We start from the raw sequence: 56,724 nt of genomic DNA on the forward strand, positions 1-56,724 counted from the left end.
CCCCCGGACGCCGGACCCCCGCCGGCGCCCCCGGCCGCCGGACCCTCGCAGGCCGCACCGGCGCCTAAGTCCGCCGGACCGTCGGGCACGGCGCCCGGCGCGCCCAAGCCGAAGCCGGCGGGACCCGGTCCGGCCTGACCGGCCCAGCGGGTCGCCGCGAAACGGCATCGTCGCGCACGCCTACACTCGGCGGTGATGTCCCGCCATGACTCTTCTGACTCAGCAGCCGACCTGAGCGCGGCTATCCGCACCGCCCTGGGCAAGGTGATCGACCCCGAACTGCGGCGTCCGATCACCGAACTCGGGATGGTCAAGAGCATCGACACCGAACCCGACGGCGCGGTGCATGTCGCGATCTACCTGACCACCGCCAGCTGCCCGAAGAAAACCGAGATCAGCGACCGCGTCAGCCAGGCGGTCGCCGACGTCCCGGGCACCGGCGCGGTCAAGGTCACCCTGGACGTGATGAACGACGAGCAGCGCACCGAGCTGCGCAAGCAGTTGCGCGGCGACGCCCGCGAGCCCGTTATCCCGTTCGCACAACCGAGTTCGCTGACCCGGGTCTACGCCGTCGCGTCCGGCAAGGGCGGTGTCGGCAAGTCCACCGTCACGGTCAACCTGGCGGCGGCGATGGCGGCTCGCGGCCTGTCGGTCGGTGTGCTGGACGCCGATATCCACGGCCACTCCATTCCCCGGATGATGGGCACCACCGACCGGCCCACCCAGGTCGAGTCGATGATCCTGCCGCCCATCGCGCACGATGTCCGGGTCATCTCCATCGCCCAGTTCACCGAGGGCAACGCCCCGGTGGTGTGGCGCGGGCCGATGCTGCACCGCGCGCTGCAGCAGTTCCTGGCTGACGTCTACTGGGGCGATCTGGACGTGCTGCTACTCGACCTGCCCCCGGGGACCGGCGACATCGCCATCTCGGTGGCGCAGCTGATTCCGAACGCGGAAATTCTGGTGGTGACGACGCCACAGCTAGCCGCGGCCGAGGTCGCCGAGCGGGCGGGCAGCATCGCGCTGCAGACCCGCCAGCGCGTCGTCGGCGTCGTGGAGAACATGTCCGGACTCACGCTGCCCGACGGCTCCACGCTGCAGGTATTCGGCGAGGGTGGTGGCCAGCAGGTGGCCGAGCGGCTCTCCCGGGCGGTCGGCGCCGACGTGCCACTGCTGGGTCAGATCCCGCTGGATCCCGAGCTGGTGGCCGCGGGCGATTCCGGCACGCCGCTGGTGCTCAGCGCACCCGATTCGCCGGTGGGCAAGGCACTGCGCGGGGTGGCCGACAGCTTGTCGGCGCGCAAGCGCGGGCTCGCCGGCGTATCGCTGGGGCTCGATCCGACCCGGCGCTAACGCACCCGCGGCCGCTGACGGCGCTCAGGTCGCGTCGGTGTCGAACGGCGTGTGACCGCCGGCCGGCTGCTCGCTCGCCAGCGCCTGGCCGCTCGCGGCGGGCGGGGTCTGCGGCGGGGCGCCATTCGCCGGCTTGTCGAAGGCTCCGGTCAGGAAGGAGTCGTCGCCGTCCAGCAGATGCTTGGTCAGCGCCGCCCGCGGTGTCATGCCCCGCAGCTTCTGCAATTCGCTGAGCGGAACGCGCAGATCGTCAAACTCCGGTCCGAGGTCCTCGCGCAGCTGACTGGTCACACCGCTGAGGTAGTCACGCGCCTGACGCAAGGCGTTCGACGTCCACCGGATGGCACCCGGTAGCCGCTCCGGCCCAAGGACCACCAGCCCGACCACGACGAGGACGAGCATGTGCTCCCAGCTCAGGCTGCCGAACATCAGCTGCCGTCAGGGTCCGGTTTGACGGTCAGCGTGACGTGGCGACCGTCGCGGACGACCTCGATCGGGGAATCCTGGCCGATGGTCAACTGCCGCACGGCGACGACGAACTCGTCGGCGTCGGCCACCTTGCGGTTACCGACCTTGACGACGACGTCGTTCTCCAGGACTCCGCCCTTCTGCGCGGGGCTGCCCGCCTTCACGTTGGCCACCTGGGCGCCGGACGCGATCGCGTTGCTCACCGACCGGGTGCTGACACCCAAAGTCGGGTGCACGATCTTGCCGTCCTTGATCAGCGTCTGGGCGACCTGCTTGGCCTCGTTGATCGGGATCGCGAAGCCCAGCCCGCTTGCGCTGTCGGACAACGACTTACCGGCCGTGTCGATGCCGATCACTTGGGAATCCATGTCGATCAGCGGACCGCCGGAGTTTCCGTGGTTGATCGAGGCGTCGGTCTGCAGCGCGTCGATCACCGTGTCGGTGTCCGAGCCCTCCCCCGACAGCGGCACCGGCCGGTGCAGCGCGCTGATGATGCCGTGCGTCACGGTGCTGCGCAGGCCCAGCGGCGCACCCGCGGCCAGGACCTCGTCGCCGACCCGCACCTTGTCGGAGTCGCCGAGGCGCGCCACCGACAGGTTGTCGACGTTGTCGACCTTCAGCACGGCCAGGTCGGTCTTGGGGTCGCGGCCCACCAGGTTCGCCGGCACCTCTTTGCCGTCGTTGAACACCACCGTCGTCTTGAACTGGCTGGGGTTGTTCGCGGCCTCGGAGATGACGTGGTTGTTGGTGACGATGTAGCCGCGGCCGTCGATGACGACGCCGGAGCCCTGCATGCCTTCCTGGTCGCTCTTCGACTCGATGGTCACCACCGCACCCGCCGTCGCCGCCGCCACCTTGGCGAAGCGCCCGGCCGGGCCTTCGCCGTTGCCGTTGGTCGACAGCGTCACCTTCGAGGTGGTGAACGCCTCGGCGACCTCGGCCGTCTTGCGACCGATCACCCCGCCGAGCACGCCGATGACCAAGGCGATCAGCAGGAGGATCAGCAACGCGAGGTAGGACACCTTGCCGCCGAACAACACGTCGCGCACGCCGAGTTTGCCGCCGTACCCGAGCGCAGTCCCGGATCGCGACGGCGCCACCGCCGGCGTGCCCAACGCCGCCGCGGCACCCGGGTCTCGCCAAGGATCGTCTTGCCCGTCGCGCTCCACACCGTTTTTCTCGCCGGCCAGCGCGTTGGCGTCCACCGGGTGGCGCTGCAGCGAGTCGGGACTGCCGTCGGGCCGGTGGAAGGCCTCCTGCAGCACGGGGTCGGCCGGCCGGTTGCTCGGCCGGAACTCGGTTTGGTCCCGGTACTTCTGCGGACGGACCCGTTCGGCCACGAACGACCCGCGCAGCCCGTCGGGACGGCCGAACTCCCGAGTCGATGCGGGGTCGACCGGCGGCCGCGAGACGGGGCGCGGCGCCAGGCGGTTGCCGCTGTCTTTTGCTTGGTCGTAGCCTTGGTCGGAGGTCACGTTATCCCTTTTGGATCCTCTACTTGAGCGCTCGAGACAGGCCTTTACCGGGCGAAATACGCGGCACCGGCGTTGTCCGTGTCCACCCTAGTATCCACGGCGCACCGTCGGTCGGCATGAACGCGCGTACGGGGTGGACTGAAGGCTACCGGCGCTTGCGCCGCCCGCGTCCGTCACGGTCGGCGAAGCGGTCGGATGCCTGCGCGGAGGAGTCGTCCGGCGACTCGTAGGGAATGTCGGCGAGCATGCCGAGCAGCGTGCTGGGGATGCGGATGGGGCGCGAATCGCGCAGCGCAGCGCGCGCCCCGCTCTGGTCCTCGACCTCGCCCGCACACTGGGCGCACAACGACAGATGATGCGCGGCCCGCAGGTGCGCGTTCATCCGGAGCTCGCCGTCGACGAACGCGGCGATCGCTTCGGCGGACAGGTGCTCGGTGGACCCGAACTGGCGCGGTGCGCCGATGGGCGCGTCGCTCTGGAAGGCGAACTGAGCGGGGAGCCAGGAGAACGCGCGGCGGAACACATGTCCACGATCGGGCATCACCAACTCCTCGCCATTCAATTCTTAACGCCGCCTTATTCGAATGTAGCGCGAGAGAGCGCGCGATACCGAGACTAAGGCCGCAAAGCCGCTGAATAGCTGCCCGAACGTTAGGCGGGCGGTCGGTGATTACGCCGACTTGGCGCGCACGGCGTCGCGATCAGGGTGTGCGGCCAGGTAGTCCCGCAGCGCCTGGCGGCCGCGGTGAATGCGGCTGCGCACGGTGCCCAGTTTGACGCCCAGCGTGGCACCGATCTCCTCGTAGGACAGGCCCTCGATGTCACACAGCACAACGGCCGCACGAAATTCCGGCGGCAGCGAATCGAGCGCGGCCTGCAGGTCGGGCCCCAGCCGCGAATCGTGGTAGATCTGCTCGGGGTTGGGCTCGTCGGCGGGCACCCGCTCGTAATCCTCGGGCAGCGCCTCCATCCGGATGCGCGAGCGCCGGCGCACCATGTCCAGGAACAGGTTCGTAGTGATGCGGTGCAACCACCCTTCGAACGTTCCCGGCTGGTAGTTCTGCACCGACCGGAAGACCCGGATGAACGTCTCCTGGGTGAGGTCCTCGGCGTCGTGCTGATTGCCGGAAAGCCGGTAGGCCAGCCGGTACACGCGGTCGGCGTGCTGGCGCACCAACTCGTCCCAGGACGGCATGGCCGCCTTGTCGCCAGTCGCGTCGAACACCGCGGTCCCTTGCAGCGCCTCGGACCGCTCCACCCACTCGTCGGTGGGGAGCTCCTGCGCATGAGACATGCTGGAAGGGCTGAGAAGCGTGGTGATGATCAAATCCTCCGAATCCGGCGTGCCCAACAACGGCACTTCGTCACTGGCGGCAACAGGTAGTTCCCACTCGGTATTCCCGGTCCAACGCCCTCCGCGATCCATAGGGCTACCGTCGCGTACCGGAGTATGTGCGGTATATGAACAATCTGAGCTGACCCTGAGAAACCGTATCGTTACCTGCGCTGTGCAGGAGATATCCAGCGCGCAGTGACCTTAAACGCAGTAGGACCGTTGGGCGTGTCACCCCGATCTGATTCAGGCGCGCCTGTCGGACTGCGCGCCGAAGTGGAATACGCTGCGGGCATGGACGGCACCGACGCAGAAGCCCCCGGTCAGGCAGCGCCCAGCCGGGCCGAATCGCTCTTCGCGCACGCCGAAAGCTCGATATCGGAAGACGCGCTGTTGGTGGCCGCGCGCGAGCGGGCCGTGGACATCGGCGCCGGCGCGGTGACACCGGCGGTCGGCGCGCTGCTGAGCCTGCTGACCAAGCTGAGTGGCGGCAAGGCCATCGCCGAAGTGGGCACCGGCGCAGGCGTCAGCGGGCTGTGGCTGTTGTCCGGCATGAGCGACGACGGCGTCTTGACGACGATCGACATCGAGCCCGAATATCTGCGGCTGGCCAAGCAGGCGTTCACCGAGGCAGGCATCGGCCCGTCACGGACCCGGCTGATCGGTGGCCGCGCCCAGGAGGTGCTTACCCGGCTCGCGGACGAGTCCTACGACCTGGTGTTCATCGATGCCGACCCGGTCGATCAGCCGGACTACGTCGTCGAGGGCGTGCGGCTGCTGCGCCCCGGTGGCGTAATCGTGGTGCATCGCGCCGCGCTGGGCGGACGGGCCGGTGACCCGGCTGCCCGCGACGCCGAGGTGGTCGCGGTCCGGGAGGCGGCGCGCCTGATCGCCGAGGACGAGCACCTCACCCCGGCGCTGGTGCCGCTCGGCGACGGCATCCTGGCCGCCGTGCGCGACTGATTCGCCTGGCTTTCTCCCATCCCGCCGCTTCGGCGTTGAGCACGCCGTTTTCGGGGTCGGTCGCATCTTTATGGATTCTTGACGCGCGCCGTCCTTGACCGCAGTCTGAACGTGCGTTTAACGTACTGAACATGCGTTCAGTCGACTTGACCGCAGCCGCCCGGATCCGAGACGCGGCGATCGAACAATTCGGCGAGCACGGATTCGGCGTCGGGCTGCGCGCCATCGCCGAAGCGGCCGGCGTCAGCGCTGCACTGGTCATCCACCACTTCGGCTCCAAGGACGGCCTGCGCAAGGCGTGCGACGAGTACATCGCCGAGACGATCCGCGGCAACAAGTCGGCGGCCTTGCAATCCAATGACCCGGCCACGTGGTTTGCCCAGATGGCAGAGATCGAGGAGTACGCGCCGCTGATGGCGTATCTGGTGCGCAGCATGCAGGCCGGCGGTGACCTGGCAAACATGCTGTGGCGCAGGATGATCGACAACGCCGAGGAATACATGGAAGAGGGCGTGCGCGCCGGGACGATCAAGCCCAGCCGCGACCCCAAGGCCAGGGCCAGGTATCTGGCCATCACCGGTGGCGGCGGCTTCCTGCTCTACATCCAAATGCACGAAACGCCAACGGATCTGCGGGCGGTGCTGCGCGACTACTCGCGTGACATGGTGTTGCCCGCGCTCGAGGTCTACAGCGAGGGACTGCTGACCGACCGGACCATGTACGACGCATTTCTGGCCGCTGAAGATCAAGGAGAATCTGATGCCCACTGAAAACGCCTCCGGTGTCGCACCTATCGAGATCTGCGGGCTCACCAAAAACTTCGGTGCGGTGCGGGCGCTGGACGGCCTGGACCTCACGGTGCGGGAAGGCGAAGTCCACGGGTTCCTCGGGCCCAACGGCGCCGGAAAGTCGACGACCATCCGCATCCTGTTGGGCCTGGCCAAAGCCGACAGCGGCAGCGTGCGGTTGCTGGGCGGCGATCCCTGGACCGACGCTGTCGACCTGCATCGCCAAATCGCCTACGTTCCAGGCGACGTGACGCTGTGGCCGTCGCTGACCGGCGGTGAGATCATCGACCTGCTGGCCCGCATGCGCGGTGGTATCGACAAACAGCGCCGCGCCGAACTGATCGAGCGCTTCGACCTTGACCCGCACAAGAAAGCGCGCACCTATTCGAAGGGCAACCGCCAAAAGGTTTCCCTGATTTCGGCTTTCTCGTCGCACGCCAGGCTGCTGCTCTTGGATGAGCCGAGCAGCGGCCTGGACCCGTTGATGGAGAATGTGTTTCAACAGTGTGTGGCACAGGCCCGCGACCGAGGTACGACGGTGCTGTTGTCCAGCCACATCCTGGCCGAGACGGAAGCTTTGTGTGAAAGAGTGACGATCATCCGGGCCGGCAAGACCATCGAAAGTGGTTCGCTGAACGAGATGCGGCATCTGAGCGGCACCTTCATCAAGGCGGAACTGACCGGCGACCCGGGCGATCTCACTCGAATCAAAGGTGTCGAGGATGTCAGCGTGGAGGGCAACACGCTGCGCGCCCACGTCGACAGCGAAAGCCTGGGAGAACTCATCCGAGTGCTTGGCGACGCCGGAGTGCGCAGCCTGGTCAGCCAGCCGCCGACTCTCGAAGAGCTCTTCTTGCGCTACTACCACACGTCCGGAGCCGACGGTCAGCACGGCCGTAGTGCAGCGAAGGCGTCGTCATGAGCACGACAACACAGGAGCGGTCGCGCCCTCCGGCATCGCCTGCGCCGCAGCGGGGTTCAAACTTCACCGGAACGCTTGGGATGCTGCGGCTCAATCTGCGCCGCGACCGGATCTCGTTGCCGCTGTGGGTGTTGCTCCTGTCGGTGCCGTTGGCCACGGTGTACGTCGGCAGCATCGAAAAGGTCTACCCCACCGCGCCCGCCCGCGCCGCATTCGCGGCCTCCATCATGGCCAGTCCGGCCCAGCGCGCCCTCTACGGCCCGGTTTACAACGACAGCCTTGGCGCCGTGGGGATTTGGAAAGCCGGGATGTTCCACGTGCTGATCGCGGTGGCCGTCATCCTGACGGTGATCCGGCACACCCGGGCTGACGAGGAGACCGGCCGGACGGAATTAGTGGACTCGACCGCGGTCGGCCGCTATGCCAGCCTGAGCGCGGCGCTGATGCTGTCGTTCGGCGCCTCGATTGCTACCGGCGCGATCGGGGCGGCGGGGTTGCTGGCTACCAACGTCCCGGCCGCCGGGTCGCTGGCCTTCGGGGCGGCGCTGGCCTGCTCTGGCCTGGTCTTCACCGCCGTCGCCGCGGTGACCGCGCAGTTGTCGCCGAGCGCCCGGTTCGCCCGCGGTTCCGCGTTCGCCGTACTGGGAGCCGCGTTCACGCTGCGCGCCATCGGCGATGCGGGTGAGGGCACACTGTCGTGGCTCTCCCCACTGGGATGGTCGCTGCAGGTCAAGCCTTATGCCGGCGATCGGTGGTGGGTGCTGCTGCTGCATCTGGTGACGACGCTGGTGCTCACCGTCCTGGCGTATCGGCTGCTCGCCGGGCGTGATGTCGGCGCCGGGCTCGTCGCGGAACGCCCCGGCCCAGCTACCGCGGCGCCCACGCTGGGCAACGCCTTCGGCTTGAGCTGGCGGCTCAACCGCGCCGCGCTGCTGCTGTGGACCGTCGGGCTGTGCCTGTACGGCCTACTGATCGGCAGCCTGGTGCACGGCATCGGCGACGAGTTGGGCGATAGCGGCGTAGCACGCGACATCGTCGCGCGGATGGGCGGCACCACCGCCTTGGAGGAAGCCTTCATCGCCGTGGCGTTCACCATGATGGCCATGGTGGCCGCCGCATTCGCCACCTCGCTCACCTTGCGGCTGCACCAGGAGGAATCGACCCAACGAGCCGAAACGGTGCTGGCCGGCGCGGTATCGCGAACCCGCTGGCTGACAAGTCATTTGGTCACCGCGCTCGCCGGATCCGCGGCGGCGATGCTGGCCAGCGGCGTGACCGCCGGTGTCGTCTACGGCGTCGCGGCCGGCGATGTCGGCGCCAAGCTGCCGATGGTCGTTGCCAGCGCTGCCGTCCAACTGCCCGCCGTGTGGCTGCTGTCGGCCGTGACGGTCTGCGTGTTCGGCTTTGCGCCGCGCCTGACGCCCGTGGCCTGGGGTGTGCTGGTCGGCTTCGTCGCCCTGTATCTGATCGGGTCGTTGGCCGGTTTCTCGCAGTGGTTGCTCGACCTGGAACCCTTCGCACACATTCCGCGGATCGGCACAGAATTCACCGTCGTACCGCTGTTATGGCTACTGGCCATCGACGTAGGGTTGGTGGTTCTGGGTGCCATAGCTTTTCGGCGCCGCGACCTCCGCTGGTAGGACTGGGATGAAAATCGGGATCAGGATCACGGCGACATCCCTGTGGGGCATTCTCTCCTGGATTTTGATCCTCCTCCTGCCGGCCGGCACCCTGCACTACTGGCAGGCGTGGGTCTTCATCGCCGTGTTCACGGTGGCGACCCTCGTCCCCGCCGTATACCTGGCCCGCGCCGATCCCGCGGCCCTGCAGCGCCGCATGCGCGCCGGCCCGCGGGCGGAACCCCGGACGGCTCAGAAGTTCATCATCGCCGGGTCGTTTTTCGCCCTGTTCGCGACGATGGTGTTCAGCGCGCTCGATCATCGGTTCGGCTGGTCATCGGTGCCGCCGTGGCTGTCGGTGCTCGGCGACGTGCTGGTGGCGACGGGCCTCGGCCTCGCCATGCTGGTGATCGTCCAGAACAGCTATGCCGGCGCCACAGTCACGGTGGAACGCGGCCAAACGGTCGTGTCCGACGGCCTCTACAAATTTGTGCGCCATCCGATGTACGTCGGCAACGTGATCATGATGATCGGTATCCCCCTGGCTCTCGGCTCGTACTGGGGATTGCTCTTCATCATCCCGGGCACCGTCGGACTGACGCTGCGCATCCTCGATGAGGAAAAGCTGCTTCTCCGGGAATTGCCCGGATACCGCGAATACGCCGACCGCGTGCGCTACCGGCTGGTGCCTTTCGTCTGGTAGCCACCGGACCCGCTGCTTAGGTTATGGAGGTGCTGCACCATCGGCGACCGGCCCCGGACCGCCCGTGGCGGCGCCCCGGCGCACTGCGGTATGCGTTGACCAGAATTCGCGGCGTCGCCAAGCCCCCCGTCACGGTCACCGACCCACCCCCGGATTTGCAGGTCGCGCGTGACGTGGCCGTCACCATGCGGGACGGAACGGTCCTGCGGATCAACGTCTTTCGCGAAGGGGGCGGGCCCGAAGCGCCCCGGCCGGTCATCCTGAGCATTCACCCGTACGGCAAAGACAACCTGCCGACCCGGCGCGGCGACAACACGACGTTCTCGGTGCAGTACCGCGTGATACGCCAGCCGCAACCGGTGGCGTTTTCCACCCTCACCGGCTGGGAGGCACCGGATCCGGCATGGTGGACCGCCCACGGCTTCGTTGTGGTGAACGCCGACTCGCGCGGCTGCGGCCATTCGGACGGCACCGGGAACCTGTTGTCCCGCCGGGAAGCCGAGGACACCTACGACCTGGTGCAGTGGATCGCCGGACAACCGTGGAGCGACGGGAACGTGGTCATGCTCGGGGTGTCCTACCTGGCGATCAGCCAGTACGCCGTGGCCGCCCTTGCGCCGCCGGCGTTGCGGGCGATCTGCCCGTGGGAAGGCTTCACCGACGCCTACCGCGACCTGATGTTTCCCGGCGGCGTCCACGAGATCGGCTTCAGCCGGCTGTGGTCGCGCAACCTCAGTCGCGACACCCGGCAGGACTACGACCTCGCGCGGATGCAGGAGAACCACCCGCAGTGCGACGAGTTCTGGCGCTCGCTGACACCTGACCTGTCGGCGATCAAGGTCCCCATGCTGGTCTGCGGCAGCTTCTCGGACAACAACCTGCACAGCCGCGGCTCGATGCGGGCATTTGTGCACGGCGGCTCCGACCACGCCCGGCTCTACACGCACCGCGGGGGCAAGTGGACCACCTTCTACTCCGACGCGGCGCGCGCCGAGCAGCTGAAGTTCTTTCGCGATGTGCTGGACGGCGCCCCCGCCGCGCGCAGTGTGCGCCTGGAAGTGCGCGAGGACCGCGACACCATCACCGCGGTGCGCGAAGAGGCCGAATGGCCGCTGGCCCGCACGCGTTGGCGCCCACTGTATCTGGGCGATGCCGGCGCGCTGACGGCCGAACAGCCCGCGACGCCCGGCTGCATCGAGTTCGGAACACGTTCCGGTGCAGCATCTTTCGCCTGGATCGTAGCCGAGGACGTCGAGCTGACCGGTCCGATGGTGGCCCGGCTGTGGGTCGAGCTGAGCGGCTGCGACGACGCGAACCTGTTCGTCGGTGTGGAGAAGTGGCGCGGTGGGCGGTTCGTCGGTTTCGAGGGGTCCTATGGCTACGGCCGCGATCGGGTGACCAGCGGGTGGCAGCGAGTTGCGCTGCGCGCCCTGGACCCCGAGCTGTCCCGGCCGGCCGAACCCGTCATCGCGGGCGTCGATCCACGGCCGCTGGCGGCCGGCGAGTTGGCCGCGGTCGAGGTGGAGCTGGGCCCGTCGGCGACGCTGTTCCGCGCCGGCGAGCAGCTGCGGCTGGTGGTCGCCGCGCGCTGGCTGTCCCCGAGAAACCCACTCACCGGCCAGTTTCCGGCGTGGTACCAGGGCTCGCCGCGCGGCCGCGTCACGTTGCACTGGGGTCCGCAACACGAGGCCCACGTGCTGGTTCCGGAGATCCCGGGCTAGATCCAGACGCCCTTGCCCACGGCGACGACACCGCCGGCGCTGATCGCGAAGCGCTCGCGGTCCTTTTCCAGATCCACGCCCACCATCTCGCCCGGCCCGACGACGACGTTCTTGTCCAGGATTGCGTGGCGCACCACCGCGCCGCGGCCGACGCGGGCGCCGGGCATGATCACGCTGCCCTCCACGATCGCGCCGTCGTCAACCACCACGTTGGACGACAGCACCGAGTTGCGCACCGAGGCCGCCGAGATGATGCTGCCCGCGCCCACCACCGACTCCTGCGCGGAACCGCCGTTGACGAACTTGGCCGGCGCCAGGTTCTCCGACTCGCCGCGGATCGGCCAGCGCTTGTTGTACAGGTTGAAGACCGGATGCACCGACACCAGATCCATGTGCGCGTCGTAGAACGCGTCCAGCGTTCCCACGTCCCGCCAGTAGGCGCGGTCACGATCGGTGGCGCCGGGCACCTCGTTGTCGCTGAAGTCGTACACGGCGGCCATCCCGTCGTCGACCAGTCGCGGGATGATGTCGCCGCCCATGTCGTGATCGGAATGGTCGTCGTCGGCGTCCGCGCGGATCGCGTCGATGAGCACCTTGGTGGTGAAGATGTAGTTGCCCATCGACACGAACGTCTGCTCGGGGTCGTCCGGGGTGCCCGGCGGATCCAGTGGCTTCTCCACGAACTCGCGGATGCGGCTCGACTCGTCGGAGTCGATGCAGCCGAACGCGGTGGCTTCGCTGCGGGGCACCCGGATGCCGGCCACCGTCGCGCCCGCGCCGCTGTCGATGTGGAACCGGACCATCTGCTCGGGGTCCATCCGGTACACGTGGTCAGCACCGAAAACCACGATGTAGTCGGGGTCTTCGTCATAGATCAGGTTGAGCGACTGATAGATCGCGTCGGCCGAGCCGGTGTACCATCTCGGGCCGAGTCGCTGCTGGGCGGGCACCGGGGTGATGTACTCGCCGGCCAGGCCGGACAGCCGCCAGTTCTGCGAAATGTGACGGTCCAGTGAATGCGACTTGTACTGGGTGAGAACGCAGACGCGCAGATACCGGGCATTGACGAGGTTGGACAGGACGAAGTCGATCAGACGGTAGGCGCCCCCGAAGGGAACCGCGGGCTTGGCGCGGTCCGCGGTCAGCGGATACAGCCGCTTGCCCTCACCGCCGGCCAGGACGATGCCCAGCACGTGTGGCGCTTCCCTCATGTTGTCAAACCTATCGGCCGTTGCGAAGGGCTGCCAGGGGGAAGGGGTGATTGGCGGAGTTCTGTGGGGCTGTCTGTCAAGGTATTTGGCCGCGCACGCCGCGAAGATCGCGCCGGCGGTGTGGTGAACCCGACTCGCGGCGGGCCCCCTCGCCGAACTACCGTTCGGGTATGCGGGTGGCGATGATGACGCGGGAGTACCCACCAGAGGTCTACGGCGGAGCGGGCGTACACGTCACCGAGCTCGTCGCCCAGCTGCGCCGGCTGTGCGCGGTCGACGTGCATTGCATGGGCGCACCGCGCCCGGGCGCCCACGTGCACGAGCCCGACCCGCGGCTGCAGGGCGCCAACGCGGCGATGTCGACCCTGTCGGCCGACCTGATGATGGCCAACGCGGCGTCGGAGGCCGACGTGGTGCATTCGCACACCTGGTACACCGGCATGGCCGGGCATCTGGCCGCGCTGCTCTACGGCGTCCCGCACGTCTTGACCGCGCATTCGCTCGAGCCGCTGCGCCCGTGGAAGGCCGAACAACTCGGTGGGGGCTACCGGATCTCGAGCTGGGTCGAACAGACCGCTGTGCTGGCCGCGGACGCCGTCATCGCGGTCAGCTCCGCGATGCGCGAGGACGTCCTGCGTGTCTATCCCACACTGGATCCCAGCGCGGTGCACGTCATCCGCAACGGCGTCGACACCGACGTCTGGTACCCGGCGGGGCCGGTGCGAAGCGGATCGATGCTGACCGAACTCGGCGTCGATCCATCCCGGCCCATCGTGGTGTTCGTGGGCCGGATCACGCGGCAGAAGGGGCTGGCGCACCTGGTGGCCGCCGCCCACCGGTTCAGCCCGGAGACGCAGGTGGTGTTATGCGCCGGCGCCCCCGACACCCCGGAGATCGCCGAGGAGATCCGCGACGCCGTGGCCGCGCTGTCCCGCAGCCGCACCGGGGTGTTCTGGATCCGGGAGATGCTACCCATCGGGGAGTTGCGCGAAATCCTTTCGGCGGCATCCGTTTTCGTATGTCCGTCGGTGTACGAGCCGTTGGGTATCGTGAATTTGGAGGCGATGGCCTGCTCGACGGCGGTGGTGGCGTCCAATGTCGGCGGCATCCCGGAGGTGGTCGCCGACGGGATCACCGGGACGCTGGTGCATTACGACCCGGACGACGCGCAGGGCTATCAGACCGGGTTGGCCAAAGCGGTCAACGAGCTGATCGCCGACCGCGACAAAGCGCAGCGCTACGGTAAGGCGGGACGCCAGCGCTGCGTCGAAGAGTTCTCCTGGGCCCACGTCGCCGAGCAGACCCTGGAGATCTATCGGAAGGTGTGTGCGTAGCGCCGCCGACATCCGTTCGGCGGCAAGCCCTAGCTGGAGCTCGTGACGCCCTTGAGTTCGTCACCGAGGGCAGCCGCTTCGTCGGGCGTCAGCTCGACGACAAGTCGACCGCCTCCCTCAAGTGGTACCCGCATCACGATGCCGCGCCCCTCCTTTGTTGCTTCCAGAGGACCGTCTCCGGTCCGGGGCTTCATCGCCGCCATCGAGTGCTCCCTCCAGGTAGCTGGCCCGCCCGTGCGGACCTGGTCGGCGCCGAGCATGCCCTGCCAGCGAACTTCAAGCCATGCCCGGCATCGAACTGCCTTATCACCCCTCCATTGTTCCCTATCCAGGTCACCACTTGTACAAAGACCCACAACTGTGTGCTCAGCGCGCGGTGGCGGGCACCCAGCAACCGCGAATATGGTCGTCGACCATGCCGGTCGCCTGCATCAGCGCATAAGCGGTGGTCGGGCCGACGAAGCGGAAGCCGCGCCGCTTGAGTTCACGGGCCATGGCCTTCGATTCGTCAGTGGCCGAGGGGATTTGGGAGGGGTCAGCCGGCCGGGACCGCGGCGACGGCGCAAACGACCACAGCAGGTCCGCCAGGTCCGCCGGAGTTCCCAGTTCAGCCGCGGCCCGGGCATTGGCGATCGTCGACTCGATCTTGGCGCGGTTGCGCACGATTCCCTGATCCGCCATCAGCCGCTGCACGTCTGCGTCGGTGTAATCGGCGACCTCGGCGATGTCGAACCGGGCGAACGCACGCCGGAAATTCTCCCGTTTACGCAGGATAATGAGCCAGGACAGGCCACTTTGAAAGGCCTCCAGGCTCATCCGCTCGAACAACGCGACCCCGTCGCGCACCGGCTGGCCCCATTCACGGTCGTGGTAGTCGCGATAGAGCTCGAAATCGGGTCCTGGTCGCACGGTCGCCCAGCTGCAGCGAACCAGCCCGTCGTCTTCACTCACACTGAGTCCTGACGATCCTCACCGTCGTCTGGTTCCCCGGCTCCGCCCTCAACCTCCGGCCCGGCGTGCACCGCGGCCAGCTGGCCGCGCAGCGCCTCGAGCTCGCGCGCCAGCCGATCCAGCACCCAGTCCACCTCACTGGTCTTGTAACCGCGCAGGACCTGGGTGAACTTGACGGCGTCGACGTCGGAGCCGGTCACCCCGAACGCGGGCAGCACCGTGGCCGTCGTCCCCCGGGGCAGGGGCGGCAGCTGCTCGCCGCGACCGAACAACAGGCTGGCCGCGCCGAACAGGACGATCGCCACCAGCACCAGGACCACCAGGTACAGCAACACCAACGCCACGTGCTCGATACTGCCCTATGCCACCGACACCGCGACGTTCAGCGTGACCGCGTCGGGACCTACCGCGGCCTGAGCACCTGCATCGGCGGCCGGTCCGCCAGCGACACCGGCGAGGTGCGCTGGGTGTAGCCCTGAAAGTCGGAGCCGTCGGAGCCGTCGGAGCCGTCGGCGACGAACTGGGTCAGCCCGATGCCGGAGTCCGGGACGCCGCAGCGCGACAGCAGGGTCGCGATGATCTGGCGGCTCATCACGCCCAGCTCGGCCAGCGGCCGGTTGCGGTGCGCGCGCACGCCCAGGTTTACCTGGGCGATCGCGTCCAGGCCCAGCCGGTCGAAGGTGTCCACCAGCAGGCCGATCTCGACGCCGTAGCCCGGCGCGAACGGCAGCGAGGTCAGCAGCTCACGGCTGGCCGCGTACTCGCCACCCAGCGGCTGCACCACGCAGCCCAGCTCCGGACGCAGCGCCGCAAGCAAGGGCCGGGCCACCAGCTCGGTGACGCGCCCGCCGCCGGTGGCGCTGACGTCGCCGCCGACATCGCCGACGTCGCTGAGCTCGCTGCCCCGCAGGGGCCGTCGGTAGAAGCTTTTGACCAGGTGAATGCCGTCGCCGGTGAGCATCGGGCCGACCAGCCACGGCACGAACATGGGGTGCGGGTCGATCAGGTCGGAGTCCACGAACACCACGATGTCGCCGCTGGTGGCCGCCAGCGAGCGCCACAACGCCTCGCCCTTTCCGGGACGTGTCGGCACCTCGGGCAGGGCTTGCTCGCGGCTGACGACGCGGGCGCCCGCGGCGACGGCACGGATCTCGGTGTCGTCGGTGGAGCCCGAATCGAGGACGATCAGCTCGTCGACCAGCCCATCGACCAGCGGTGAGATGCTTTCGATCACCGACTCGATGGTTTCTTCCTCGTTGAGGGCCGGCAGAACCACGGAGATGGTCCGCCCGGCCTTGGCGGCTTCGAGTTCGGCCATGGTCCAGCTGGGCCGGTTCCGCCTGTCGTTGGCCAGCCACACGTCTCCGGGCCGGGCGGCGAGCGCCCTGTCCTTGGCGAGGTCACCGGCGAACAGATCCGATGCGGTCATGCCAGCCCCCTCACCGTGCGCGCCGGCGGGCGGGTTCCCTGGATCGAGGCCACCATTTCCAGCACCCGGCGGGTGGCCGCGACCTGGTGCACGCGGAACATGCGCGCACCCGCGGCGGCCGCCAGCGCGGTGGCGGCCAGCGTTCCCTCGAGCCGCTCGTTCAGTTCCACACCCAGAGTCTCCCCGACGAAGTCCTTGTTGCTCAAAGCCATGAGCACGGGCCACCCGGTATTTACAAGATCGCCCACGTGGCGTAACAGCAGCAGCCCGTGGTAGGTGTTCTTGCCGAAGTCATGGGTGGGGTCGATCAGCACGCGGTCGCGGGCCACCCCGCAGGCCACCGCCCGCTCGGCGGCCGCGGTGACCTGGGCGATGACGTCGTCGACCACACCGCGGGTGGTGGTGCCGTAGTTCACCCGGAACGGGCGCGTGCGCGGCAGCGCGTTGCCGGTGTGCGAACACACCAGGCCCGCCCCGAACTCGGCGGCCACCTCCGGTAGCGCCGGGTCGATGCCGCCCCAGGTGTCGTTGATCAGGTCCGCGCCGGCCGCGCAGGCCACCTTGGCAACCTCGGAACGCCAGGTATCGGCGCTGATCAGCTGGTCGGGGTAGGCGTCGCGCAGCCATTCGATGAAGGGCACCAGCCGGGCGATCTCGGTGTCGGCATCGACCTCTTGGCCGGGCCCGGCCTTGACGCCGCCGACGTCGATGACATCGGCGCCGTCGGCGACGGCCTGGTGCACGGCCGCCCTGGCGGCCTCGTCGCTGAAGGTCGCGCCCCTGTCATAGAACGAGTCCGGGGTGCGGTTGATGATCGCCATGATCAGCGCGCGATCGCCCGCGACCGGTCGGCCGCACAGAGTTGACTGCACACGTATATGGTGCCCGGTCGCCGCCGCGCGCGCGGCCCGGGGACCGTCGGCGGCCCCGCGCACAGTCGGCGTAAGGGGAAAGCGGAGCGTCAGCCCGGGGTTGCGCGCCTTAAGGGCGTTTGCCCTCGGCCACTTCGCCGGGGTACTCGTCGTAGTAGGGCACGTAGCCCTCATCGCGCCCGGCCAGCACGTACAACGGGTCCTTCACGTCCGAGCCGTAGCCCTGATCGCGCAGCTCCACCTTGCGGCTCTTGAAGGTCGTGGTCTGCTCGATGGACTCCACCACCCGCACGAACAGCGGCAGCGCGTAGACGGGCAGCTGGTCGTAGACGGCGCGGGCCAGCGACTTCCCGTCGAACTCGGCGCCGCCGCGCAGTTTGACCGCAGCCATCCCGGCGCGGCCGCCGGTGCGCGGCACCTCGACCCCGAAGACCGTGCAGTCCTCGACGGAGTCGTCGGCCGCCAGCGCCGCCTCGACCTGCGTGGTGGCCACGTTCTCGCCCTTCCACCGGAAGGTGTCGCCGAGCCGGTCGACGAACGCGGCGTGCCCCATGCCTTGTGGACTCATCACGTCACCGGTGTTGAACCAGCAGTCGCCCTCACGAAAGGCGTTGCGCACCAACTTCTTTTCGCTCGACTCCTTGTCGGTGTAGCCGTCGAACGGCTGCAGCCGGTTGACCGGGCTGAGCAACAAACCGGGCTCGCCGGCCGGCACCCGGCGGACCCGCCCGTTGTCGTCACGCAGCGGGGCGCCGGTGTCGGGGTCGTACTCGACGTAGGCCAGCGGCATCGGGAAGACGCCGGTGGAGCGGGGCACGTTGAAGACGTTGATGAATGCCGCGTTGCCTTCGCTGGAGGCGTAGAACTCGCAGACTCGGGCGATGCCGAATCGCTTGGTGAACTCGTCCCAGATCTCCGGGCGCAGCCCGTTTCCAGCGATCACCCGCACCTTGTGCGCACGGTCGGTCGGCTTGGCCGGCTGGTTGAGCAGGTACCGGCACACCTCGCCGATGTAGATGAACGCGGTGGCCTCGTTGGCGATCACCTCGTCCCAGAACTTCGACGCCGAGAACGACTTGCCCAGCGCCAGCGTCGCCCCCGAGTTGATCACCGACGACAGCGCTACCGTCAGCGCGTTGTTGTGGTAGAGCGGCAGGCAGCAATACAGCGTGTCGGAGCTCTTGAGCCGCAACCCGATCCCGCCGAACGCCGCGAGCGCCTTGAGCCACCGCAGATGCGTCATGACGCTGGCCTTCGGGAATCCCGTTGTGCCCGAGGTGAAGATGTAGAACGCGGTGTCCCTGGCGTGCACGGCCGACGCCGAGGCGGGGTTGGTGGCCGGCGCGCTCACCGCGAACCGCTCCAGGTCCTCGACCGTCAGCGTCTCGGTGCTGCCCGAGCCGCCGCACTCGGCCACGGCGCTGACCAGATCGGTCTCGGCGATGAGCACCTTGGCGTCCAGCAGGCCGAGGCTGTGCGCGAGCACCTCGCCGCGCTGATGGTAGTTGAGCATGCCGGCGACGGCGCCGCACTTGACCGCGGCCAGCATGGCCAGCACGGTGTTGGGCGAGTTGCGCAGCATGATGGCGACGACGTCGCCCTGGCCGACCCCGCGCGCGGCCAGCACGGCGGCGTACCGGTTGGCGGCCGCGTTGGCGTCGCGGTAGGTCAGTTGCTGATCGCCCATGCGCAGGAAGATCCGGTCGCCGTAGCGGGCGGCCCGCTCCTGAAACACCGTGCCGATCGATTTCTTGGAGCCCGGCTGGGCCAGCAGCCCGGTCATCGCGCCCCGCACGATCACCGGCAGGTCGGCCAGCACGGCCGGCGCCCGAAATGCGATATCGGTCAGTTTGACCGCCGTGCGCGCTGCCCCGTCACGATCGGACACGTGATCCCCTCGATTCGTTTCCAAAGTCAAGCTCGGCGGACAGCCTAGTAGGGGTGGCAAACCCGTCGGCGGCCTCAGCCGGGTGCGCACGCTTCCAGCGCCGCGCTCACCTTGTCGACCAGCACCAACCGGTCCATCGCCACCTGGGTGATGTAACCGCTGTCCAACAATCCGCACAACCACGTCCAGAGCCCTTCGTAGTGACCGAAGGGATCCAGCAAAACGATGGGTTTGTCGTGCAGACCGAGGAACGCCGTCGTCCATGCGTCAAGCAACTCGTCGAGGGTGCCGAGGCCACCGGGCAGCACGACGAACGCGTCGGCGCGGTCTTCCATGAGTTGCTTGCGCGCGTGCATGGTGTCGCTGACGATCAGCTCGTCGGCGTCCGCGTCGGCGATCTCGCGGCGCATCAGAACCTTGGGGATGACGCCGATTGTCCGGCCGCCGCGGGTGCGCGCCGCGCTCGCCACGGCACCCATCGCCGACACCCGGCCCCCACCCCACACCAGCGTCCAGCCGCGCTCGGCGATCGCCTCGCCGAGTTCCCCAGCGACTCCGAGCAATTCGGGATGTTCCGGGCCGGATGCGCAGTACACACACACCGACCACTCGCTGGACGAAGCGCGTTGGCCGGGCATATCCGCCAAAGGTAGACCAACCGCATACGGCCCGTCATATCTGGGGCTTTCGCCCTGCCGCCCCGCTCTCGCACCATAAAATTCGGCAGTGCCGATTCGATGGAACGTCCCCCAACACGCGACGGCCTCAGAGCGGCTGGATGCGGCGTTGGCCGAAGGGGCGCGCGGGGCGGTAGTGCTGGGACCCGACGGCGTCGGCAAATCCACACTGGCCCGGGTGGCGGCCGAGCGGTTCGCCGGCCGGCACCCGAACACGCTCGTCCGCTGGGTCACCGGAACCCCGACCGAACGTACCGTCCCGTTCGGGGCGTTCAGCCATCTGGTGGAGATCGCCGACCTCGGCAAGCCGGCCGCGCTGCTGCGGGCCGCCCGGGCGTCGCTGGGCGGCGACGACCTGTTGCTCGTCGTCGACGATGCCCAACACCTGGACGTGCTGTCGGCCACGCTGGTCTACCAGCTGGCGCGCGACGGCGCGGGGCGGCTCATCGTCACCGCAAAAGCCGACTCCGCCCCCGAGGCGATCGCGGCGCTGTGGACCGACGGCCTGCTCACCCGGATCGACATCGAGCCGCCCGGCGGGGCGAGCGCGCCGGCGGAGATCAACACGTTCCTCGCCGAGCTCCCCGTGGCGGCGCGGTCGGTGTTGGAGTATCTCGCCGTCGCGGAGCCACTCTCGGTCGCCGACCTGACCGCGCTCGCCGGCGACGGCGCGGTGGCCGAGGCCGTGACGTGGGGCGCCGCGGAGACCCGGGCGCGCGGCGGGTCGTCGGACGACCCGGTCGTCTATACGGCCCACCCGCTGTTCGCCGAGCGGACGCGGGCCGCGCTCGAACCCGAGGACGCCCGGCAACGGCGCACCGACCTGGTCACGCTGCTGTCGCAGCGGCCGTCCGAGCACCTCAGTGACCGGTTGCGGCTGGTGTCACTGGCCCTGGACAGCGACACTCCCCCGCGGGTCGCCGACGTCGTCGCCGCCGCCCAGCAGGCGCTGCGGCTGGGCGACCTGGCGCTGGGCGAACGGCTGGCCCGGTCGGCGCTGCAGCGCTCCGGCGGGTTGGCGGCGCGGCTCGCGCTGGCGCACGCCCTGGCCTGGCAGGGCCGCGGCCGGGAGGCCGATTCGGTGCTGGCCGACGTCGACTCCGCCGCGTTGACCGAGGCGGCGCTGATGGACTGGGCACTGCTGCGGGCGGCGAACCAGTTCTGGATGCTCAGCGAACCCGAGCGCGCCACCGCGTTCCTGCGGACCGTGCGCAATCGGGTCGCCGATACCGGCCCGCGGATCACCCTGGACGCGCTCAGCGCGACCTTCGCGATGAACGCGGGCAACGTAGGGCACGCCGTGAAGGTCGCCGGCGACGTTCTCGCATCCCCGGCGGCCGACGACCAGGCGGTGGCCTGGGCGGCCAGTGCCGGCGCCTTGTGCGCGGCGCGCGAAGGCCGCTTCGATGCCGTCGAGCAGCTGGCGCAGCGCGCCCTGGCCGCCGAACACCCCGGGCTGCTGCGCTTCACCATCGGGCTGGGTCAGACCACAGCGCTGTTGATGGCCGGCCACCCCGACCAAGCCCGCCGGCTCGCCCAGCAGTTCACCGACTTCGCCGAACTGCAACAGCCGGGCCGCGCCATCGGCGAGGTGCTGCTGGCCCACGTGCTGATCGCCGGCGGCGAATTCGCCTCTGCGGCAGCATTATTGGCTCCGGCGGCCGCCACCCTGGAGCGCACCGGATACTCGTGGGGGCCGCTGTCGCTGACGCTGCTGGCCACCGCGCTGGCCCAGCAGGGCGACACCGCCGCCGCGGCAAAGGCGTTGAGCAGGGCCGAATCCCGGCACGGCACCAAGTCGGCGCTGTTCGCGCCCGAGCTCGGGGTGGCGCGGGCGTGGCGGCTGGCCTTGGTGCGCGACATGCACGGCGCGGTGGCCGCCGCGCGCGACGCCGCCCGGATGGCCGAACGCGGCGGCCAGCGGGGCGTGGCGGTGCGGGTCTGGCACGAGGCCGTGCGGCTCGGCGACACCCGGGCCGCCGACCCTTTAGCCCGGCTCTGCGCCGAGATCGACTGCGTCGCAGGCAGAATCGCGCTGACCCATGCTCGCGCGCTGGCTGCCGGCGATGACGCGGGCCTGCGGGCGGTGTCGGACGAGCTGACCTCGATCGGCATGCACGCAGCCGCCGCCGATGCCGCCGCGCAGGCGCAGCGGCGCGGGGCCGGGACGGCTTAGCCGCTCAGGTAGCCGCGCAGCACATCCACCGCGGCGGTGATCTTGGCGACCGCGACCCGCTCGTCGCGCTTGTGCGCCAGATTGGGATCACCCGGCCCGAAGTTGACCGCCGGTATGCCCAGCGCGGCGAACCGTGCCACGTCGGTCCAGCCGTACTTGGCCCGCACGTTGCCGCCGGCCGCCTCGACCAGGGCCTTGGCGGCGGGTTGGGACAGCCCGGGCAGAGCGCCGGCCGCCGCGTCGCTCTGTTCGATGTGCACGTCGAGCCCGGCGAGCACGTCGTGCACGTGTTGCAGCGCCTCGGGCAGCGACCGGTCGGGGGCGAAACGGAAGTTGACCGTCACCGCGGCCGCGTCTGGAATGACGTTGCCCGCCACGCCGCCGTCGATGCGCACGGCCGACAGGCCCTCACGGTAGACGCAGCCGTCGATGTCGACGCTGCGCGCCTGGTACGCGGCCAGCCGCTCCAGTACGGCGCCGAGCTTGTGAATCGCGTTGTCGCCCAACCAGGATCGCGCCGAATGCGCACGGGTACCGGTGGCGCTGACCACCACGCGCAGGGTGCCCTGGCAGCCGGCCTCGATGTAGCCGCCGGTGGGCTCGCCCAGAATGGCCACGTCGGCGGCCAGCCAGTCCGGCAGCTCGCGTTCGATGCGGCCCAATCCGTTTGCCGCGGCGTCGATTTCCTCGCAGTCGTACATCACCAATGTAAGATCGTGCACTGGGTCGGCGACGGTGGCGGCGAGGTGCAGGAAGACCGCGTCACCGGATTTCATGTCGGCCGTGCCGCAGCCGTACAGGTCGTCGCCCTCGCGGCGGCTGGGCAGGTTTCCGGCCACCGGCACGGTGTCCAGGTGCCCGGCCAGCAGCACGCGCGACGGCCTCCCGTGGTTGGTGCGTGCCAGCACGGCGTTGCCGTTGCGAACGATCTCGAACCCTGCGGTCTGGGCGCGCAGCGCGGCCTCGACCTCGTCGGCCAGCCGCGCTTCGCCCCTCGATTCGCTGGGGATGTCGACCAGCGCGGCGGTCAGCGCGATGGGATCTCCGCGTAAGTCCAGCACGGTCTCAGGGTAGTGGCGATCGCAAGCGCGGCGGAGCCGGGCGCAGCGGGTCGCCACCACCGCTCCAGTGGCGATCGCAAGCGCGGCGGAGCCGGGCGGAATGCCTCGGGGGCTAGACGAGCAACCGCGTGGGCATCACCTTCGGTTTGACGCCGTAGCACGGCCCCATGCCATAGCCGCCGCCCCGCCCCGCCGAGGCGACCGCCGGCATGCCGGACGCCCACGTGGTGTGCGCCTCTTCGGTGGGTGCGGTCCACCCCGTACCCGCGACGGTCACGGCGGGCACCCGAGGTGTGGCCGCCGACCACATGGCGGGGGTCGACAATCCGCCGACCGGGGACGCCGAGCCCATGCTCGCCAGCACTCGTGCCGCACCGCCGCCCGCGGTGCTGACCGGTGCCGCGGCACTCACCAGGGCGCCACCGCCACCCAACCCGCTGGCCACAGTGGCAGCGGGACCCGTCGTGTCGACGACGTGTTGATACAGCACCCCGGACACGATGCTGTTGAACAGGTTGCGTGCCCGCGTTGGGGTTTGAACACCACGCGGCAGCTTGACCGATCACGCGGGTCACACTTCGCGCTCCTCCGCAGGGCGCGCGGACCCGAGCGTCGCCCAGGAAGTAACCTGACCGCCGTGACTGGAGCTGCAGGTATCGGGCTGGCAACGCTGGCCGCCGACGGATCGATCCTCGACACTTGGTTTCCCGCACCGGAACTGACCGAATCGGGCACCAGCGCGACGTCGCGGCTGGCGCTGTCCGACGTTCCCCCGGAGCTGACCGCGCTGATCGGGCGCGACGATGACCGCGGTACCGAGACCGTCGCGGTACGCACTGTCATCGGCTCTCTGGACGACGTGGCCGCCGACGCCTACGACGCCTACCTGCGATTGCATCTGCTCTCGCACCGGCTGGTCGCGCCGCATGGGCTGAACGCCGGCGGCTTATTCGGGGTATTGACCAATGTCGTCTGGACTAACCGCGGCCCGTGCGCCGTCGAAGGCTTCGAGGCCGTCCGGGCCCGGCTGCGGCGCCACGGGCCGGTGACGGTGTACGGCGTCGACAAGTTCCCCCGCATGGTCGATTACGTCCTGCCGACCGGGGTGCGCATCGCCGACGCCGACCGGGTGCGCCTGGGCGCCCACCTGGCCCCGGGCACGACGGTGATGCACGAGGGCTTCGTCAACTACAACGCCGGCACGCTCGGGGCGTCGATGGTGGAGGGGCGCATCTCCGCCGGCGTGGTGGTGGGCGACGGCTCCGACATCGGCGGGGGCGCATCGATCATGGGCACGCTGTCCGGCGGTGGCACCGAGGTGATTTCGATCGGCAAGCGCTGCCTACTCGGTGCCAACGCGGGCCTGGGCATCTCACTGGGTGACGACTGCGTCGTCGAGGCGGGCCTGTATGTCACCGCGGGCACCAAAGTCATTACGCCCGAAGGCAAGACGATGAAGGCCCTGGAACTGTCCGGCGGCAACAACCTGTTGTTCCGCCGCAATTCGGTGAGCGGGGCGGTGGAAGTGGTGGCCCGCGGCGGGCAGGGCATCGCCCTCAACGAGGACCTGCACGCCAACTGAGCGTGCGCCTATAGTTCGGCGGGGACCCGCTCGTCGACGGCGACCGTCCGCAGCGTGGTCCCCCTGGTTTCGGGCAGCAGCGAGACGGACACGAAACTGGCCACCACCAGGGTCGCCATCATGAGCCCGATCGCCCAGCTGCCGTAGGTCGCCAGCAGCGTGCCCGCCAGCAGCGGCGGCACCGCGGCGCCCAGGATGCCGGCCAGGTTCATCGCCACCGCCGCGCCGCTGTACCGGTAGCGCGTGGCGAACAGCTCGGGAACGAAGGCACCCGTGGGGCCGTTGGCCACCGCCGCGCAGGCGAACAGGCCGAGGACGGCGACCGCGTACATGACCGGGTTGCCGGTGTCCATCAGCGGGATGACGACGAATGCCCACGGCAGGCACGCCGCCAGCCCGCACAGCATCACCCGCCGACGCCCGACGCGGTCGGACAGCCACGCCCCGAACGAGACGAACGCGATGCTGGTCAGCCCGCCCAGGGCGCCGACGCCCCAGATGAAGCCGCGCGAGTAGCCCAGGTGGGTGTGGGCGTACATGACCAGGAAGGTGTTGCCCAGGTAGACGAAGCCCATGCCGCCCAAGAAGCAGCCCGCGACCAGCACGATCTCTCGCCGCTGGAAGCGCACCAGCTCCGCCAGCGGCGCTTTGGGCACCTCGTTGCGGGCCTTCTCCTCCACGAACAGCGGGGTCTCGTCGATGTTGAGCCGCACATAGAGGGCGATGGCGATCAGCCCGCTGCTGATCAGGAAGGGCACCCGCCATCCCCATTCCAGGAACGCGGGGCTGCTCTCGCCGACGGTGAGACTGACGGCGAGAAAGGTCAGGCTGGCGAGTATGCCCGCCGTGCCGCCGCCCAGCGAGGTGAACATGCCGTACCAGCCGCGTTTGCCGGGCGGCGCGTACTCGGCGCTGAGCAGGATGGAGCCGGCCCATTCGCCGCCGACGGCGAAGCCTTGCAGCAGCCGCAGGACGATGAGGATCAGCGGCGCCGCGATCCCGATCGACGCCGTGTTGGGGACCAGGCCCACGCTGACCGTCGATGCGCCCATGATCAGCAGCGTGGCGACGAGCGTCTTCTTGCGGCCCAGCCGGTCGCCGAAGTAGCCGAAGACAGCCGCCCCAACCGGGCGGGACAGGAACGCCGTCGCGAACGTCGCCATCGAGGCGATGGTGGCCACCGTCGTGCCCAGGTGCGGAAAGAAGACGGCGGGAAACACCAGCGCCGCCGCGGTCCCATAGATCAGAAAGTCGTAGAACTCGATGGCCGAGCCCACCAGGCAGGCCATCGCGATCCGCCGCATGGGGGTAGGGGCGGCGGTGCCCACGGGCCGAGCGGGGTCACCCATAGCGGCCGTTCGCTGTCCGGTTACATCGATGCACGGTTACGACGGTAGGTGAAGCTTCGCGGCCACGCTCGGCGCTGGAGCTGGCAAATTGCTGCGTGTCTCGGCGCCCGGCTGACCAGGTGCTACCCGGTTGAGCGGCGGCTCAGCCGTCGGTCAGCAGCTGCTTCTTGAGCACCTTGCCCATGGCGTTGCGCGGCAGCGCGTCCACGATGCGCACCTCGCGCGGCCGCTTGTGCACCGAAAGCTCCTGGGCAACATAGTCGATCAGCGCGTCGCCGTCGGCCGATCCGACGACGAACGCGACGATGCGCTGACCCAGGTCCGCGTCAGGTATCCCGACCACCGCAGCCTCCTGGACCCCCGGATGCCCGAGCAGCACCGTTTCGATCTCGCCCGCGCCGATGCGGTAACCGCCGGACTTGATCAGGTCGACCGACTCGCGCCCCACGATGCGGTGCATCCCGTCGCCGTCGATCACCGCGACGTCGCCGGTGCGGTACCAGCCGTCGCTGTCGAACGCCTCGGCCGTGGCGTCCGGCCGGTTCAGGTAGCCGTCGAACATCATCGGGCCGCGCACGTGCAGCTTCCCGACGGTCTCGCCGTCGTGCGGCACCAGCCCGCCGTCGTCGTCCAGCACCCGCGTCTGCACACCGGTGAGCGGCAGGCCCACCCACCCCGGGCGCCGCTCGCCGTCGGCCCGGGTGGACAGCGTGATCAGCGATTCCGACGCGCCGTAGCGTTCGATGGGCGGGTGTCCGGTGAGCCCGACCAGCCGGTCGAACACCGGAACCGGCAGCGGCGCGCTGCCGGAGACCAGGAGCCGCGCCGGGCGCAGCGCCCGGGCGGCCGCCTCGTCGTCCACCACCCGCGACCACACCGTGGGCACCCCGAAAAACAGGGTGCCCCCGTGGTCGGTTCCGGCCTGCGCATAGCCCGCCGGCGTCGGCTTGCCGGTGTGGATGAAGCGATTCCCGATCCGCAGCGAGCCGAGCAGGCCCAGCACCAGGCCGTGCACGTGAAAGAGCGGCAAGCCGTGCACTAAGACGTCGTCCGACGTCCATTGCCAGGCTTCCGCGAGGGCGTCGAGGTCGGCCGCGATCGCCCGTCGGCTCAGCACCACGCCTTTGGGCAGACCGGTGGTCCCCGAGGTGTAGATGATCATGGCGGTGGCGTCGGGCGACGGCTCGGCGTAGCGGTGCCAGGAGCGGGCGTGCAACCGCACCGGGATGTGCGGCAGGCCCTCCGGCTCGTCGGGCGCCGGCCCGAGCCAGGCTTTTACTCCGGAATCGGTGAGCATGTGCCGGCGTTCGGCCGCGCCGACGTCGGCGGGCACCGGGACGAAGGGCACCCCGGCGATCAGGCACCCGGTGACGGCCAACACCGTCGCGGCGGTCGGGGCGGCCAGGATGGCGACGCGGCCCGCCCCGCCCACCCGTTCGGCCACCGATGTCGCGGCGCCGGCCAGGTCGCTGCGGCTGAGCACGGTGCCGTCGATGCGCACCGCGTCGGCGACATCGGTGGCGGTGAGGACCGAAGGGTTAAGCGACGCCAGCAGCACGTCAGCAGGCTACCCGGCGCGGGAGAAGGTCAGCCTTTCTCGTCCCAGATCTTCATCAGGGTGGACAGGATCTCCTCGCCGCGGCCCAGCCCGGCGAGGTGGCTTTCGCCGGGCAGCACGAACAGCTCGCAGTCCGGCAGCAACGAAACCACGTGCTGGCCATGGGCGAACGGCACGATGTGGTCGCTGTCGCCGTGCCACCAGCGCACCGGGACCTTGACCTCGTCGAGCCGGAATCCCCAGTCCCGGGTGAACAGAATGATGTCGTTGAAGGGCGCCGCCAGCTGCTTGCGGCTGCCGTTGAGCAGGTCATCGAGGAACATCGCCCCGAACTCGGGTCGGGTGAGCAGGCGCCGGTCGGCCTCCGGCGACACCGCGGCGTACAGATAGAGCGCGGTGTTCGCGACGGGACGGACGGCCCGGACCATCAGGCTCGCGCCGATACGCAGCGGGTCACCGCCCAGCTGCAACAGCGGCGCCACCCGTTTGCCCAGGTTCATCAGGCCGCTGGTGATGCCTTCGTCGCCGACGAACGGCGCGACGCCGCCGAGCACGCCGGCGGCGACCACCCGATCGGACAGCACCGCGGCCGATGCGAGTGCGTACGGACCGCCGCCGGACAGGCCGATGACGGCCATCTTGTCGATGCCGAGCGTGTCCGCGATGGTCCGCAGGTCGTCGGCGAAGGCGCGGATGTTCTCGTAGCGGTGCGGCGTCGACGAGCCGATCCCGGGACGGTCCAGGCCGATCAGCCGGATCGTGTGGTTCTCGGCGTACAGGCGGGCCTCGGTGGGAATCTGGCGGCGGGCGCCGGGGGTGCCGTGCAACCAGAAGACGGCCCGGCCCTGCGGATCGCCGAACTCGGCGAAGCCGATCTGGCGGTCCTCGCCGACGGCGACGTTTCCTTCGAGTTTGGGGCGGGCGATCTCCATGACCATGTCCAGCAGCTTGACACGTCAGGCGGGGTTCACCAAAGGGTGGCCATGCGTTGCTGGCGGCTATGCGTTGAGCCCCCGCTCCCCGATCACCCGCCGGTGACGCAGGTCCGCCACCTCCGCCTCGGACAGCCCCAGCTCACGCAGGACCTCGTCGTTGTGCTGGCCGAGCGTCGGCGGGGCGCTGCGGTGGTGGTGCCGCGGTCCGGGCGTGATGCGAAAGGGCCAGCCGGGGTAGCGGTGCGGTCCGGTGATCCGGTGTTCGAGCTCCTCGTAGTAGCCGCGCGCGTCGAGCTGGGCCCCGATGAGCTCGGGGTCATACATCTGGTCTCCGGTGATCACCCGCTCGGCCGCGATCCCCTGTGCCTGAAGGGTGTCGACGATCGCCGCGGCGGTCTGCGTGCGGGTCCAGGCGGCGACGAGCTCGTCGAAGACGTCATGGTCGATCGGCTGATCGGGCACCGACAGCGCCACCCACACGTCGTCCTCGTTCGTCGGGTAGACGCCCTGCAGGCAGCCGCGCCGGCGGTTCCCCTCGCGCGGGGGCACGAGACCGTTCATCGAATATTCGATCACCGGTTCGGCGGTGACGGCGGCGGCGACCTCGATCTGGGCTATCTCGATGAGTTGGCCGGCGCCGGTGCGGTTGCGGTGCTCGAGCGCGGCCAGCAGCGCGACTCCGGCGTGCACGCCGACGATCGGATCGGCGGGGCCCTGCGGGTTGCACGGCCGCCCGTCGGGGTAGCCGGTGACCGCCGACATTCCGGAGGTTTGCTCGAAGTTCAGCGCCCAGCCGACGTAGTCGCGCCACGGGCCGTGCAGGCCGTAGCCGGGCATCCGCACCACGATCACGTCGGGGTTCAGTGCTGTCAGCGAGTCGTAGTCCAGACCGAAGTTTTCGACGACGCGCGGCGAGAAGTTCTCCACCACGACGTCGGCGCGGGCGGCCAGCCGCCGCGCCAGGTCGAGGCCCCGCGGCGATGTCAGGTCCAGCGTGAGGTCGCGCTTGTTGAGGTTGGTGCCCTGCCAGATGGGGCTGCGCTCGTACCAGTCGTCGCCCTCGTAGGCGAACGCCCCCGAGTAGCGGTGCCCGTCGGGCCGCTGGATCGATTCGACCTTGACGATGTCGGCGCCGAACGCCCCGAGGTAGCAGGTCAGGTACGCGCCGGCCCAGAACGTGGTCAAATCGAGCACCCGCAGCCCGGTGAAGGGCACCGGCCCAGGCGCTTGTTGAAGCGCTCGGCCGTCACCCGTCCACTTCGTGGTTCGCGACGTCCGAAAGCGCGGCGACGACCGTGGCTGCGCCACAGGGGTTTTGGAGAACCGGAACGGCGGTCCGGGACGCCGAAACGACCCGGCGTCAAGGAAGAAGCCCCGCTCGGCGTATTGCGGGCAATCGAGCACGGTGGCGCCGTCGTTGACCGGGGCGGCCGGAATCCGCAGCGCCTGGGCGAGTTCCACGATCTCGGCGACGGTCTGGCCGGCCAGCACCCGTTCGGCCTTGGCGAAGAAGTCGTCGCGCTCCGCGCCACCCATCATGATCGCGAGCTGATGTTCGCCGAACTCGGACAGACCGAGCATCGCGCAGACGTCGAGCCAGTGCTGGCCCGTCAGGCAGTTGATGCCCACCCAGCCGTCGGCGGCCCGCACGACGCCCAGCATGGGCGCCGACCGCAGGTTGGCGGGCAGGCCCAGCCGGCGCATCCGTTGCGCCATCAACATCGGATACGGCAGTGTCGACAGCAACGATTCCAGCTGCGAGACATCGACTTCGGTGACGCGGCCGTCGGGCCGAGACCGCAGTGCGGTCAGCGCACCCAGCGCGCCGTAGGCGCCCGCAACGTACTCGGCGATCCGGGCACCCACCTGAACCGGCGGGCGCTCGGGATCCCGGGAACTGATCCAGCCCGATGCCGCCTGTAGGGTCAGCGGTGTGGCTCGCCGGCGGTGGAACGGTCCGGACTGACCGAACCCAGAGATGCGTAGTAACACCAGGTTTGGATTGATCCGCTGCAGGTCATCGACCCCGAGACCGTACCCCTCCAGCGTCCCGGGTCCGGAATCGTCGATCAGCAGGTGCGCCTGGGCGATGAGTCCGCGCGCGGCCGCGATGTCGTCTGCCTCCGAGAGATCAAGCGTGGCACCGTGTTTGCCGGCGTTCAGGTACTCGAACAGGCCCGATCGATCCGGGTCGGCGACGCCCGAGGTGAACGGTCCCCAGTGCCGCAGCGGGTCTCCGGCGGGCGGCTCGATCTTGATGACCTCGGCACCCAGGTCGACAAGGATCTTTGCCGCGTAGGGACCCGAGATTTCACTTGCGATTTCGACGACGTGCAGCCCCGCAAGGGGTGCCGTCACGCGGGAACCCCGATGGCCATCGCTTCCATGTACTGGTGCAGCCCGCCGATTCCGCCGCCCTCGCGGCCCAGCCCGCTGAGCTTGAATCCGCCGAACGGTGCGCCGCCGGGGCTGATGCCGTTGATCGCGATCTGGCCGGTTCGGATGCGCCGCGCCACGCCGACGGCGCGGTCCACGTCGTCACCCCACACCGCACCGGAGAGTCCGTATTGCGAGTTGTTCGCGATGGCGACGGCATCGTCGTCGTCGCGGTAGCGCAGTACCGACAACACCGGGCCGAACACTTCCTCTTGCGCGATAGTCGAATTGGGCTCCACCCCGGACAGGATCGTCGGTTCGACGTAGTAGCCGACGTCCAGGCCGGCCGGCCGACCGCCGCCTGTCACCAGCTTGGCCCCGTCGCTGCGCGCTCCGGCGATGTGCGCCTCGACCCGGTCGCGTTGCGCCGCGCTGATCAGCGGACCCATCTGCACGTCGGGATCGGTGGGGTCGCCCACCTTGACCTCACGGGCCAGTGCGGCCAGCCGATCGACGACGTCGTCGTGCAGCGAATCGGGCAACAACAGCCGGCTGTGCAGGATGCAGGCCTGCCCGGCATGTAGCGAACAGGATTGGAACAGCATCTGTTCCAGCATTTCGTCGGTCACGACGGCATCGTCGAGGACGATGCTGGCCGACTTTCCGCCCAGTTCCAACAGGATTCGCTTCATCGTGTCGCCGGCGGCGGACATCACCTGGCGGCCGACGACCGAACTGCCGGTGAAGCTCACCATGTCGATGCGCGGATCGGTGGTCAGCAGCTTGGCCGCGTCGACGCCCGAGGGGGTGACCACGTTGACCACTCCCGGCGGGATGTCGGTGTGCTCGTCGATGAGCCGCGCGAGCGCCAGCCCGGCCAGCGGTGTCAGCGGAGAGGGCTTGAGCACAACCGTGTTTCCCGCGGCCAGCGCATGATTCAGCTTCATCACGTTGAGGCAGTGCGGGAAGTTCCACGGCGTCAGTATCGATACGACGCCCAGCGGTGCGTGGCGCAGCAACGTGGTGCCGGCGCTGATCCCGGTGACCTCTTGGTCGACCAGCTGGGTGGCGAGCTGGGCGGCGTGCATGGACATGAATCCGGCGCCGTCGATTTGCATGATGCGCTCGTTGGCGATGCAGCCCCACTCCGCCTGGGACAGCGCGAAGAAGTCGTCGGCGTGCTTGGTCAGCGCCTCGCCCAGCTGATTCAGGCACCCGGCGCGCTGCTCGGCGGACATCGTGCCCCACGGTCCGCTGTCGAAGGCGTGGCGCGCGGCCGCGATCGCGTCGTCGACCTGCGCGACGCTCGCGTCGGGTGCGGTGGCGATGACGGCCTCGGTGGACGGGGACAGGTCGTCGTAGCGACCGTCCTGCGGCTCGACCCACTTGCCGTCGATGTAGAGCTCGTAGGTCTGGACAAGAGCGGGCGAGTCGGCCATGTTGCTTCCTCCGGTCATCTGATCACTTGGTGTACACCCCCGCGTGTCCGCCGTCAATTATCAATCGCGTGAAATCCGAGCTACTCCAATATTTTAGTGCCGTATTGACAGCACGCGACGGAGCGGAGTAGACACAGTCGCCAGACAGATTGCATTTATCTGTCGGATCGGGTGTCCTGCGAGAGGGGCTTGCCGTGCAGACTCATCCGCCGCTGCGCTCGCCGCGCTTCCCGCTGCACTCCCCCGACTTCTACGCGGGTGACCCGTACCCCGCCTACCGGGAGCTGCGCGCGACTGCGCCGGTGTGCTGGAACGACGTCACCAACTTCTGGGCTCTGCTGAAATATGAGGACATCCGGTTCGTGTCGAGCAATCCGGCCCTGTTCACCTCGACCCAGGGCATCACAATCCCCGATCCGCAGCTGCCGAACCCGGTGCAGCTGGGCAGCCTGATCTTCACCGATCCGCCGCGGCACCGGCAGATGCGCAAGCTGATCAATTCCGGTTTCACCCGGCGGCGCGTTTCGGTGCTCGAGCCGAAGATCCGCGAGATCGTGCGCGGCATTCTCGACGGCATCGAACCCGGCTCCGTACACGAGTTCGCCGAACAGATCGCCGCTCCCCTGCCCACCCGGATGATCGCCGAACTGATCGGCGCCCCGCCCGACGACTGGGAGCAGTTCCGGGCGTGGTCGGATGCGGCCACCGGAACGGCCGACCCGGAGATCGAGCTGGACTCCATGGTGGCGGCCGGGCAGCTCTACGAGTACTTCCAGAAGCTGATTGCGGCCCGCCGCGTGCACCCGCGGCACGACTTGCTCTCGGTCCTGTCCGAGGCGGAGATCGACGAACACCGGTTGACCGACGCAGACCTGCTCAACTTCGCCTTCCTGCTACTGGTGGCGGGCAACGAAACGACCCGCAACCTCATCGCACTGGGAACGCTGGCGCTCATCGCGCACCCCGACCAATACCGCCTCCTCGTCGAGGAACCCGCCCGCATCCCCCTCGCGGTCGAGGAGATGTTGCGGTGGAACAGTCCCGTTGTGCACATGGCCCGCACCGCGACGGCTGACGTCGAGATCCGCGGTCAGCGGATCCGCGCCGGCGAGGTGATCGTGATGCTCTATGGATCGGCCAACCGGGACGAGGACGTGTTCGGCCCCGACTCTGAGGAGTTCGACGTGACCCGTCACCCGAACCCGCACATCGCGTTCGGCTGTGGCGAACACTCTTGTGTGGGCGCACAATTGGCGCGACTCGAGGCGACGGTGCTTTTCGAAGAGCTGGTACGCCGGTTTCCCCGCATGGAGCTGGTGGGCGAGGTGCACCGGATGCGGGCGACCATGGTGCCCGGGGTGAAACGCATGCCGGTGCGGATGGGAGCCTGAGCCGATGGACCTGGAATACACGCCGGAGCAAGAGAAGCTGCGCACCGAGATCCGCGCGACGCTGCAGACCGTGATGACGCCGGAGCGCGTCGCCGCGGTCAGTGAGCAGATGGAGGGGGGTCCTGCGGTGCGCGAATGCGTCCGCGCGCTGGCGGCGGCCAACCTGTTGGGCGTTGGCTGGCCTAAAGAATATGGCGGACAAGGTTTCTCGGCCATCGAGCAGTTCATTTTCTCCGAGGAGGCGCGCCGGGTGAGCGCCCCCATCCCGCTGGTGACGCTGAACACCGTCGGCCCCACGTTGATGCACTACGGGACCGACGAGCAGAAGCAGCGGTTCCTGCCGGCGATCCTGGACGGCGCCGTGGAGTTCGCCATCGGCTACTCCGAGCCTGGTGCGGGCAGTGACCTGGCCTCGGTGCGGACGACGGCCGTCCGCGTCGGTGACGAGTATGTGATCAACGGCCAGAAGCTGTTCACCAGCGGCGCGGCCTATGCCGACTACATTTGGCTGGCCGTGCGCACCGATCCGGATGCCAAGAAGCACAAGGGCATTTCCATCCTCATCGTGCCGACCTCCTCGCCCGGATTCTCCTGGCAGCCGCTGCACACCATGCCGGGCATCTCGACCTTCTACACGTTCTACGACGACGTGCGGGTGCCGGTCAGCGCGCTGGTGGGCGCGGAAAACCAGGGCTGGCAGCTGATCACCACGCAGTTGAACTTCGAGCGCGCCGCCCTGGGCAATCTCGGCGCGCTCGAGCCGCTGTTCGAGAAGACTTTGGATTGGGCGATTTCCACCGAGCTCGACGGTGGCCGCGTCATCGACCAACCCTGGGTGCAATCAGCGCTGGCCCGGGTCGAAGCCCAAGTGGCCGCGTACAAGCTCGTCAATTCGCGGGTGAACGCGGCGATGGCGAAGGGCAGGGCGATCACAGGCCTGGATATGGGACAAGCGTCGGCGGCCAAGGTGTTCGGCACCGAGCTCACGCAGCAGGTCGCCCGGGAGCTGCTCGAGGTGTTGGACGGCAACGGGGTGCGGCGCGGCGCCGAGGCTCCGCTGCGCGGCGCGCTGGAATCGGCCTACCGCCAGGCCGTCATCAATACCTTCGGGGGCGGCGCCAACGAGATTCAACGTGACATCATCGCCATGGCCGGGTTGGGCATGCCCCGGGCACCGCGCGACCTTCGGGCCGCGAAATAGCAAGGAGGACGGGATTCAGTGACCGACTCAGAAGACGTCAGCGCCAAGGTGCGGGCCCTCGTCGGCCAGCCGACCGGCGGCACCGGAAAGCCCTCGCTGGCGCCCGACCCGGTGAACCAGCCGATGATCCGGCACTGGGCGTACGCGATGGCCGACATGAACCCCGTCTACATCGATCCGGAGTTCGCCGCGTCGTCGCGGTTCGGCGGCATCGTCTCGCCGCCGGTGATGCTGCAGACCTGGACCATGCCGTCGCCGAAGCTGGAGGGGATCGGCGAGCGCGGTGGGGCGCCCATCGAGATCCACAGCACTCCAACGGCGTTCCTCGATGAGGCCGGCTACACCAGCACGGTGGCCACGAATTCGGAGTTCGAGATCGAGCGGTATCCCAGGCTGGGCGACGTGATCAGCGCGACGACGGTCTACGAGTCGGTCTCCGACGAGAAGAAGACGGCGCTGGGCACCGGATTCTTCCTGACCTGGCTCACGACCTACACCGACCAGAACGGCGAGGTGTTGGGACGCCAGCGATTCCGGGTGTTGCGCTTCAGGCCGGCCGGCTGATGGCGGCCCGTCTGGCTCCGGCGATCACCCCGGACACCGAATTCTTCTGGAATGGGTTGCGGGAGAGCAAACTCCTGATCCAGCGCTGCGGCGGTTGCGGGCAGCTGCGTCATCCTCCCCGCCCGATGTGCCCACACTGCCGGGCGCTGGACTGGGAGGCCATCGAGTCGTCGGGCCGCGGCACCGTCTACAGCTACGTGATGCCGCACGAGCCGAAGTTTCCGTTCTTCGAGTACCCCTACGTCGTCGTGCTGGTGGAACTCGAGGAGGGGCTGCGGCTGGTGTCCAACCTGACCGGCATCGACCCGGCCGACGTGCGGCCCGGAATGCCGGTCGAGGTCTACTACCAAACCTTCGACGGTTCTGGCTCTGAAGACCTGGTGCTGCACCAGTTCCGGCCGAGCGCCTAGGCCCGTCATGGACTTCTCGTTCACCGAAGAGCAGGAGACGATCGCCAAGCTCGCCCGCGATCTGTTCGAGCGCCGCGCCACCCCGGAACGGCTGACCGAGCTGGAGGCCGGCGACACCCGCCACGACGCCGCGCTCTGGGAAGAGCTGGCCGCCGCCGACCTGCTGGGCACCGCGCTGCCGGAGTCGGCCGGGGGTAATGGCGGCGGCTTCGTGGAGCTCGGGGTGCTGCTGGCCGAGGTCGGCTACAGCGTCGCGCCGGTACCGGCCTACGCCACGCTGGTGCTGGGCGCCGACCCGATCGCCCGGCACGGCTGCGAGGAACAGCAGCAGCGGTTCCTGCCGGGCGTGGTCACCGGATCGCGCATCCTGACAGCGGGATTGGCCGAACCCGGCCGTTCGGACCCGGCCCGCCCGGTCACCACCGCCCGCCGTGACGGATCGAACTGGCGCCTCGACGGCGCCAAGGAGTTGGTGCCGGCCGCCCAACTCGCCGACACGGTGCTGATCCCCGCCGCTGTCGACGGGGGCGGCGTGGGCCTGTTCCTGCTACCCGCCGACACGGCCGGCGTCGAGATCCGTCCGGTGCCCACCACGAACCGCGAACCGCACGCGGACGTATTCCTGGACGGCGCAACCGTTTCCACTGCGGACGTGATCACCGGCGCCGGGCTGGCCGAGGCGCTCTATACCCGGGCCCTGGTCGCGCTGTGCGCGATCCAGCTCGGTGTCGCCGAGCGGGCGCTGCGCATCGCCGCCGAATACACCACCGGCCGTGAACAATTCGGCCGCCCGATCGGCAGCTTCCAGGCGGTGCAGCAGCGCATGGCCGACGCCTTCATCGACGTCGAGGCGATCCGGTGGACCACCTGGCAGGCGGCCTGGCTGATCGCGCACGGGCGCCCCTTGGAAAAGGCACACCGGGCTGCACGCATCGCGAAATTCTGGGCCGCCGAGGCCGGCGCCCGCGTGGCCGCCACCGCCCAGCACGTCCACGGCGGCATCGGCATCGACGTCACCTATCCCCTGCACCGCTACTTCCTGTGGGCCAAGCACAACGAGCTGACCCTCGGCCCGGCTTCGGCGCAGCTGGCCCACCTCGGCGCAACCTATTCGGAAGGACCCGCATGACGACCACCACCGGCCGGACCATCACCCTGCGATGGCAGGACATCGCGGAGGGTGACGAGGTCACACCCCTCGAAATCCCGATCACCACGACGATGATCGTCGCCGGGGCGATCGCCACCCGCGACTTCATGCCGGTACACCACGACCGCGACTACGCCAAGCAGCAGGGCTCGCCCAACCTCTTCATGAATATCCTGACCACCAACGGCTACTGCGTGCGCTTCCTCACCGACTGGGCCGGACCCGAGGCGATGGTGAAGAAGCTGTCGATTCGCCTTGGCGTGCCGTGCTTTCCAGACGACCCGTTGCGGTTCACCGGCAGCGTCACCGGCAAGACCCGAGGATCGGACGGCGAGAACTTCGTCGAGGTGACCTTTGCCGGCGCCAACAGCCTGGGTGACCACGTGTCCGGCACCGCGATACTCAGCCTGCTCGACGGGTCCCAGGCATGAGCCGGACGCTGCCGGGCGCCGCGGCCATCGTCGGCATCGGCCAGACGGAGTTCTCGAAGGAATCCGGACGCAGCGAATTGCAATTGGCGTGTGAGGCGGTCAGCGCCGCACTCGACGACGCCGGCCTGGTACCCGGTGACGTCGACGGCATGGTCACGTTCACCATGGATTCCAGCGACGAGATCGACATCGCCCGCAACGTCGGCATCGGCGACCTGAGCTTCTTCTCCCGCGTGCACCACGGCGGCGGCGCGGCCGCCGGCACCGTCGTGCACGCGGCGATGGCCGTTGCCACCGGCGTCGCCGACGTCGTCGTGTGCTGGCGAGCGTTCAACGAACGGTCCGGCTTCCGATTCGGCGGCAGCGGCCGCAGCATGGCCGAAACACCGTTGTTCATGGCGCATTACGCGCCGTTCGGACTGCTCACTCCCGCGGCCTGGGTCGCGGTGCACGCCCAGCGCTACATGTCGACATACGGCGTCACCAACGAAGACTTCGGCCGGATCGCCGTCGTCGACCGCAAGCATGCGGCGACAAACCCCGACGCCTGGTTCTACGAGCGCCCGATCACGTTGGAAGACCACCAGAACTCGCGCTGGATCGTCGAACCCGTGCTGCGCCTGCTCGATTGCTGCCAAGAGAGCGACGGCGGCGTCGCCCTCGTCGTCACCAGTGCCGAGCGCGCCCGCGACCTGCGGCAGCCGCCGGCCATCATCACCGCGGCCGCCCAGGGCGCGGCCCACAACGGCGAGATGATGACCAGCTATTACCGCGACGAGATCACCGGGCTGCCCGAAATGGGCGTGGTCGGCCGGCAGCTGTGGCGCGATTCTGGCCTCAAGCCACAGGACATCCAAACCGCCTTCATCTACGACCATTTCACGCCGTTCGTGTTCGCCCAGCTTGAGGAGCTCGGGTTCTGCGGGCGTGGGGAGGCCAAGGATTTCGCCACCGTCGAGCGGCTGTCGCTGGGTGGGGACTTCCCCATCAACACCAACGGTGGCCTGCTCGGCGAGGCCTATATCCACGGCATGAACGGCATTACCGAGGGGGTGCGTCAGGTGCGGGGCACGTCGTACAACCAGGTCGACAACGTCGAACACGTGCTGGTCACGTCCGGAACCGGGGTGCCGACCAGCGGCCTGATTCTCGCACCCGCCGGCTGAGGGGGACCGTCATGCCGAGGCTCGCGCTCCTGACCGCCCACGGCGGGCCCATCGAGCTGGCCGAATTCCCGTTGACCACACCCGCGCCCGGCACTGCGGCGCTGCGGCTGCGGATGGCCGGCATCTGCGGATCCGACCTGCACATCTTTCGCGGCGAGCTGCCGCTGCCGTGCCCGTTCGCCATGGGCCACGAAATGGTCGGCGAGATAGCCGAACTCGGCGCGGACCTGACCACCGACGCGACCGGTAAGCCCCTGGCGGTCGGCGATCGTGTGGTGGCGCCGTACTTTTGGTTCTGCGGCAGTTGTCACGCGTGCGCACGGGGCCGCTCCTACGCCTGCCAGAACCTGATGGCCGGCGAATACCGCACGCACGAGCAGGCACCCCACTTCGTCGCCGCCTACGGTGAGTACTACTACACCAGCCGCCGGCAGCCTTTGTACAAAGTCCCCGCGGACCTGCCCGACGAGGCCGTCGCGCCGCTGAATTGCGCGCTAGCCCAAGTCCTTTTCGCGTTGCGCGATGTGCGGCTCGGGGACACCGTCGTCATTCAGGGCGCCGGCGGGCTGGGCATCAACGCCGCTGCCGTGGCGCGAACCGCGGGCGCCGCCACGGTCATCGTCATCGACAAGATCGCCGAACGACTCGACGTCGCCGCCGACTTCGGCGCCACCCACTGCATCGACGCCGGCGCAATCTCGGCCGCCGAGGTCACCGAGCGGGTGCGCGAACACACCGGCGGCATCGGCGCGGACTGGGTGCTCGAGGTGGTGGGCGTGCCGGGCGTCATCCCGGAGGGGATCGGGTTTCTCAACAACGGCGGCACGTTGCTCGAGGTCGGCAACGTCGGGATGGGACGCACCTTCGAGCTCGACCCCAGCGCTCTGGTCTACGGCAACAAGTCCGTGCGCGGCGTGATGCTCTATGACCCGGTCACCCTGGCTACCGGCCTATCGTTCCTGCAGCACACCAGTTTTCCGTTCGAACGGCTGATGCCCAAGCCATTCCATCTGGCCGACGTCAACGCCGCGTTCGCCTCGGCCGATGCCGGGTTGGTCCCTCGAGGGGCGTTGATTCCGTGACGACTCAGGCTTCTGCCTCCTATCAGGAGACCTCCACCCGCGAGCTCATCGTGGAGTCCGCGTTCGCATGTTTCGGCGAGCAGGGGTTGCAGAAGGCGACGATCGTCGACATCGCCAAGCGGGCCGGCGTATCGCGCAGCACGATCTACGAATACTTTTCCGACAAGGCGTCCATCGTCGAGGCTTGCGCCGAACACGCGTCCGAACGCTTCTACCGCGAGATGACCAAGGCGATGGATCGCGGCGGCACCCTAGAGGACAAGCTGTGTTCAGCGGCGGTCTTCGTCACTCAGGCGCGACGGGTCATCTCCTCGGAGAGGTACTTTGACGAGGACGCCATCAGCCTGCTGCTGACCAAGGACGCCGCCGTGCTGCTGCGCGAATGTGTCGAGTTCTTCGCCCCCTACCTGTCGGCCGCCCGGCTCACGGGCGAGGTGCGCAAGGACCTCGACATCGAGGCCGCCGGTGAATGGTTCGCGCGCATCCTGTTCTCGCTGTTCAGCACGCCGTCCTCGACGCTGGACATGGACGATCCGGACGTGGCGGCGGAATTCGTGCGGGCCCACGTGGTGCGCGGCTTCGCCAGCGATCGTCCGCGGCGGCGTTGAGCGTGCGTTTACGGCGTTGGTGTGCGCCCAGGGGCGGGCCTTATCGGCGTGTCGCCGCCCTGTGCGCACAATCAAAGCCCTGACGGCACAATCAATGGCCGCACATGTAGTGGCGGCCCGATGCGCCCGGCGTCGCCGCGCTTGCGACCGTCACGGCTGCGCCAGCGCCCGCAGGAAGAACGTCATATTGGCCGGTCGTTCGGCCAGCCGCCGCATGAAGTAGCCGTACCACTGGGTGCCGAACGGCACGTACACCCGCACCCGGTTGCCGGCAGCGGCGAGACGCCGCTGCTCGTCGTCGCGGATGCCGTAGAGCATCTGGTATTCGAATTCGCCTCCGCGACGGCCCGATTCGCGCGCCATCGCGGGCACCGCGCCGATGACCTCCGGGTCGTGGGAGGCCACCATCGGGTAGCCGGACCCGGCCATCAGCACCCGAAGGCAAGCCAGATACGAGCGGGTGACCTCGGTCGGCTCGCGGTAGGCCAGCGAGGCCGGTTCGTCGTAGGCGCCCTTGCACAGCCGAACCCGCGCGCCGGAGGCGGCGAATTCCTCGCAGTCATCCAGGGTGCGCCGCAGATACGCCTGCAAAACCAGGCCGAGCCAGGGGAATTCGGCGCGCAGGTCGCGCACGATGCGCAGCGTCGAATCGGTGCTGGTGTGATTCTCGGCATCCACCGTCACCCACACGCCCGCACGCTGGGCGGCATCGCAGATCGACCACGCGTTCTCCCGCGCGATCTTGTGCCCGTCGCGCTCCAGCGACTGCCCCAGCGCCGACAGCTTGACCGAGACTTCCAGCGGTCGGACGGCGTCGCCCGCGGCGCCGGGCCCGCCCAGCGCGTCGATCAGATCCAGGTAGGTCCGCACCACGGCGTCGGCGTCGTCGGCGGTGGCGACGTCCTCGCCCAGATAGTCGATGCTGACGAGTCGGCCCGAATCACGAAGCGCCGCCACGCTGCTCAGCACGGAGTCGATGGTTTCGCCGGGAACGAACCGGTGCACCACCTTTCGGGTGACCGGCAGCCGTTCGGCGGTGCGGCGCAACCCTTCGCGGCGGCTCGCGGCCAGGATAGCCGGGCGCAGGGTGGTGGCGAACAGTCCGGCCATCAGTCGGCGCCCATGTGCGGATAGGTGTGGTCGGTCGCCGGGATGAAGGTCTCCTTGATGGTGCGAGCCGACGTCCAGCGCAACATGTTCAGCATCGATCCGGCCTTGTCGTTGGTGCCCGAGCCGCGCGATCCCCCGAACGGCTGGCGCCCGACGACCGCGCCGGTCGGCTTGTCGTTGACGTAGAAGTTGCCGGCGGCGAACCGCAACCGGTCCTGCGCGCTCAGCACGGCGTCGCGGTCGTCGGCGATCACCGCGCCGGTCAGCGCGTACCGCGACCCCGTGTCAACGACGTCGAGGATGCGCTCGTAGTCGTCGTCGGGGTACACGTGCACCGACAGCAGCGGGCCGAAGTATTCCGTCGCGAACGACTCGTCGGTCGGGTCATCGGACAGCAACACCGTGGGCCGCACGAAATAGCCTTCGCTGTCGTCGTATTCGCCGCCGACGGCGATGGTGACGTGGGGCGCGCCCTTGGCCCGCTCGATGGCGTCGACGTTCTTGATGAAGGCGCGCCGGTCAATCAGCGCTCCCCCATAGTTGGTCAGATCGGTCACGTCGCCGTAGCGGAGCGCGGCCGTCTTAGCCAGGAAGTCGTCACCCATGCGGCGCCACACCGACTGCGCGACGAAGGCCCGCGACGCGGCCGAGCATTTCTGCCCCTGGTAGTCGAACGCGCCGCGAATCAGCGCCGTGCAAACCACCTCCGGGCGTGCAGAGGCGTGGGCGACGACGAAGTCTTTGCCGCCGGTCTCGCCGACCAGCCGCGGATAGCTGTGATAGCGGCCGATATTGGCGCCCACCTGCTGCCACAAATGCTGGAAGGTGGCCGTCGACCCGGTGAAGTGGATGCCCGCCAGCCGCGGATCGGCCAGTGCCACATCGGAAACGGCGAGGCCGTCCCCGGTGACCAGGTTGATCACCCCGGGTGGCAATCCCGCGGCCTCGAGCAGTTGCATGGTCAGATACGCCGACAGCGTCTGGGTGATCGACGGCTTCCACACCACGGTATTGCCCATCAGCGCCGGCGCGGTCGGCAGGTTGCCCGCGATCGAGGTGAAGTTGAACGGCGTGATCGCGTAGACGAAGCCGTCTAGCGGGCGGTATTCGCTGCGGTTCCACTCCCCGGGCCCGCTGATGGGCTGCTGCGCCAAGATCTGCCGGGCGAAAGCCACGTTGAATCGCCAGAAGTCGATCTGCTCGCACGGCGAATCGATCTCGGCCTGGTAGACCGACTTGGATTGGCCGAGCATGGTCGCGGCGGCGATCTTCTCCCGCCACGGCCCGGCCAACAGGTCGGCCGCCCGCAGGAACACCGCGGCCCGCTCGTCGAACGGCATGGCCGCCCACCCGTTTTTCGCGGCCATCGCTGCCTCGATCGCCGCCGTCGCGTCCGCGTGCCCGGCGTTGGTCAGGGTGCCCAGCTTCGCGGCGTGCCGGTGCGGCTGCACGACGTCGATGCGCTCACCGTCGCTCATCCGGTGGGTGCCGCCGATGACATGCGGCAGGTCGATCGGGCCCTCAGTCAGCGCAGCCAGTTCGGTGCGGAGCCGGGCGCGTTCGGGCGAGTGTGGCGCATAGTCGTGGACCGGCTCGTTGGCCGGCATCGGGACCTGGGTTATGGCGTCCATGTTGCAAGGATCCTCGCGGCGGCCCGACAGAGAATTAGCCGATCGAACAATACAGGTCGGTATGCATAGTAATATCGGACAACATGGCCGGCGTGGGGCTAGGGCAGCTGCTACTCGCGCTGGACGCGACCCTGGTGAGCCTGGTCGACGCGCCCCGCGGCCTGGACCTGCCGGTGGGGTCGGCGGCGCTGATCGACTCCGACGACGTGCGGCTCGGGATGGCGGCCGCGGCGGGTTCCGCCGATGTCTTCTTCCTGCTGGGGGTCGGCGACGACGAGGCGCTGCGCTGGGTGGACAAACAGGCGCGCGAGCGCGTCCCGGTGGCCGTCTTCGTCAAAGAGCCGTCGAATGCGTTGGTGGCCAAGGCCGTTGCGGCCGGCTCGGCCGTGGTGGCCGCCGATCCGCGGGCCCGCTGGGAGCGGCTCTATCAGTTGGTCAACCACGTCCTGGAACATCACGGGGACCGCGCGGACGCGGCGGACGACTCGGGCACCGACCTGTTCGGCTTGGCGCAGTCGCTGGCCGATCGCATTCACGGCATGGTCAGCATCGAAAACGCCCAATCGCACGTGCTGGCCTATTCCGCCTCCAACGACGAAGCCGACGAGCTGCGCCGCCTTTCCATCCTGGGCAGGGCGGGCCCGCCCGAGCATCTCCAGTGGATCGGCCAATGGGGCATCTTCGACGCGTTGCGGTCGGGCGGCGACGTCGTCCGCGTCGCCGAGCGACCCGAGCTGGGGCTGCGCCCGCGACTGGCCGTCGGCATCTACCGGCCCGCACCGGACGCGCGGCGGCCGCCGGTGTTCGCCGGAACCATCTGGGTACAGGAAGGCTCGCAACCGTTGGCCGACGACGCCGAGGAGATGTTGCGGGGTGCGGCCGTGCTGGCCGCCCGCATCATGTCGCGGCTGGCGGCCCGCCCGTCGACGCACGCCCGGCGGGTGCAGCAACTCCTCGGCCTCGCCGATGCCGAGACCCTTGCGCACGTCGACGTCGCCGCGGTCGCCGGTGAGCTCGGGCTGCCCGCCGACGGCGACGCGGCGCTGATCGGTTGGGACCCGGCGGACGGTTCACCACCCGGTCACGGTCGGCTCGCCGATGTTATCGCGCTGAGCGCCAGCGCTTTTCGCGCCGACGCCCAGGTCGCCTCGAACGGCGCCCGCACGTATGTGCTCCTCCCCCAGACCCGCAACCGGTCGGTAGCCTCGTGGGTCCGCGGCACCATCGGCGCCATGCGCGCCGAACTCGGGGTGCAGCTACGGGCGGCCATCGCCGCACCCGTCGCCGGCCTGGCCGGGATCGCCGCGGCGCGCATCGAGGTGGACCGCGTGCTGGACAGCGCTGAGCGCCACCCGATTTCGTTCGGGCAGGTGACGTCGCTGGCCGAAGCGCGTACCACCGTCCTGCTCGACGAGATCGTGACCCTGGTCGGCGGCCACGAGCGATTGATCGATCCGCGGATCGTGGCGCTGCGCGACGGCGATCCGGTGCTCGCACAGACGTTGCGGGTCTATCTGGACGCCTTCGGCGACATCGCGGCGGCCGCACGAGCGTTGCGCGTGCATCCGAATACGGTTCGTTACCGGGTGCGACGGATCGAGAAGTTGTTGTCGACTTCGCTGGCCGATCCCGAGGTGCGGCTGCTGTTTTCGCTGGGATTGCGGGTGCTGGAAAGTCGTTGACCCGCTTGCCTTCCCGGGCGCGGCGGCCGGCATGGGCGAAAACCCAGAAGCGGGACCCTAGCCCGCATGCAAAGTTCGTCGGTGGTCTCCGTGCTGCGGAAACGCGCCGGTCTGCAACCCGACGACGTGGCGTTCCTGGGCGCGATCCAGGCCGGGCTGATCGCGGTCCCGCTCTCGGTTCCGCAGCCGGGCTCGCACGACGAGCGCGTCGCCGCCGTCTTGGCGGACACCACACCCACCGTCGTCCTCACCACCTCCGCGGCCGCCGCGACCGTCAACGACTATCTGCACCGCCCGGAGTCGCCCGCCCCGGCGGTCATCGCCGTCGACGCACTGGAACCTGAGCCAGCCGAATAACTTTCGCGAACACATGATGCAGCCCTCCTACGGGTTGGCCGAAGCCACCGTCTATATGGTCAGCCGCGCCGAGGGCGGCTCCCCGCATGTCGTCCATTTCGAACCGGAACAGCTGTCCGAGGGCAACGCGCAGCGGTGCCCGGCACAGACCGGCTCACCGCTGCTGAGTTACGGCACGCCGACGTCGCCAACGGTGCGGATCGTCGACCCGGACACCGGCACACAGTGCCCGGCCGGGACGGTGGGTGAAATCTGGGTCAGCGGCGAGAACGTCGCCGATCTGGTGCTGGCGGCACCGGGATCGATTCCCACCACCACCAGCGGCAAGATCGGGCGGGCCGCATGCGTCGAGCAGTACCGCCGCCGGCAGTTCACCCGGCTGGACACTTAGCCCTACTGGCTGTTCGCCGTCTGGGCTTCGTCCAGGAAGTGACCCACCACGTCGGGGCCGGTGGAGTGCATCTTGATGGACAGTTCGAGCAGCCTGTCCTTGGCCTGCTTGGGCAGCAGCTCGATCGAGCGAGTGGTGGCCGAGTCATATTTCGCCCCGGGAAAGCGCTGCAGCAGAACGTCTTTCTGGTCGTCGGTGGTGTAGATCTCGAGTAGCTTCATGCCGGCGAACGCCTCGATCGCCAGGTCCGCCATTCCGGCATTCGCCAGCGCTTCCAGCCGTTCCTCGTTGATCCAGACGTTGACCTTGATCATCTTCTCGCCGTTGCTCATGAGTTCTCCAACTGGTCCAACGTAAAGACCGGCAATCTGTCTTTCAGATATTCCTCGGTGACGAAGGGCGAACCCTGGCCGTACTTGGCGGCGCAGTCCATCACGACTTCGAAGACCTCGTGCCGCATCACCTTTTGGGTCGGCTTGACCTCGTCGGTCAGGATGCTTCGAATCAGGCTGCCGCTGAAGCTTTGTGACTGGTCGTCGTGACCGCACAGGGCCGAGTTGGTGACCTCCTGGCACACCGGGCAGTACCAGTTCTCACGCAGGAACACCGGTTTGATGCCCAGCTCGCTGCGGTGTTCCTTGAGGATGTTCTGGGAATCGTAGGGGTGGTAGAAATCGCCCACGCCGGCGTGGTCTCGCCCGAACATGTGATGCGTACAGCCGAGGTTCGTCCGCAGGATCGCGTGGAAGATGGCCTCGCGCGGCCCGGCGTAGCGCATGTCCCACAGCGTGAACGACACCAGGTGGACGTCCTCGCGGAAATACCCACTGGTCCGCAACTCGTTCTGCGCCAACAGGATTGCCTCGTCGATGTAGTCACCTACGCGCTTCTGGCCGATGATGGCATTGACCAGCACGCCGGTGTTCAGGTTGTCCACGGGCTGGTCCTCATTCGCGGCCAGCCACGCCTGCTTCATCAGGGCTTCGTGGCCGGTGTGCGGAACGTTGCGGGTCTGGTGGGCTACGGCGCGCGTCCAGTTCTTTTTCGCCAGCGCATCCTTGTGCTGCCGCGGCGTGAGCCAGAAGCGCTTGAAGGGTTCGTTGAACACCGGCTCGTTGATGAGCGTGATGTCGCCGCCGATGAACCGATTTGCATACGCCAGCGTCTTTTTGACGCCCGGGTGCCGGGGATCGGTCGTGCCGTAGGTCTTTTCGGCCATCCGGTCCAGGTCGTAGTCGTAGATCTCGGAGACCTCGAAGATCGCCATCGGGGCATCGAGATATTCGAGGACGACGCGTTCGCCCTCCTTCACCCCGTACTTCTCGACGTCTTCCGCGGAGAGATCGAAGACTATCGGGATGCTCCACAGCGTGCCGTCCGGCAGCTGGAAGTTGTCCAGCGTGCCATCCACTTCGCGCAGGCCCATGAACCCGGTCAGCGGGGTGAAGAAGCCGTAGGACAGGCTGATCACCTCGTGCGCGGTGGCTTTCGGGATCGGGATTCGCGGCAACCCTTCGATCTGGGCGGCCGCATTCTCCGTGGACACCCGTTCAACGATCGGCTTCCCGTTATGGCCTTGGTAGCTCATGAAAGTGACCTCGTTTCGGTAATCAGCGGTTACCCGTGGGCGGCTCCCGACGCCGTCGCTGCCGGACCGTCCGCTAAGCGTCTGGCCGGACCGGGGCCGAGATGACGCCCGCCTGCTCGAGATGGGCGATCACTTCCTCGGCCAACGTGTCCGCGTCCTTGTTGCCGCCTTCGAGCCGCAGCTCGGGCTGCGCCGGGGCCTCGTAGGGATCGTCGATTCCGGTGAATCCTTTGATCTCGCCGGCGCGGGCTTTCTTGTAGAGCCCCTTGGGGTCGCGCTGCTCGCAGATCTCAATCGGGGTGTCGATGAAGATCTCCTGGAAATCGCCGTCGTTCAGGGTGGCCCGGATGGCGTCGCGATCACGCACGTACGGGCTGATGAACGCCGTCAGCGCGATGGTGCCGGACTCGCAGAACAGCTTCGCGACCGCGCCGATACGTCGGATGTTCTCCTCGCGATCCTGGGCGGAGAATCCCAGACCGAACCGCTTCGCGAACTCGGGCCCGTGGCGCTCCTCGAGAAGGTCCGGGCCGGCGTTGAGTCCATAGCGGACGTTGTCCCCGTCCAGCAGGTAGCTGCGGATGCCCCGCTCATAGAGTTTCTGCTCCACGACGTTGGCCACCGTGCTCTTGCCGCTGCCGCTCAGGCCGGTGAACCAGATGACGCAGCCCTTGTGGCCGTTGAGCCTTTCGCGTTCGGCGCGGCTTATCTGGTGTTCGTGCCAGGTGATGTTGCTCGACATTGCCAGCTCCTGTTCACAACGTTTCAGCCGACACCGACGAAACCCTAACGGCCACTTGCCATCCTCCGCATCGCCCGTCGCCGCACTGGTGGCCGGCAGGACGTTGCGTCCGCTCCGCAGGATTTGTTTGCCTGCCGACACCGACGCCCGGCTTCGGCGCGGCAGCCTCGCCGCATCGATCACGGTCACACACGTTCACCATATTGTTTATCAATCAATGCGGATTAGAACCAGTCCACAAGTAAAGATGGCCAACTTACGTGAGTTTGTTTCGTTCACGGCGCCCCCGCCGCGCCCTCCTGCGCCGGGCTCGGCTTTGGGTCCGCCAGCAAATGAAATCACGCCCGGTCGAGGTGGCCCGGCAGCGAGTTGAGCACCACGTCGATCCCGTATCCCTCGGTGTCACGGCGGATCTGGTCGGCGAATTCCGTGCTGCGCGAGTCGCGCCGGGCCGGTTACGTATCGCCGGCTTGGTCGGAGTCCTCGGACTCGGCGTCCTTCGCGGGGTCCTCGATGACCTGATAATCCGGATCGAGCATCGATATGTCCCGGGTGCCGGTCTGGCGAGCCTTCCCGGTGACCCGCAGTACCTGACCGGGCTGGATGTCATCGCCCCCGTGGCCCGGGCGGAAGGTCACGGTCAATTCGCCGGTGCTGTCTCCGATGACGATTCGCCGGTAGGTCCGGCCGCGGGTCGTGACATCTTCGACCTCACTGACCCGCCCTTCGACGGTGGCGCGCTGCCCGGAGATCAGGCCGGCCACCATGACCACCGATCGCGGCCCCTCCGGGTGCTCGTAGGCGTCGACCTTCTGGTCCGCGTCCTGGGACACCCACGCCTCGAGCTTGTCGATTACCTGCCCGATGCGCTGCTCGCAGGTGTCGGGGTAGGCCTCCCTGATCCGCGACGCGACGTCGTAGGGCACGATCGTCGCGGCGGCGTCGGGGATGAGGCTGACCGCTCGCGAGATCTTGTCGGCGGTGCGGTCGTGCAGCAGCCGGCCCAACAGCGGGGCGAATGTTCGGCGCGGCAGCAGCACCGTCACATTGGTGCGCGCCTTCTCGTCAAGGGCCTTGACGACCAGCAGCTGCGCTGCCCGGCTGATCCGACGGTCGGGGCAATCCACAATCCGCAACGGGGTGTCGAGTTCGAAATGGTCCCAACGCTTTCGCAGTAGCGCCGCGTGGGCCGGGTCGACCATGAAATGCACCGCGACCAGCTCGTCGGCCCGCAATCCCCTGCCGTAGCGCAACGCCTCGATCACCGCCAGATCGACCGAGTCGACGAGCACGAACACCCGGTGCCGCGCGTATTTCACCAGGTCCGGGCGGTCGGTTCGGAACATCTCGAGAATGGCCGCCTCGGCGCGATATTCGCGGTTGAGCCGGGTCAGCATTAACACCAGTAGCGGGAACACGACAACCACCAGCCACGCGCCCTCGGTGAATTTCGCCACCGCGAAGATACCCACCACGATCGTCGACAAAATCGCCGCGGACAGGTTGATCGCCAGCCGCCGTCGCCAGCCCGGTTCCCGATGAGTCAGATGGTGTTTGGTCATCCCGTAGCCGGCCATCGAGAACCCGGTGAACACGCCGATCGCGTAGAACGGCACCAGTGCGTTCACCGAACCGCCGGTGGTCACCAGCAATGCGACCGAGAGGGCCGTCAGGGTGATGATCCCGTTCGAAAACACCAGGCGGTGGCCACGTTTGGTGAGCTGCCGGGGCAGGAAGCGGTCTTCGGCGACGAAACTGGCCAGGGCGGGAAAGCCGTTGAAGCTGGTGTTCGCGCCGGTGAACAAGATCGCGGCCGTCGCCGCCTGGACCAGAACGTAGAAGACGTCGCCGACGGTACCGCCGCCGAAGACGGCGCGGCCGATCTGCGACAGCACCGAGGGATACTCCGTCAGATACGGCGTCGCGTGGGTGACGTGGGCCAGGTAGGCGACGCCGGCAAGCAGCAGGCCGAGCAAGGTGGCCATCGCGGTCAGAACACGACGCGCATTGAGGCCCTGCGGCTTTCGGAAGTAGTCGACGGTGTTGGAGATGGCCTCGACCCCGGTCAGCGACGAACCGCCGTTGGCGAACGCACGCAGCAGAACCAAGATCGTGGCGCCCAGCACCAGGCCGTTGCCCTGGTGCACCGGCACCGTGCCGGCCATGTGGGCGGGATCGTAGGTCGGCAGGTTCCCGATGGCCGCGCGGACGACGCCGATCACGATGGTCAGCCCGACCATGACGATGAAGGAATAGGTCGCCACGGCGAACGGCAATCCCGCTTCCTTCAGGCCGCGCAGGTTGGCGTAGCAGATGATCAGCACCACGGCGACGGTGAGCTCGAGGCTGTACGGGCCCAGCGCGGGAATCGCCGAGACCACGGCGACGGTCCCGGCCGCCGACTGCACGGCGACGGTGACCACATAGTCGATCAACAGCGCCGCGGCGGCGATCTGCGCAACCCGGGGCCCGAAATTGTCGCGCGCGACGATGTACGAACCGCCGGCCCGGGTGTAGGCCATGACCACCTGCCGATAGGAGGCGGCCACCAGCACCAGGATCAGCAGGATGACACCGGTGATGGGCAGCAGAAGCATGAACGCGGCCAGCCCGGCGTGGGGCAGCAGTTCGATCAGGATCTGCTCGGGACCGTACGCGACGGAGGAGATGGCGTCAGGCGAAAGTGCGCCTAGCGCAACAGGATTCGACAGCTTCTCGGATGAGATGTCCTCGGTGACCAGCGGCTTTCCGAGGAACACCCGCTTGGCGATGTCCCCTAGCGAAGGCGGGATGCGCAGCTTGCCGGTCGAACTAGTCACGAGCACCGTCCTTACCCAGAGAACGTGAAACGCCTCCGATGCATTGTGCACGCCCGGGCGCCCGCGCGGTGCGCGCCGGGCTAGGCGAGCCGCTGCACGGCGGCGGCGATCCGCTCGTCGCTGGCGGTCAGCGCAACCCGCACGTGCTGCGCACCGCGCGGTCCGTAGAAATCGCCCGGCGCCACCAGGATGCCGCGCTGCGCCAGCCAGGCGACGCTGTCATGGCACGGCTCGCCGCGGGTGGCCCACAGATAGAGACCGGCTTCGGAGTAGTCGATGGTGAAGCCGGCCGAACGCAGCGCGGGCAGCAGCGCCGCGCGGCGCCGTTCGTAGCGCTCCCGCTGCGCCAGCTCGTGGGCATCGTCGTCCAGGGCCGCCACCATGGCCGCCTGCACCGGAGTCGGCACCATCATCCCGGCGTGCTTGCGCACGGCGAGCAGCTCGGCGACCAGCTCGGGGTCCCCGGCGACGAACCCGGCCCGGTACCCGGCCAGCGAGGAGCTCTTTGACAGGGAGTGGATGGCGAGCAGGCCGGCATGGTCGCCGTCGCACACCGAGGGATGCAGGATCGATAGCGGCTGGTCGTCCCAACCCAGCCCCAGATAGCACTCGTCGGAGGCCACCAGGCAGCCCCTGTCCCGGGCCCAGCCGACCACTTTGCGCAGGTGATCGACGCCCAGGACGCGTCCGGTCGGATTGCTCGGCGAGTTCAGGTAGTACAGCGACGGCGATTGCGGGCCCAGCTGGCTCAGCGAATCCGCGCGCAGCACCCGCGCCCCGGCCAGCCGGGCCCCGACGTCATAGGTCGGATACGCCAGCTCGGGCACCACGATCAGGTCCGCGGGGCCCAGGCCCAGCAGCGTGGGCAGCCAGGCGATGAGCTCCTTGCTGCCGATGACCGGGAGCACGGCCGCCTCGGTGAGCCCGGTGATGCCGAATCGGCGGTCCAGCGCGGCGACCGCCGATTCGCGCAGCCGGGCGGTGCCCACGGTGGCGGGATAGCCCGAGGCCGAGGCTGCGGCGGCCAGCGCCTCCTGGATCACCGGGGCGACCGGGTCGACCGGGGTGCCGACGGAGAGGTCGACGATCCCGTCCCGATGGGCGCCGGCCTGCGCCTTCGCGTCGGCCAGGGTGTCCCAGGGGAACTCCGGCAGGGACGCTGACACCGCCAGCCGGCGCTTTTTGAGCTGGTGTGGCACCGGGCCGCTCAGTCGCCTTCGCCCTGCGGTGGCAGATCCTTGACCACTTGCGGGTCGTTTTCGGTCATGCCGACCTTGGCCGCGCCGCCGGGCGATCCCAGCTCGGCGAAGAAGTCGGCGTTGATCTGCGTGTACTGGCTCCACTGGTCTGGCACATCGTCTTCGTAGTAGATCGCTTCGACGGGGCAGACCGGCTCGCACGCCCCGCAGTCGACGCATTCGTCGGGGTGGATGTAGAGCATCCGAGCGCCTTCATAGATGCAGTCGACCGGGCACTCCTCGATACAGGCTTTGTCCTTGATGTCGACACAGGGTTCGGCGATCGTGTACGTCACAGACGTCTCCTCCATGTACTAGGCCATCTCGTGGGCTGAAATGTGGGCTGCTGTTCAGCTCGCACCGGCGCGTCCGACCGCTTCCGATGAAGCTTTCGGTTACTGATACTAGACGTTGCAGATACAGGTCAACCATTTGGCGCGCCTGTCCGTATACAGATTTAAGACCGACAGTCTCGGAGGTCGCGACCGGGCCCCGTTTCGCCGAGGGCGAACAGCGCTGACGGCCCGCTGACCTGCGAAGAGTAACGCTCCGGCGGTGGCGGTCGATAGCTCTTGCGTTGCGAGCACGCTCACGGGGCCTGGTAATCTCAACCGAAGGACGGCAACCGCTGGGCAGACGTTCTCGCCGTAATAGCGGTGCATTAACTGGGGAAGGTGTCCACACATGAGGCTGTCGTTGAGCAAATTGGGCGTTGCGGTTGGCAGCGCGGCGGTGGCGTTGACGGCCGCGGCCGGGGTCGCATCGGCTGATCCGTCGGACGCGATCATCAACACCACCTGCAACTACGGGCAGGTCATCGCGGCGCTGAACGCGACCGACCCGGCGGCTGCCCAGCAGCTGAACTCCTCGCCGGTCGCGCAGTCCTACATCCGCAACTTCTTGGCGGCCCCGCCGCCGAAGCGCCAGCAGATGGCCCAGCAGATCCAGGCTATGCCGTCTGCGCAGAAGTACTACGACGACATCAACCAGGTCGCGGTCACCTGTAACAACTACTGAGCCGATCGCTTCGCACGAAGCGGTTCAGTAACCGCCGAGCAGGCGGCGTACCCGGCCCAGGGCCTCCTGCCCGACGCGGCTGCGAATGCGTGACGGATCGGCGGGCCTACGGGCCCACAGCAGCAACACGCGCGCGGCCGCGTCGGTTTCCAGGGTGGGCCATCCGGTCCAGCAGCGCGTCCCACAGATCCGCGTCGTTCAGGGCGCGCAGCGGACCCTCGCGTTCCTCGAAGCCGCGGGTGGCGACGGGCTCACCCGCCAGATGAGCAACGCGGGCGAACTCATCGGCGTTTGCCGCCTGATGGACGACGACGTCGCGCACCGCCCAGGCTTCACACCACTACGCGGCCCGGGTCGTGTAGTCGGTGGTACGTTGCCGCGCCGGGCGGCCGATGCCCTCGGCGATCGCGATCAGCTCGGCCACCGTCTTGGCCGAGCCGAATTCCGAGCCGGCCATCCGCGAGATGGTCTCCTCCATCAAGGTGCCGCCCAGGTCATTGGCGCCGCCGTTCAGCATCACCTGCGTGCGCTCGACACCGAGCTTGACCCAGCTGGTCTGAATCTGAGATATGCGCCCGTGCAACATGATTCGAGCCAGCGCGTGCACCGCCCGGTTGTCGCGATGGGTGGGCCCGGGACGCGACGCGCCGGCCAGATACAGCGGCGAGCTCTGGTGCACGAACGGCAACGGCACGAATTCGGTGAAACCGCCGGTGTGGTCCTGGATGTCGCGCAGCACATTGAGGTGGCCGACCCAATGTCGCGGGCTGTCGACGTGGCCGTACATCATGGTCGACGACGACCGCAGCCCCACCTCGTGTGCGGTGCTGACGATTTCGATCCACAGCGACGTCGGCAACTTGCCCTTGGTCAGCACCCAGCGCACTTCGTCGTCCAGGATCTCGGCGGCGGTGCCGGGGATGGTGTCCAGGCCCGCCTCGCGCAGGCTGATCAGCCACTCACGAATGCTCAGCCCGCTCTTGGTCACCCCGTTGGCGATCTCCATCGGCGAAAACGCGTGCACGTGCATCGACGGCACCCGCGCTTTGACCGCCCGGACCAGGTCGGCGTAGCCGGTGACCGGCAACTCGGGGTCGATGCCGCCCTGCATGCACACCTCGGTGGCGCCTTCGACGTGCGCCTCCCAGGCGCGGTCGGCGACCTCGTCGGTGGACAGCGAGTACGCATCGGCGTCGCCCTTGCGCTGCGCGAACGCGCAGAACCGGCACCCGGTGTAGCAGATGTTGGTGAAGTTGATGTTGCGGTTCACCACAAAGGTCACGTCATCGCCGACGGTCTCGCGGCGCAGCGTATCCGCAAGGGCGGTAACGGCTTCCAGCGCCGGACCGTCTGCGGTCGCCAGCGACAGGTATTCGCTGTCGGAGCAGCCGGCGGGGTCGCGTTCGGCGGAGCGCAGCGCGGCGAGCACGTCGGTGTCTAGGCGTTCTGGCGCTTTGGCGCCTTGCGCGGCCAGTTCGTGGACGTGGGCGCGGATCGATTCCCAGTCGCCGAAGGCGCTGTCGATATCGCTGCGGGTTTCGGTGTTGCGGCCCTCGCTGTCGATCGCCGCGTTGAGGTCGACCCGGCCCGAGGAACCGACGTCGTCGGGCTCCTGCCAGGGCATCCCCACCGGGGTGATGTCGCGAGCCAGACCGGTCGCCGGATCGGCCAGCGCCGTCACGTGTCCCTGCACGCGCGGGTCGATCCAGGCCGAGCCCGCCTGCACGTATTTGGGTTGCGCGGTCAGCCGCTGAACCAGCTCATAGCCGGCCTCGGCGGTGACGGCGGCCAGTTCGTCCAGGGCCGGCCACGGCCGCTCCGGGTTGACGTGGTCGGGCGTCAGCGGTGAAACACCGCCCCAGTCGTCGACTCCGGCGCCGACCAGCGCCAGGCACTCGTCGCGCGACACCAGGTTGGGCGGCGCCTGAATGCGCATCCCGGGGCCGAGCACCAACCGCGCCACCGCCACCGTCGCGAGGTAGTCCTCGATGCCGGCGTCGGGGACGGCGGCCATCGCGGTGTGTTCCTTGGCCCGGAAGTTCTGCACGATCACTTCCTGCACGTGACCGAACTCCTTGTGCGACTTGCGAATCGCGTGCAAGGTGTCGGCACGTTCGGTGAGGGTCTCGCCGATGCCGACCAGCAGGCCGGTGGTGAACGGAATCGACAACCGGCCCGCGTCGGTCAGCGCGCGCAGGCGGACGGCCGGGTCCTTGTCCGGGCTGCCATAGTGCGCGAGCCCTTTCGTTTCAAACAGCCGCCGCGACGTCGTCTCGAGCATCATGCCCATCGACGGCGCCACCGGCTTGAGCCGCGCCATCTCCGACCAGCTCATCACGCCGGGGTTCAGGTGCGGCAGCAGGCCGGTCTCCTCGAGCACCCGGATCGCCATCGCACGTACGTAGGACAGCGTCGAGTCATAGCCACGCGCCTCCAGCCACTCGTGCGCCTCCGGCCACCGATCCTCGGGCCGATCACCAAGCGTGAATAGCGCTTCCTTGCAACCGAGTTCGGCGCCGCGGCCGGCGATGTCGAGAATCTCGTTGGGCTCCAGATACATGCCGGCGCCCTGGGCGCGCAGCTTGCCGGGGACGGTGACGAAGGTGCAGTAATGGCAGCTGTCCCGGCACAGGTGGGTGACCGGGATAAAAACCTTGCGTGAGTAAGTGATCGGCAGCCCGCCGCCCGGGCCGCGGCGTCCGGCCGACTCCAGACCCGCGTCGCGCACCCGCGCCGCGCTGGCGCACAGATCCGCGAGATCCGCGCCGCGCGCGGTCATCGCGACCGCCGCCTCGTCGATGTTCAGCGCCACACCATCTCGAGCCCGTCGCAATACCCGCCGCAGCGCGGAGGCACTGACCTCAGTGGAGGCCTTGGCCGGAACCACAGGGTTAGGCAGAGCGGTAGGCTCCTCGCCCGGAGTCAACAGCACCTTCGTGTAACTTCCCGACGATCGAATTTCATCCGTGCGTCCCAACATGTGCAAATCGTGGCACCCGTTGGCGGGTCCCGTCTGGGCAACAGTCAACAGTAGCGGCACACCCGCGCGGGCGAGCGGGCGACATCCCGGCCGAACGTCAGGCTCGCCGGCCGTGCTGCCACACCACCCACACGGGCGGTACGACCCCCAGGACAAGCAGCAATAAGGCCCCATAGGCCATCACGCCGCGACCCCCGAGGATGACGTCGTCGGCCGGGCCGCCCATGCTGATCACCGCCACCGTCAGCAGCCAGGTCCACAACGGCAGGGCCGCGAGCCGCGGCGAGCGCGTCCAGCGACCGGCGGCCCACACCAGCGCCGCGTTGACCAGTCCAGAAATCAGGCCACTGATGGGAAACGGGACCGTCCCGATGTAGAGAGGCAGCAGCAGAGCTCCGGCAAGTGCGGAGAGCACCCCGTCGACCGCCAAGAGCGCCAACACAACGAAACGGATCGCGGGGTCGGTTGCGCCGCTGTCGTCCACGGACGCGACGCGTGGCTTGGTTTCGGTCAGGTCGGGACGCTGTCGATGTTGGACATGATGGAGCCGATAACCCACTGCAGGCTGTCCAGCCGGTCCTGCCAGTGCTGCTGATTAGGGTCCAGGTCGGGGTCCATGCGAATTCCTTCCTTGGCTGCCTGAATGGCAGCCTACCGCGTCGCGGCAGCGGCGAAACCAAGCCCTGCGAGCAGGTCCGTTTCCCAGCCGCGCCCGTCGCGCTCCCCCGCGGCGCCGGCCGCCAGCACGTAGTGCTCGTCCCCCGAGATCGGTATCGCCGCGTTGTTGGACAGCGCGCAGGCCCGACCGGTCGGTCCTACCACCACCTGGGTGGCGTGCGCGGCGAGCGCCGCCCGCTTGGCGTCCTGGGCCGCCGGGGCGGTCTCGACGACGGCGTCGATGTCGGCGTCGGCGTAGCCGAAGGTGAACTCTTCCTTGGGCGGGATCGACCACTCGGGCCGCAGATCCTCGGGTGTGAGGGCCT

Annotated in this window: 52 protein-coding genes and 2 pseudogenes (1 of these 54 only partly in view); 23 read left to right on the forward strand and 31 right to left on the reverse strand. The window is 68.5% G+C overall.

Going from position 1 to position 56,724, the window contains the following annotated elements:
* Positions 1-195: 195 nt before the first annotated feature.
* Positions 196-1,353, forward strand: coding sequence for an Mrp/NBP35 family ATP-binding protein (locus tag B8W69_RS24725; protein WP_110882049.1), 1,158 nt, complete (start codon positions 196-198; stop codon positions 1,351-1,353).
* Positions 1,354-1,377: 24 nt separating this feature from the next.
* Here B8W69_RS24725 and tatB read toward each other — a convergent pair whose 3' ends face one another.
* From tatB to sigE, 4 genes are all read right to left on the reverse strand, one after another.
* A complete protein-coding gene (tatB, locus tag B8W69_RS24730; protein WP_085292355.1) occupies positions 1,378-1,782 on the reverse strand; it encodes a Sec-independent protein translocase protein TatB in 405 nt (134 codons plus the stop codon).
* Positions 1,782-3,296, reverse strand: coding sequence for a serine protease HtrA (htrA, locus tag B8W69_RS24735; protein ID WP_085292356.1), 1,515 nt, complete (start codon positions 3,294-3,296; stop codon positions 1,782-1,784). Before htrA ends, tatB begins: the two co-directional genes overlap by 1 nt.
* Positions 3,297-3,441: 145 nt before the next feature.
* On the reverse strand, positions 3,442-3,837 hold the full coding sequence (gene rseA, locus B8W69_RS24740; protein WP_085292402.1) for an anti-sigma E factor RseA: 396 nt from the start codon (positions 3,835-3,837) through the stop codon (positions 3,442-3,444).
* 129 nt (positions 3,838-3,966) lie between these two features.
* Positions 3,967-4,722 carry an RNA polymerase sigma factor SigE gene (gene sigE, locus B8W69_RS24745; RefSeq protein ID WP_085292357.1) on the reverse strand — a complete coding sequence of 252 codons (756 nt, stop codon included), beginning with the start codon at positions 4,720-4,722 and terminating at the stop codon, positions 3,967-3,969.
* 201 nt (positions 4,723-4,923) lie between these two features.
* Between sigE and B8W69_RS24750 the strand changes: the two genes are divergently transcribed.
* From B8W69_RS24750 to B8W69_RS24775, 6 genes are all read left to right on the forward strand, one after another.
* Positions 4,924-5,592 (forward strand): O-methyltransferase, encoded by a 669-nt coding sequence (locus B8W69_RS24750; RefSeq protein ID WP_085292403.1) that lies wholly within the window; start codon positions 4,924-4,926, stop codon positions 5,590-5,592.
* A 131-nt stretch (positions 5,593-5,723) separates the two neighbouring features.
* Positions 5,724-6,362: a TetR/AcrR family transcriptional regulator gene (locus B8W69_RS24755; RefSeq protein WP_085292358.1), complete on the forward strand. Its 639-nt coding sequence runs from the start codon at positions 5,724-5,726 to the stop codon at positions 6,360-6,362.
* Positions 6,352-7,302, forward strand: coding sequence for an ABC transporter ATP-binding protein (locus B8W69_RS24760; RefSeq protein WP_085292359.1), 951 nt, complete (start codon positions 6,352-6,354; stop codon positions 7,300-7,302). Before B8W69_RS24755 ends, B8W69_RS24760 begins: the two co-directional genes overlap by 11 nt.
* Positions 7,299-8,942 carry an ABC transporter permease gene (locus tag B8W69_RS24765; protein ID WP_110882050.1) on the forward strand — a complete coding sequence of 548 codons (1,644 nt, stop codon included), beginning with the start codon at positions 7,299-7,301 and terminating at the stop codon, positions 8,940-8,942. Before B8W69_RS24760 ends, B8W69_RS24765 begins: the two co-directional genes overlap by 4 nt.
* 7 nt (positions 8,943-8,949) lie before the next feature.
* Positions 8,950-9,624: a methyltransferase family protein gene (locus B8W69_RS24770; protein WP_085292361.1), complete on the forward strand. Its 675-nt coding sequence runs from the start codon at positions 8,950-8,952 to the stop codon at positions 9,622-9,624.
* Between the two features lie 29 nt (positions 9,625-9,653).
* Positions 9,654-11,345, forward strand: coding sequence for a CocE/NonD family hydrolase (locus B8W69_RS24775; RefSeq protein ID WP_245843358.1), 1,692 nt, complete (start codon positions 9,654-9,656; stop codon positions 11,343-11,345).
* Here B8W69_RS24775 and glgC read toward each other — a convergent pair.
* The gene (glgC, locus tag B8W69_RS24780; RefSeq protein ID WP_085292363.1) at positions 11,342-12,556 is read right to left on the reverse strand and encodes a glucose-1-phosphate adenylyltransferase; all 1,215 of its coding nucleotides are present in this window, start codon (positions 12,554-12,556) and stop codon (positions 11,342-11,344) included. The genes B8W69_RS24775 and glgC overlap by 4 nt on opposite strands.
* A 170-nt stretch (positions 12,557-12,726) precedes the next feature.
* Between glgC and glgA the strand changes: the two genes are divergently transcribed.
* The gene (gene glgA / locus B8W69_RS24785) at positions 12,727-13,890 is read left to right on the forward strand and encodes a glycogen synthase (protein WP_085292364.1); all 1,164 of its coding nucleotides are present in this window, start codon (positions 12,727-12,729) and stop codon (positions 13,888-13,890) included.
* Positions 13,891-13,919: 29 nt separating this feature from the next.
* Here the strand turns inward: glgA and B8W69_RS24790 are convergent, their stop codons facing one another.
* The 7 genes from B8W69_RS24790 to log all read right to left on the reverse strand — a co-directional run bounded on the left by B8W69_RS24790 (position 13,920) and on the right by log (position 19,668).
* Positions 13,920-14,093 (reverse strand): DUF3117 domain-containing protein, encoded by a 174-nt coding sequence (locus B8W69_RS24790; protein WP_003878471.1) that lies wholly within the window; start codon positions 14,091-14,093, stop codon positions 13,920-13,922.
* Positions 14,094-14,256: 163 nt separating this feature from the next.
* The gene (locus tag B8W69_RS24795; protein WP_085292366.1) at positions 14,257-14,841 is read right to left on the reverse strand and encodes a DNA-3-methyladenine glycosylase I; all 585 of its coding nucleotides are present in this window, start codon (positions 14,839-14,841) and stop codon (positions 14,257-14,259) included.
* A complete protein-coding gene (locus B8W69_RS24800) occupies positions 14,838-15,185 on the reverse strand; it encodes a DivIVA domain-containing protein (protein ID WP_085292367.1) in 348 nt (115 codons plus the stop codon). Before B8W69_RS24800 ends, B8W69_RS24795 begins: the two co-directional genes overlap by 4 nt.
* 59 nt (positions 15,186-15,244) lie before the next feature.
* Entirely contained in the window at positions 15,245-16,270 is a 1,026-nt protein-coding gene (locus B8W69_RS24805) for a glucosyl-3-phosphoglycerate synthase (protein ID WP_085292368.1), read from the reverse strand.
* Positions 16,267-17,091 carry a dihydropteroate synthase gene (gene folP / locus B8W69_RS24810; RefSeq protein ID WP_245843362.1) on the reverse strand — a complete coding sequence of 275 codons (825 nt, stop codon included), beginning with the start codon at positions 17,089-17,091 and terminating at the stop codon, positions 16,267-16,269. The genes B8W69_RS24805 and folP overlap by 4 nt, the downstream gene beginning before the upstream one ends.
* Before the next feature lie 160 nt (positions 17,092-17,251).
* On the reverse strand, positions 17,252-19,030 hold the full coding sequence (fadD6, locus tag B8W69_RS24815) for a long-chain-acyl-CoA synthetase FadD6 (protein ID WP_085292369.1): 1,779 nt from the start codon (positions 19,028-19,030) through the stop codon (positions 17,252-17,254).
* 74 nt (positions 19,031-19,104) lie between these two features.
* Positions 19,105-19,668: a cytokinin riboside 5'-monophosphate phosphoribohydrolase gene (gene log / locus B8W69_RS24820; RefSeq protein ID WP_085292370.1), complete on the reverse strand. Its 564-nt coding sequence runs from the start codon at positions 19,666-19,668 to the stop codon at positions 19,105-19,107.
* Between the two features lie 88 nt (positions 19,669-19,756).
* Here log and B8W69_RS24825 point away from each other — a divergent pair, with 88 nt between their 5' ends.
* Positions 19,757-21,883, forward strand: a complete 2,127-nt coding sequence (locus B8W69_RS24825; RefSeq protein WP_165762685.1) for an AAA family ATPase — start codon at positions 19,757-19,759, stop codon at positions 21,881-21,883.
* On the opposite strand, the gene dapE is transcribed toward B8W69_RS24825, so the two are convergent.
* Complete coding sequence (gene dapE / locus B8W69_RS24830) at positions 21,880-22,944, reverse strand: succinyl-diaminopimelate desuccinylase (RefSeq protein ID WP_085292372.1); 1,065 nt, start codon at positions 22,942-22,944, stop codon at positions 21,880-21,882. The genes B8W69_RS24825 and dapE overlap by 4 nt on opposite strands.
* Positions 22,945-23,056: 112 nt before the next feature.
* Complete coding sequence (locus tag B8W69_RS24835) at positions 23,057-23,434, reverse strand: PE/PPE C-terminal domain-containing protein (RefSeq protein ID WP_245843359.1); 378 nt, start codon at positions 23,432-23,434, stop codon at positions 23,057-23,059.
* Between the two features lie 138 nt (positions 23,435-23,572).
* On the opposite strand from B8W69_RS24835, the gene dapD reads away from it, so the two are divergent.
* A complete protein-coding gene (gene dapD, locus B8W69_RS24840) occupies positions 23,573-24,526 on the forward strand; it encodes a 2,3,4,5-tetrahydropyridine-2,6-dicarboxylate N-succinyltransferase (protein ID WP_110882053.1) in 954 nt (317 codons plus the stop codon).
* An 8-nt stretch (positions 24,527-24,534) separates the two neighbouring features.
* On the opposite strand, the gene B8W69_RS24845 is transcribed toward dapD, so the two are convergent.
* The 5 genes from B8W69_RS24845 to B8W69_RS24865 form a co-directional block, all read right to left on the reverse strand.
* Positions 24,535-25,830: an MFS transporter gene (locus B8W69_RS24845; protein WP_181447476.1), complete on the reverse strand. Its 1,296-nt coding sequence runs from the start codon at positions 25,828-25,830 to the stop codon at positions 24,535-24,537.
* A gap of 187 nt (positions 25,831-26,017) precedes the next feature.
* The gene (locus tag B8W69_RS24850; RefSeq protein ID WP_085292375.1) at positions 26,018-27,433 is read right to left on the reverse strand and encodes an acyl-CoA synthetase; all 1,416 of its coding nucleotides are present in this window, start codon (positions 27,431-27,433) and stop codon (positions 26,018-26,020) included.
* 29 nt (positions 27,434-27,462) lie between these two features.
* On the reverse strand, positions 27,463-28,371 hold the full coding sequence (locus B8W69_RS24855; RefSeq protein ID WP_085292376.1) for an alpha/beta fold hydrolase: 909 nt from the start codon (positions 28,369-28,371) through the stop codon (positions 27,463-27,465).
* A 60-nt stretch (positions 28,372-28,431) separates the two neighbouring features.
* Positions 28,432-30,726, reverse strand: coding sequence for a CaiB/BaiF CoA transferase family protein (locus B8W69_RS24860; RefSeq protein WP_085292377.1), 2,295 nt, complete (start codon positions 30,724-30,726; stop codon positions 28,432-28,434).
* The gene (locus B8W69_RS24865; protein ID WP_085292405.1) at positions 30,723-32,183 is read right to left on the reverse strand and encodes an aldehyde dehydrogenase family protein; all 1,461 of its coding nucleotides are present in this window, start codon (positions 32,181-32,183) and stop codon (positions 30,723-30,725) included. The genes B8W69_RS24860 and B8W69_RS24865 overlap by 4 nt, the downstream gene beginning before the upstream one ends.
* Before the next feature lie 194 nt (positions 32,184-32,377).
* Here B8W69_RS24865 and B8W69_RS24870 point away from each other — a divergent pair, with 194 nt between their 5' ends.
* From B8W69_RS24870 to B8W69_RS24910, 9 genes are read left to right on the forward strand one after another with little or no spacing between them, the layout of a single operon-like run.
* Positions 32,378-33,574: a cytochrome P450 gene (locus B8W69_RS24870; RefSeq protein WP_085292378.1), complete on the forward strand. Its 1,197-nt coding sequence runs from the start codon at positions 32,378-32,380 to the stop codon at positions 33,572-33,574.
* Between the two features lie 4 nt (positions 33,575-33,578).
* Positions 33,579-34,775 (forward strand): acyl-CoA dehydrogenase family protein, encoded by a 1,197-nt coding sequence (locus tag B8W69_RS24875; protein ID WP_085292379.1) that lies wholly within the window; start codon positions 33,579-33,581, stop codon positions 34,773-34,775.
* A gap of 18 nt (positions 34,776-34,793) precedes the next feature.
* The gene (locus tag B8W69_RS24880) at positions 34,794-35,339 is read left to right on the forward strand and encodes an FAS1-like dehydratase domain-containing protein (RefSeq protein ID WP_085292380.1); all 546 of its coding nucleotides are present in this window, start codon (positions 34,794-34,796) and stop codon (positions 35,337-35,339) included.
* Positions 35,339-35,749, forward strand: a complete 411-nt coding sequence (locus B8W69_RS24885) for a Zn-ribbon domain-containing OB-fold protein (RefSeq protein WP_085292381.1) — start codon at positions 35,339-35,341, stop codon at positions 35,747-35,749. The genes B8W69_RS24880 and B8W69_RS24885 overlap by 1 nt, the downstream gene beginning before the upstream one ends.
* Positions 35,750-35,756: 7 nt before the next feature.
* Positions 35,757-36,878 carry an acyl-CoA dehydrogenase family protein gene (locus B8W69_RS24890; RefSeq protein ID WP_085292382.1) on the forward strand — a complete coding sequence of 374 codons (1,122 nt, stop codon included), beginning with the start codon at positions 35,757-35,759 and terminating at the stop codon, positions 36,876-36,878.
* Positions 36,875-37,330 (forward strand): MaoC family dehydratase, encoded by a 456-nt coding sequence (locus B8W69_RS24895; protein ID WP_085292383.1) that lies wholly within the window; start codon positions 36,875-36,877, stop codon positions 37,328-37,330. The genes B8W69_RS24890 and B8W69_RS24895 overlap by 4 nt, the downstream gene beginning before the upstream one ends.
* Complete coding sequence (locus B8W69_RS24900) at positions 37,327-38,496, forward strand: lipid-transfer protein (protein ID WP_085292384.1); 1,170 nt, start codon at positions 37,327-37,329, stop codon at positions 38,494-38,496. The genes B8W69_RS24895 and B8W69_RS24900 overlap by 4 nt, the downstream gene beginning before the upstream one ends.
* Positions 38,497-38,507: 11 nt before the next feature.
* On the forward strand, positions 38,508-39,578 hold the full coding sequence (locus B8W69_RS24905; protein ID WP_085292385.1) for a zinc-binding dehydrogenase: 1,071 nt from the start codon (positions 38,508-38,510) through the stop codon (positions 39,576-39,578).
* A complete protein-coding gene (locus B8W69_RS24910; RefSeq protein ID WP_085292386.1) occupies positions 39,575-40,186 on the forward strand; it encodes a TetR/AcrR family transcriptional regulator in 612 nt (203 codons plus the stop codon). The genes B8W69_RS24905 and B8W69_RS24910 overlap by 4 nt, the downstream gene beginning before the upstream one ends.
* A gap of 150 nt (positions 40,187-40,336) precedes the next feature.
* Here the strand turns inward: B8W69_RS24910 and B8W69_RS24915 are convergent, their stop codons facing one another.
* Positions 40,337-41,296, reverse strand: a complete 960-nt coding sequence (locus tag B8W69_RS24915; protein ID WP_085292387.1) for a proline dehydrogenase family protein — start codon at positions 41,294-41,296, stop codon at positions 40,337-40,339.
* A complete protein-coding gene (pruA, locus tag B8W69_RS24920; RefSeq protein ID WP_085292388.1) occupies positions 41,296-42,927 on the reverse strand; it encodes an L-glutamate gamma-semialdehyde dehydrogenase in 1,632 nt (543 codons plus the stop codon). Before pruA ends, B8W69_RS24915 begins: the two co-directional genes overlap by 1 nt.
* A gap of 83 nt (positions 42,928-43,010) precedes the next feature.
* Here pruA and B8W69_RS24925 point away from each other — a divergent pair, with 83 nt between their 5' ends.
* The 3 genes and pseudogenes from B8W69_RS24925 to B8W69_RS32340 form a co-directional block, all read left to right on the forward strand.
* Entirely contained in the window at positions 43,011-44,609 is a 1,599-nt protein-coding gene (locus B8W69_RS24925; RefSeq protein ID WP_085292389.1) for a PucR family transcriptional regulator, read from the forward strand.
* Positions 44,610-44,675: 66 nt separating this feature from the next.
* The gene (locus tag B8W69_RS32335; RefSeq protein ID WP_245843360.1) at positions 44,676-44,966 is read left to right on the forward strand and encodes a hypothetical protein; all 291 of its coding nucleotides are present in this window, start codon (positions 44,676-44,678) and stop codon (positions 44,964-44,966) included.
* A pseudogene (locus B8W69_RS32340) lies at positions 44,959-45,357 on the forward strand (AMP-binding protein); the annotation flags it as partial. The gene B8W69_RS32335 and the pseudogene B8W69_RS32340, both read left to right, overlap by 8 nt.
* 2 nt (positions 45,358-45,359) lie before the next feature.
* Here the strand turns inward: B8W69_RS32340 and B8W69_RS24935 are convergent.
* The 6 genes from B8W69_RS24935 to fdxA form a co-directional block, all read right to left on the reverse strand.
* Positions 45,360-45,689 (reverse strand): DUF6955 family protein, encoded by a 330-nt coding sequence (locus B8W69_RS24935; protein WP_085292390.1) that lies wholly within the window; start codon positions 45,687-45,689, stop codon positions 45,360-45,362.
* Positions 45,686-46,945, reverse strand: a complete 1,260-nt coding sequence (sat, locus tag B8W69_RS24940; protein WP_085292391.1) for a sulfate adenylyltransferase — start codon at positions 46,943-46,945, stop codon at positions 45,686-45,688. Before sat ends, B8W69_RS24935 begins: the two co-directional genes overlap by 4 nt.
* A 73-nt stretch (positions 46,946-47,018) precedes the next feature.
* On the reverse strand, positions 47,019-47,687 hold the full coding sequence (gene cysC / locus B8W69_RS24945) for an adenylyl-sulfate kinase (RefSeq protein WP_085292406.1): 669 nt from the start codon (positions 47,685-47,687) through the stop codon (positions 47,019-47,021).
* Between the two features lie 455 nt (positions 47,688-48,142).
* Positions 48,143-50,506 carry an APC family permease gene (locus B8W69_RS24950; protein ID WP_085292407.1) on the reverse strand — a complete coding sequence of 788 codons (2,364 nt, stop codon included), beginning with the start codon at positions 50,504-50,506 and terminating at the stop codon, positions 48,143-48,145.
* A gap of 80 nt (positions 50,507-50,586) precedes the next feature.
* Positions 50,587-51,672: a succinyldiaminopimelate transaminase gene (gene dapC, locus B8W69_RS24955; RefSeq protein ID WP_110882054.1), complete on the reverse strand. Its 1,086-nt coding sequence runs from the start codon at positions 51,670-51,672 to the stop codon at positions 50,587-50,589.
* Between the two features lie 41 nt (positions 51,673-51,713).
* The gene (gene fdxA, locus B8W69_RS24960; protein WP_007773662.1) at positions 51,714-52,040 is read right to left on the reverse strand and encodes a ferredoxin; all 327 of its coding nucleotides are present in this window, start codon (positions 52,038-52,040) and stop codon (positions 51,714-51,716) included.
* Between the two features lie 388 nt (positions 52,041-52,428).
* On the opposite strand from fdxA, the gene B8W69_RS24965 reads away from it, so the two are divergent.
* Positions 52,429-52,761, forward strand: a complete 333-nt coding sequence (locus B8W69_RS24965; protein ID WP_007773659.1) for a hemophore-related protein — start codon at positions 52,429-52,431, stop codon at positions 52,759-52,761.
* Positions 52,762-52,785: 24 nt separating this feature from the next.
* Here the strand turns inward: B8W69_RS24965 and B8W69_RS24970 are convergent.
* The 4 genes and pseudogenes from B8W69_RS24970 to mshB all read right to left on the reverse strand — a co-directional run.
* Positions 52,786-53,083 (reverse strand): annotated as a pseudogene (locus tag B8W69_RS24970) (hypothetical protein).
* 18 nt (positions 53,084-53,101) lie between these two features.
* Positions 53,102-55,741: a bifunctional FO biosynthesis protein CofGH gene (locus B8W69_RS24975; protein WP_110882052.1), complete on the reverse strand. Its 2,640-nt coding sequence runs from the start codon at positions 55,739-55,741 to the stop codon at positions 53,102-53,104.
* A 97-nt stretch (positions 55,742-55,838) separates the two neighbouring features.
* Entirely contained in the window at positions 55,839-56,300 is a 462-nt protein-coding gene (locus tag B8W69_RS24980; RefSeq protein WP_085292394.1) for a hypothetical protein, read from the reverse strand.
* A 92-nt stretch (positions 56,301-56,392) separates the two neighbouring features.
* A protein-coding gene (mshB, locus tag B8W69_RS24985; RefSeq protein ID WP_085292395.1) for an N-acetyl-1-D-myo-inositol-2-amino-2-deoxy-alpha-D-glucopyranoside deacetylase crosses the window boundary here: on the reverse strand, positions 56,393-56,724 show its end. It continues 580 nt past the right edge of the window; 332 of the gene's 912 nt are visible here — the last part of the coding sequence; its start codon lies off the right edge, out of view; the stop codon is at positions 56,393-56,395.

Origin of the sequence: Mycolicibacterium vulneris (genome assembly GCF_002104765.1) — a bacterium.
GTDB classification, from domain to species: domain Bacteria; phylum Actinomycetota; class Actinomycetes; order Mycobacteriales; family Mycobacteriaceae; genus Mycobacterium; species Mycobacterium vulneris.

What these genes read in the sequence shown, in the direction of transcription:
- B8W69_RS24845 (WP_181447476.1), bottom strand. Translation starts at nt 25,830, where the DNA reads ATGCGGCGGATCGCGATGGCCTGCCTGGTGGGCTCGGCCATCGAGTTC.
- B8W69_RS24750 (WP_085292403.1), top strand. Translation starts at nt 4,924, where the DNA reads ATGGACGGCACCGACGCAGAAGCCCCCGGTCAGGCAGCGCCCAGCCGG.
- pruA (WP_085292388.1), bottom strand. Translation starts at nt 42,927, where the DNA reads ATGGACGCCATAACCCAGGTCCCGATGCCGGCCAACGAGCCGGTCCAC.
- sat (WP_085292391.1), bottom strand. Translation starts at nt 46,945, where the DNA reads ATGAGCTACCAAGGCCATAACGGGAAGCCGATCGTTGAACGGGTGTCC.
- B8W69_RS24760 (WP_085292359.1), top strand. Translation starts at nt 6,352, where the DNA reads ATGCCCACTGAAAACGCCTCCGGTGTCGCACCTATCGAGATCTGCGGG.
- B8W69_RS24725 (WP_110882049.1), top strand. Translation starts at nt 196, where the DNA reads ATGTCCCGCCATGACTCTTCTGACTCAGCAGCCGACCTGAGCGCGGCT.
- cysC (WP_085292406.1), bottom strand. Translation starts at nt 47,687, where the DNA reads ATGTCGAGCAACATCACCTGGCACGAACACCAGATAAGCCGCGCCGAA.
- sigE (WP_085292357.1), bottom strand. Translation starts at nt 4,722, where the DNA reads ATGGATCGCGGAGGGCGTTGGACCGGGAATACCGAGTGGGAACTACCT.
- B8W69_RS24790 (WP_003878471.1), bottom strand. Translation starts at nt 14,093, where the DNA reads ATGGCGGCGATGAAGCCCCGGACCGGAGACGGTCCTCTGGAAGCAACA.
- B8W69_RS24865 (WP_085292405.1), bottom strand. Translation starts at nt 32,183, where the DNA reads ATGGCCGACTCGCCCGCTCTTGTCCAGACCTACGAGCTCTACATCGAC.
- B8W69_RS24900 (WP_085292384.1), top strand. Translation starts at nt 37,327, where the DNA reads ATGAGCCGGACGCTGCCGGGCGCCGCGGCCATCGTCGGCATCGGCCAG.
- log (WP_085292370.1), bottom strand. Translation starts at nt 19,668, where the DNA reads ATGCCCGGCCAACGCGCTTCGTCCAGCGAGTGGTCGGTGTGTGTGTAC.
- B8W69_RS24925 (WP_085292389.1), top strand. Translation starts at nt 43,011, where the DNA reads ATGGCCGGCGTGGGGCTAGGGCAGCTGCTACTCGCGCTGGACGCGACC.
- B8W69_RS24895 (WP_085292383.1), top strand. Translation starts at nt 36,875, where the DNA reads ATGACGACCACCACCGGCCGGACCATCACCCTGCGATGGCAGGACATC.
- folP (WP_245843362.1), bottom strand. Translation starts at nt 17,091, where the DNA reads ATGGCGATCATCAACCGCACCCCGGACTCGTTCTATGACAGGGGCGCG.
- B8W69_RS24935 (WP_085292390.1), bottom strand. Translation starts at nt 45,689, where the DNA reads ATGAGCAACGGCGAGAAGATGATCAAGGTCAACGTCTGGATCAACGAG.
- B8W69_RS24770 (WP_085292361.1), top strand. Translation starts at nt 8,950, where the DNA reads ATGAAAATCGGGATCAGGATCACGGCGACATCCCTGTGGGGCATTCTC.
- B8W69_RS24915 (WP_085292387.1), bottom strand. Translation starts at nt 41,296, where the DNA reads ATGGCCGGACTGTTCGCCACCACCCTGCGCCCGGCTATCCTGGCCGCG.
- rseA (WP_085292402.1), bottom strand. Translation starts at nt 3,837, where the DNA reads ATGCCCGATCGTGGACATGTGTTCCGCCGCGCGTTCTCCTGGCTCCCC.
- tatB (WP_085292355.1), bottom strand. Translation starts at nt 1,782, where the DNA reads ATGTTCGGCAGCCTGAGCTGGGAGCACATGCTCGTCCTCGTCGTGGTC.
- B8W69_RS24765 (WP_110882050.1), top strand. Translation starts at nt 7,299, where the DNA reads ATGAGCACGACAACACAGGAGCGGTCGCGCCCTCCGGCATCGCCTGCG.
- B8W69_RS24875 (WP_085292379.1), top strand. Translation starts at nt 33,579, where the DNA reads ATGGACCTGGAATACACGCCGGAGCAAGAGAAGCTGCGCACCGAGATC.
- glgC (WP_085292363.1), bottom strand. Translation starts at nt 12,556, where the DNA reads ATGAGGGAAGCGCCACACGTGCTGGGCATCGTCCTGGCCGGCGGTGAG.
- B8W69_RS24905 (WP_085292385.1), top strand. Translation starts at nt 38,508, where the DNA reads ATGCCGAGGCTCGCGCTCCTGACCGCCCACGGCGGGCCCATCGAGCTG.
- glgA (WP_085292364.1), top strand. Translation starts at nt 12,727, where the DNA reads ATGCGGGTGGCGATGATGACGCGGGAGTACCCACCAGAGGTCTACGGC.
- B8W69_RS24885 (WP_085292381.1), top strand. Translation starts at nt 35,339, where the DNA reads ATGGCGGCCCGTCTGGCTCCGGCGATCACCCCGGACACCGAATTCTTC.
- B8W69_RS32335 (WP_245843360.1), top strand. Translation starts at nt 44,676, where the DNA reads ATGCAAAGTTCGTCGGTGGTCTCCGTGCTGCGGAAACGCGCCGGTCTG.
- B8W69_RS24890 (WP_085292382.1), top strand. Translation starts at nt 35,757, where the DNA reads ATGGACTTCTCGTTCACCGAAGAGCAGGAGACGATCGCCAAGCTCGCC.
- B8W69_RS24965 (WP_007773659.1), top strand. Translation starts at nt 52,429, where the DNA reads ATGAGGCTGTCGTTGAGCAAATTGGGCGTTGCGGTTGGCAGCGCGGCG.
- B8W69_RS24975 (WP_110882052.1), bottom strand. Translation starts at nt 55,741, where the DNA reads ATGTTGGGACGCACGGATGAAATTCGATCGTCGGGAAGTTACACGAAG.
- B8W69_RS24755 (WP_085292358.1), top strand. Translation starts at nt 5,724, where the DNA reads ATGCGTTCAGTCGACTTGACCGCAGCCGCCCGGATCCGAGACGCGGCG.
- B8W69_RS24805 (WP_085292368.1), bottom strand. Translation starts at nt 16,270, where the DNA reads ATGACCGCATCGGATCTGTTCGCCGGTGACCTCGCCAAGGACAGGGCG.
- B8W69_RS24855 (WP_085292376.1), bottom strand. Translation starts at nt 28,371, where the DNA reads ATGGTCATGGAGATCGCCCGCCCCAAACTCGAAGGAAACGTCGCCGTC.